At 64.6% G+C, this 53,749-nt stretch carries 63 protein-coding genes and 1 pseudogene (1 of these 64 cut by a window edge); 14 read left to right on the top strand and 50 right to left on the bottom strand.

The window, feature by feature from the left end:
• From C404_RS61025 to C404_RS59390, 4 genes and pseudogenes are all read right to left on the bottom strand, one after another.
• A pseudogene (locus C404_RS61025) lies at nt 1-151 on the bottom strand (TolC family protein) (its annotated part extends 428 nt beyond the left edge of the window); the annotation flags it as partial.
• Between the two features lie 172 nt (nt 152-323).
• Nucleotides 324-1,292, bottom strand: coding sequence for an IS5 family transposase (locus C404_RS44980; protein ID WP_016445093.1), 969 nt, complete (start codon nt 1,290-1,292; stop codon nt 324-326).
• 161 nt (nt 1,293-1,453) lie between these two features.
• Complete coding sequence (locus C404_RS44975) at nt 1,454-1,765, bottom strand: hypothetical protein (protein ID WP_006226245.1); 312 nt, start codon at nt 1,763-1,765, stop codon at nt 1,454-1,456.
• A 286-nt stretch (nt 1,766-2,051) separates the two neighbouring features.
• On the bottom strand, nt 2,052-2,792 hold the full coding sequence (locus C404_RS59390; RefSeq protein WP_435052318.1) for a LysR substrate-binding domain-containing protein: 741 nt from the start codon (nt 2,790-2,792) through the stop codon (nt 2,052-2,054).
• Nucleotides 2,793-2,812: 20 nt separating this feature from the next.
• Between C404_RS59390 and C404_RS44970 the strand changes: the two genes are divergently transcribed.
• The 4 genes from C404_RS44970 to C404_RS59385 all read left to right on the top strand — a co-directional run bounded on the left by C404_RS44970 (nt 2,813) and on the right by C404_RS59385 (nt 5,499).
• On the top strand, nt 2,813-3,181 hold the full coding sequence (locus C404_RS44970; protein ID WP_004294255.1) for a transposase: 369 nt from the start codon (nt 2,813-2,815) through the stop codon (nt 3,179-3,181).
• A complete protein-coding gene (gene tnpB, locus C404_RS44965; RefSeq protein WP_021195326.1) occupies nt 3,178-3,507 on the top strand; it encodes an IS66 family insertion sequence element accessory protein TnpB in 330 nt (109 codons plus the stop codon). The genes C404_RS44970 and tnpB overlap by 4 nt, the downstream gene beginning before the upstream one ends.
• A 61-nt stretch (nt 3,508-3,568) precedes the next feature.
• Entirely contained in the window at nt 3,569-5,083 is a 1,515-nt protein-coding gene (tnpC, locus tag C404_RS44960; protein WP_021195325.1) for an IS66 family transposase, read from the top strand.
• 110 nt (nt 5,084-5,193) lie between these two features.
• A complete protein-coding gene (locus tag C404_RS59385) occupies nt 5,194-5,499 on the top strand; it encodes a helix-turn-helix domain-containing protein (RefSeq protein WP_013391827.1) in 306 nt (101 codons plus the stop codon).
• A 4-nt stretch (nt 5,500-5,503) separates the two neighbouring features.
• Here C404_RS59385 and C404_RS44955 read toward each other — a convergent pair whose 3' ends face one another.
• The 9 genes from C404_RS44955 to C404_RS44920 form a co-directional block, all read right to left on the bottom strand.
• A complete protein-coding gene (locus C404_RS44955; protein ID WP_013391826.1) occupies nt 5,504-6,394 on the bottom strand; it encodes a LysR family transcriptional regulator in 891 nt (296 codons plus the stop codon).
• A gap of 231 nt (nt 6,395-6,625) precedes the next feature.
• Nucleotides 6,626-6,910: a CopK family periplasmic copper-binding protein gene (locus tag C404_RS44950; protein ID WP_003090336.1), complete on the bottom strand. Its 285-nt coding sequence runs from the start codon at nt 6,908-6,910 to the stop codon at nt 6,626-6,628.
• A 128-nt stretch (nt 6,911-7,038) separates the two neighbouring features.
• Nucleotides 7,039-7,965: a copper homeostasis membrane protein CopD gene (gene copD / locus C404_RS44945; protein WP_016445094.1), complete on the bottom strand. Its 927-nt coding sequence runs from the start codon at nt 7,963-7,965 to the stop codon at nt 7,039-7,041.
• 4 nt (nt 7,966-7,969) lie between these two features.
• A complete protein-coding gene (gene copC / locus C404_RS44940; protein ID WP_008063308.1) occupies nt 7,970-8,356 on the bottom strand; it encodes a copper homeostasis periplasmic binding protein CopC in 387 nt (128 codons plus the stop codon).
• A 141-nt stretch (nt 8,357-8,497) separates the two neighbouring features.
• Nucleotides 8,498-10,804, bottom strand: coding sequence for a heavy metal translocating P-type ATPase (locus tag C404_RS44935; protein ID WP_231973086.1), 2,307 nt, complete (start codon nt 10,802-10,804; stop codon nt 8,498-8,500).
• Between the two features lie 287 nt (nt 10,805-11,091).
• Nucleotides 11,092-11,364, bottom strand: coding sequence for a DUF2933 domain-containing protein (locus tag C404_RS44930; RefSeq protein WP_013391823.1), 273 nt, complete (start codon nt 11,362-11,364; stop codon nt 11,092-11,094).
• Nucleotides 11,365-11,397: 33 nt separating this feature from the next.
• Nucleotides 11,398-11,811: a DUF411 domain-containing protein gene (locus C404_RS44925; protein ID WP_425483443.1), complete on the bottom strand. Its 414-nt coding sequence runs from the start codon at nt 11,809-11,811 to the stop codon at nt 11,398-11,400.
• Between the two features lie 109 nt (nt 11,812-11,920).
• Nucleotides 11,921-12,901: a copper resistance protein B gene (locus tag C404_RS0130035; protein WP_021195323.1), complete on the bottom strand. Its 981-nt coding sequence runs from the start codon at nt 12,899-12,901 to the stop codon at nt 11,921-11,923.
• 25 nt (nt 12,902-12,926) lie between these two features.
• On the bottom strand, nt 12,927-14,828 hold the full coding sequence (locus C404_RS44920; RefSeq protein WP_031329489.1) for a copper resistance system multicopper oxidase: 1,902 nt from the start codon (nt 14,826-14,828) through the stop codon (nt 12,927-12,929).
• A gap of 254 nt (nt 14,829-15,082) precedes the next feature.
• Between C404_RS44920 and C404_RS44915 the strand changes: the two genes are divergently transcribed.
• Entirely contained in the window at nt 15,083-15,775 is a 693-nt protein-coding gene (locus tag C404_RS44915; protein ID WP_003097513.1) for a heavy metal response regulator transcription factor, read from the top strand.
• On the top strand, nt 15,759-17,183 hold the full coding sequence (locus C404_RS44910; RefSeq protein ID WP_021195321.1) for a heavy metal sensor histidine kinase: 1,425 nt from the start codon (nt 15,759-15,761) through the stop codon (nt 17,181-17,183). Before C404_RS44915 ends, C404_RS44910 begins: the two co-directional genes overlap by 17 nt.
• Here the strand turns inward: C404_RS44910 and C404_RS59380 are convergent.
• Genes C404_RS59380 through mobH form a run of 3 tightly spaced genes read right to left on the bottom strand, consistent with a single transcriptional unit; the run spans nt 17,143 to nt 19,532 of the window.
• A complete protein-coding gene (locus tag C404_RS59380) occupies nt 17,143-17,400 on the bottom strand; it encodes a heavy-metal-associated domain-containing protein (RefSeq protein ID WP_013391817.1) in 258 nt (85 codons plus the stop codon). The two genes, C404_RS44910 and C404_RS59380, sit on opposite strands and share 41 nt — an antisense overlap.
• Before the next feature lie 33 nt (nt 17,401-17,433).
• Entirely contained in the window at nt 17,434-17,658 is a 225-nt protein-coding gene (locus tag C404_RS59375) for a hypothetical protein (RefSeq protein ID WP_034012201.1), read from the bottom strand.
• A complete protein-coding gene (gene mobH / locus C404_RS44900; protein WP_016445100.1) occupies nt 17,655-19,532 on the bottom strand; it encodes a MobH family relaxase in 1,878 nt (625 codons plus the stop codon). Before mobH ends, C404_RS59375 begins: the two co-directional genes overlap by 4 nt.
• 299 nt (nt 19,533-19,831) lie before the next feature.
• Between mobH and C404_RS44895 the strand changes: the two genes are divergently transcribed.
• From C404_RS44895 to C404_RS44885, 3 genes are read left to right on the top strand one after another with little or no spacing between them, the layout of a single operon-like run.
• A complete protein-coding gene (locus tag C404_RS44895) occupies nt 19,832-20,149 on the top strand; it encodes a type II toxin-antitoxin system PrlF family antitoxin (RefSeq protein ID WP_013391814.1) in 318 nt (105 codons plus the stop codon).
• Complete coding sequence (locus C404_RS44890) at nt 20,149-20,607, top strand: type II toxin-antitoxin system YhaV family toxin (protein ID WP_013391813.1); 459 nt, start codon at nt 20,149-20,151, stop codon at nt 20,605-20,607. The genes C404_RS44895 and C404_RS44890 overlap by 1 nt, the downstream gene beginning before the upstream one ends.
• 26 nt (nt 20,608-20,633) lie before the next feature.
• Nucleotides 20,634-21,011, top strand: coding sequence for a DUF3742 family protein (locus C404_RS44885; protein WP_013391812.1), 378 nt, complete (start codon nt 20,634-20,636; stop codon nt 21,009-21,011).
• Nucleotides 21,012-21,026: 15 nt separating this feature from the next.
• Here the strand turns inward: C404_RS44885 and C404_RS44880 are convergent, their stop codons facing one another.
• The 23 genes from C404_RS44880 to pilL2 form a co-directional block, all read right to left on the bottom strand.
• Complete coding sequence (locus C404_RS44880) at nt 21,027-22,544, bottom strand: conjugal transfer protein TraG N-terminal domain-containing protein (protein WP_021195318.1); 1,518 nt, start codon at nt 22,542-22,544, stop codon at nt 21,027-21,029.
• Nucleotides 22,545-22,558: 14 nt separating this feature from the next.
• Nucleotides 22,559-22,918: a hypothetical protein gene (locus tag C404_RS44875; RefSeq protein ID WP_020204509.1), complete on the bottom strand. Its 360-nt coding sequence runs from the start codon at nt 22,916-22,918 to the stop codon at nt 22,559-22,561.
• Nucleotides 22,915-24,309: an integrating conjugative element protein gene (locus tag C404_RS44870; protein ID WP_031329487.1), complete on the bottom strand. Its 1,395-nt coding sequence runs from the start codon at nt 24,307-24,309 to the stop codon at nt 22,915-22,917. Before C404_RS44870 ends, C404_RS44875 begins: the two co-directional genes overlap by 4 nt.
• Before the next feature lie 9 nt (nt 24,310-24,318).
• Entirely contained in the window at nt 24,319-25,182 is an 864-nt protein-coding gene (locus C404_RS44865) for a TIGR03756 family integrating conjugative element protein (RefSeq protein WP_425439547.1), read from the bottom strand.
• 83 nt (nt 25,183-25,265) lie between these two features.
• Nucleotides 25,266-25,712: a TIGR03757 family integrating conjugative element protein gene (locus tag C404_RS44860; protein ID WP_031329486.1), complete on the bottom strand. Its 447-nt coding sequence runs from the start codon at nt 25,710-25,712 to the stop codon at nt 25,266-25,268.
• Between the two features lie 163 nt (nt 25,713-25,875).
• Complete coding sequence (locus C404_RS44855; RefSeq protein WP_020204513.1) at nt 25,876-26,370, bottom strand: JAB domain-containing protein; 495 nt, start codon at nt 26,368-26,370, stop codon at nt 25,876-25,878.
• A gap of 175 nt (nt 26,371-26,545) precedes the next feature.
• Complete coding sequence (locus C404_RS44850; protein ID WP_021195316.1) at nt 26,546-27,310, bottom strand: DsbA family protein; 765 nt, start codon at nt 27,308-27,310, stop codon at nt 26,546-26,548.
• Between the two features lie 13 nt (nt 27,311-27,323).
• Nucleotides 27,324-30,212 carry a conjugative transfer ATPase gene (locus C404_RS44845; RefSeq protein ID WP_021195315.1) on the bottom strand — a complete coding sequence of 963 codons (2,889 nt, stop codon included), beginning with the start codon at nt 30,210-30,212 and terminating at the stop codon, nt 27,324-27,326.
• Entirely contained in the window at nt 30,212-30,661 is a 450-nt protein-coding gene (locus C404_RS44840; protein ID WP_031329484.1) for a TIGR03751 family conjugal transfer lipoprotein, read from the bottom strand. The genes C404_RS44845 and C404_RS44840 overlap by 1 nt, the downstream gene beginning before the upstream one ends.
• Entirely contained in the window at nt 30,642-32,060 is a 1,419-nt protein-coding gene (locus tag C404_RS44835; RefSeq protein ID WP_021195313.1) for a TIGR03752 family integrating conjugative element protein, read from the bottom strand. The genes C404_RS44840 and C404_RS44835 overlap by 20 nt, the downstream gene beginning before the upstream one ends.
• A complete protein-coding gene (locus C404_RS44830) occupies nt 32,050-32,964 on the bottom strand; it encodes a TIGR03749 family integrating conjugative element protein (protein ID WP_020207102.1) in 915 nt (304 codons plus the stop codon). Before C404_RS44830 ends, C404_RS44835 begins: the two co-directional genes overlap by 11 nt.
• The gene (locus C404_RS44825; RefSeq protein ID WP_020207103.1) at nt 32,961-33,653 is read right to left on the bottom strand and encodes a PFL_4703 family integrating conjugative element protein; all 693 of its coding nucleotides are present in this window, start codon (nt 33,651-33,653) and stop codon (nt 32,961-32,963) included. The genes C404_RS44830 and C404_RS44825 overlap by 4 nt, the downstream gene beginning before the upstream one ends.
• Nucleotides 33,650-34,060 carry a TIGR03750 family conjugal transfer protein gene (locus C404_RS44820; protein ID WP_021195312.1) on the bottom strand — a complete coding sequence of 137 codons (411 nt, stop codon included), beginning with the start codon at nt 34,058-34,060 and terminating at the stop codon, nt 33,650-33,652. Before C404_RS44820 ends, C404_RS44825 begins: the two co-directional genes overlap by 4 nt.
• 11 nt (nt 34,061-34,071) lie before the next feature.
• On the bottom strand, nt 34,072-34,431 hold the full coding sequence (locus C404_RS44815) for a TIGR03745 family integrating conjugative element membrane protein (RefSeq protein ID WP_021195311.1): 360 nt from the start codon (nt 34,429-34,431) through the stop codon (nt 34,072-34,074).
• 16 nt (nt 34,432-34,447) lie between these two features.
• The gene (locus C404_RS44810) at nt 34,448-34,681 is read right to left on the bottom strand and encodes a TIGR03758 family integrating conjugative element protein (protein ID WP_003821106.1); all 234 of its coding nucleotides are present in this window, start codon (nt 34,679-34,681) and stop codon (nt 34,448-34,450) included.
• Nucleotides 34,678-35,061, bottom strand: a complete 384-nt coding sequence (locus C404_RS44805) for an integrative conjugative element protein, RAQPRD family (RefSeq protein ID WP_021195310.1) — start codon at nt 35,059-35,061, stop codon at nt 34,678-34,680. Before C404_RS44805 ends, C404_RS44810 begins: the two co-directional genes overlap by 4 nt.
• A 98-nt stretch (nt 35,062-35,159) precedes the next feature.
• Complete coding sequence (locus C404_RS44800; RefSeq protein ID WP_013391805.1) at nt 35,160-35,909, bottom strand: TIGR03747 family integrating conjugative element membrane protein; 750 nt, start codon at nt 35,907-35,909, stop codon at nt 35,160-35,162.
• Nucleotides 35,906-38,095, bottom strand: a complete 2,190-nt coding sequence (gene traD / locus C404_RS44795) for a type IV conjugative transfer system coupling protein TraD (protein ID WP_013391804.1) — start codon at nt 38,093-38,095, stop codon at nt 35,906-35,908. The genes C404_RS44800 and traD overlap by 4 nt, the downstream gene beginning before the upstream one ends.
• Nucleotides 38,096-38,099: 4 nt before the next feature.
• The gene (locus C404_RS44790) at nt 38,100-38,639 is read right to left on the bottom strand and encodes an integrating conjugative element protein (RefSeq protein ID WP_013391803.1); all 540 of its coding nucleotides are present in this window, start codon (nt 38,637-38,639) and stop codon (nt 38,100-38,102) included.
• On the bottom strand, nt 38,636-39,226 hold the full coding sequence (locus C404_RS44785; RefSeq protein ID WP_013391802.1) for a transglycosylase SLT domain-containing protein: 591 nt from the start codon (nt 39,224-39,226) through the stop codon (nt 38,636-38,638). Before C404_RS44785 ends, C404_RS44790 begins: the two co-directional genes overlap by 4 nt.
• The gene (locus tag C404_RS44780) at nt 39,208-39,933 is read right to left on the bottom strand and encodes a TIGR03759 family integrating conjugative element protein (RefSeq protein ID WP_013391801.1); all 726 of its coding nucleotides are present in this window, start codon (nt 39,931-39,933) and stop codon (nt 39,208-39,210) included. Before C404_RS44780 ends, C404_RS44785 begins: the two co-directional genes overlap by 19 nt.
• A 14-nt stretch (nt 39,934-39,947) precedes the next feature.
• Nucleotides 39,948-40,592, bottom strand: coding sequence for a hypothetical protein (locus C404_RS44775; RefSeq protein WP_013391800.1), 645 nt, complete (start codon nt 40,590-40,592; stop codon nt 39,948-39,950).
• Nucleotides 40,589-41,155, bottom strand: coding sequence for a PFGI-1 class ICE element type IV pilus protein PilL2 (gene pilL2 / locus C404_RS44770; RefSeq protein WP_013391799.1), 567 nt, complete (start codon nt 41,153-41,155; stop codon nt 40,589-40,591). The genes C404_RS44775 and pilL2 overlap by 4 nt, the downstream gene beginning before the upstream one ends.
• A gap of 150 nt (nt 41,156-41,305) precedes the next feature.
• Here pilL2 and C404_RS44765 point away from each other — a divergent pair, with 150 nt between their 5' ends.
• From C404_RS44765 to arsH, 5 genes are read left to right on the top strand one after another with little or no spacing between them, the layout of a single operon-like run.
• Nucleotides 41,306-41,644, top strand: a complete 339-nt coding sequence (locus C404_RS44765; RefSeq protein ID WP_021195309.1) for an ArsR/SmtB family transcription factor — start codon at nt 41,306-41,308, stop codon at nt 41,642-41,644.
• A 2-nt stretch (nt 41,645-41,646) separates the two neighbouring features.
• Nucleotides 41,647-42,141 (top strand): arsenate reductase ArsC, encoded by a 495-nt coding sequence (locus tag C404_RS44760; RefSeq protein WP_006226020.1) that lies wholly within the window; start codon nt 41,647-41,649, stop codon nt 42,139-42,141.
• Between the two features lie 11 nt (nt 42,142-42,152).
• Complete coding sequence (gene arsB / locus C404_RS44755; protein WP_006226019.1) at nt 42,153-43,229, top strand: ACR3 family arsenite efflux transporter; 1,077 nt, start codon at nt 42,153-42,155, stop codon at nt 43,227-43,229.
• Nucleotides 43,230-43,245: 16 nt separating this feature from the next.
• Nucleotides 43,246-43,668, top strand: coding sequence for an arsenate reductase (glutaredoxin) (gene arsC, locus C404_RS44750; RefSeq protein ID WP_006217715.1), 423 nt, complete (start codon nt 43,246-43,248; stop codon nt 43,666-43,668).
• Nucleotides 43,661-44,383: an arsenical resistance protein ArsH gene (gene arsH / locus C404_RS44745; protein ID WP_021195308.1), complete on the top strand. Its 723-nt coding sequence runs from the start codon at nt 43,661-43,663 to the stop codon at nt 44,381-44,383. Before arsC ends, arsH begins: the two co-directional genes overlap by 8 nt.
• Nucleotides 44,384-44,442: 59 nt before the next feature.
• Here arsH and C404_RS44740 read toward each other — a convergent pair whose 3' ends face one another.
• The 11 genes from C404_RS44740 to C404_RS44690 form a co-directional block, all read right to left on the bottom strand.
• Complete coding sequence (locus C404_RS44740; protein ID WP_021195307.1) at nt 44,443-46,722, bottom strand: helicase-related protein; 2,280 nt, start codon at nt 46,720-46,722, stop codon at nt 44,443-44,445.
• Nucleotides 46,723-46,858: 136 nt separating this feature from the next.
• Complete coding sequence (locus tag C404_RS44735; protein ID WP_021195306.1) at nt 46,859-47,164, bottom strand: hypothetical protein; 306 nt, start codon at nt 47,162-47,164, stop codon at nt 46,859-46,861.
• Between the two features lie 89 nt (nt 47,165-47,253).
• Entirely contained in the window at nt 47,254-47,574 is a 321-nt protein-coding gene (locus C404_RS44730; RefSeq protein WP_003120017.1) for a hypothetical protein, read from the bottom strand.
• Nucleotides 47,575-47,624: 50 nt separating this feature from the next.
• A complete protein-coding gene (locus C404_RS44725; RefSeq protein WP_254919932.1) occupies nt 47,625-48,758 on the bottom strand; it encodes a DUF6094 domain-containing protein in 1,134 nt (377 codons plus the stop codon).
• Between the two features lie 40 nt (nt 48,759-48,798).
• Nucleotides 48,799-49,446: a hypothetical protein gene (locus C404_RS44720; RefSeq protein WP_003098901.1), complete on the bottom strand. Its 648-nt coding sequence runs from the start codon at nt 49,444-49,446 to the stop codon at nt 48,799-48,801.
• 76 nt (nt 49,447-49,522) lie between these two features.
• A complete protein-coding gene (locus C404_RS44715) occupies nt 49,523-49,783 on the bottom strand; it encodes a hypothetical protein (protein WP_021195305.1) in 261 nt (86 codons plus the stop codon).
• Between the two features lie 16 nt (nt 49,784-49,799).
• Complete coding sequence (locus C404_RS44710) at nt 49,800-50,207, bottom strand: hypothetical protein (protein WP_011804742.1); 408 nt, start codon at nt 50,205-50,207, stop codon at nt 49,800-49,802.
• A 106-nt stretch (nt 50,208-50,313) separates the two neighbouring features.
• A complete protein-coding gene (locus C404_RS44705; protein WP_003090121.1) occupies nt 50,314-50,652 on the bottom strand; it encodes a hypothetical protein in 339 nt (112 codons plus the stop codon).
• Between the two features lie 94 nt (nt 50,653-50,746).
• Nucleotides 50,747-51,436 (bottom strand): DUF3275 family protein, encoded by a 690-nt coding sequence (locus C404_RS44700; RefSeq protein ID WP_003090119.1) that lies wholly within the window; start codon nt 51,434-51,436, stop codon nt 50,747-50,749.
• Nucleotides 51,437-51,530: 94 nt separating this feature from the next.
• Nucleotides 51,531-52,358 (bottom strand): DUF932 domain-containing protein, encoded by an 828-nt coding sequence (locus tag C404_RS44695; protein ID WP_021195304.1) that lies wholly within the window; start codon nt 52,356-52,358, stop codon nt 51,531-51,533.
• Between the two features lie 144 nt (nt 52,359-52,502).
• The gene (locus C404_RS44690; RefSeq protein WP_003090115.1) at nt 52,503-53,408 is read right to left on the bottom strand and encodes a DUF3577 domain-containing protein; all 906 of its coding nucleotides are present in this window, start codon (nt 53,406-53,408) and stop codon (nt 52,503-52,505) included.
• Nucleotides 53,409-53,749 lie beyond the last annotated feature (341 nt).

Raw genomic sequence — 53,749 nt, 5'->3', positions numbered from 1 at the left:
CGTTGACCTGCAACTGCTGCGCGCTTATGCGCGGGCTCTGCTGCTCCGCGATAAGGCGTGCCTCAGCAAAATCGAGGGCGTAGGCCACAGGCGAAACAAGCGCACTGCCTGCCAACGCGATGCTGATAGCTTTCAGACGATGCAATCGCATCGAGGCCGGCGTTGTGCCTCGGCCGTACGCTGACGGGCGCCCCTCGGGAAGGTCTGATCAAAGCGCTCTGATGCTTGGATTTCAGCGTCAAGGCGCCAAGTCGACCTCGATATGATGGATTTTGCGCCGTTTCTGACGCTTTTCGACGGCTTTCCCCGTCCAACAGACGGATTTACCCCGTCGGCAGCAACAGACGTCGCCGCGCCATCCACAGATTCGACAGCGCGAACAGCGTCAACACCTGCGCCGTGTTCTTCGCCAACCCGCGATAGCGCACCTTGGTGTAACCGAACTGCCGCTTCACCACTCGGAACGGATGCTCCACCTTCGCCCGCAGGCTGGCCTTGAAGTGCTCCCAGCGTTCGGCGTATTTGCGATCACGCTTGTTCTTCATCGCACGAAGCTTCGACGGCTTCTCCGCGATCCAGAACGCAGCCTCCACGCCTTGCAGCTCCTCGCGCTTGTCCGCGCCCGTGTAGCCGCTGTCGCCGCAGATTGTGTCTTCCTTGCCGTGCAGCAGCTTGTGCACCTGCGTCACGTCGTTGACGTTCGCCGCCGTGCACTCCACGTGGTGCACCAGGCCCGACTCCTCGTCCACGCCAATGTGCGCCTTCATCCCGAAGTGCCACTGGTTGCCCTTCTTCGTCTGGTGCATCTCCGGATCGCGCTTGCCGTCCCTGTTCTTGGTCGAACTCGGCGCCGCGATGATCGTGGCGTCCACGATCGTGCCGGCCTTCAAGCTCTGGCCCTTGCGCGCCAGGTGCGCGTTCACGCGCTCCAGGAGCTGCGGCGCCAGATCATGCGTCTCCAGCAGCCGGCGGAAGCTGAAGATCGTGGTCTCGTCCGGAATGTTGTCCAGCCCGCTGAGGCGGGCGAAGCGGCGCATCACCGCCGTGTCGTACAGCGCCTCTTCCATGGCCGGGTCACTGAGCGCGTACCACTGCTGCAGGAAGTGGATGCGCAGCATCGTCGCCAGCGCGTACGGCTGCCGGCCACGCTGGCCCATCTTCGGGTAGTGCGGTGCGATCAGCGCCAGCAATGCGTTCCACGGCACAACCTGCTCCATCTCCGCCAGGAAGATCTCGCGTCGCGTCTTCTTCCGCTTGCCCGTGTGTTCCGCGTCCCCGAAGCTCAGCTGCATCGTCGTCATCCGTCGAACCTTGCGCTATTGTCGCCGAGGAATTGTTCAGAGCATCCCTCGGGGGCGCCAAAAAAGGGAGTAAACATGGTTGTCCTCGGAATTGGTGTTCACGAAATCACGTGGTCTGCCGCATCGGTGCGCGGCGAGCACGGACACATAAATCAATTCCGCAGGACTTGGAACGTGAGGTAGATCGGCGGAAAGCCCGCGCGGGGATTGGGAGGAATGTAGGTAACGTGCCGCCTGAGGGCTACCCGGTCGAGAACCAACCCGGGCAGCGAGTTGGCGAGCCACATCACGTGCGCCGCGAGAAACTGAATGTCCAGCCCCTGCCATGAAAGCGCCGACTCCCGATCGCCACTGCAATGAGCGTGGCACAACTGTGGCGCTTCGCTGTCCATGGAATCAGGCATGCCGGTGCAATCCGACATTGGCAACTTGTCAGCCTGCTGCATCGAGATCGTGGCACGCATTTGCGTGGTTTCCACAGATGCCCTCGGGTCTGGCTTGGGACAGACGTACATCGCCATCGCAACCTGCGAGAAAAGCAAGGTTACGACTAGGCCGCTGGTAATCCAGCGGCTCCATCTTGCGAGAAGGCGCCTTAAGCCGATCATGTGGACATACTATTGGAAGTTGTGGGGAGTTGAATTGATCAAGGTCAGTTTCCAGGATGAATTGATGCGTCTGGACGGCGCCTTGGCCCGAACCGGCATCCACTGCAAATCCACCGGCAAGGGCGGGCACCGCACGTGGCTGTCATGCTTTACGCGCCTCGGCAACTCGCAAGGCTCTAAGCTCAAATCGATCAGCTACAAGATTCGTCTGTCCCGAGAGTCGCTGCAGGTGCGTAATGACCTCGTAGGGGCCATCGGCTATTGGACGCGTGCAGATTCCGCACTGGCTAGCGGTTTCGATGCGTGATCGCGAAGAAATCCCTACGCCATATCCAGCTGCGACCCAGAGCAACAACATCTCAAAAGAACTGACATGCTGGACATTCGGCCTTTCCGTTGATGACATGGAGGACAGGTACTGGTCCAGCGAAGGAGAATATTCGGCCTTCCATCGAAACACGGAGTGCTCCTTAAGTTCGTCTATTCTGATTGACTGCTGCCGGAGCAGTGGGTATCCCAGCGGCGTGGCAAGAGCTGTCGCCTCAAACCAAAGAGAAAGACTCTTCAGCGAAGAATCGCTCACCTGCTTCAGAGAAAGGCCGACGTCGAAGCGCCGTTTGTAGAGGCCTGTAATGAGATCGCTCGTCGTAACCTCATTAAATTCCATAAAAACTTCGGGCTCCTCCGCGCGCTGCAGGGCAAGCAATGCAGCTAGGTTCGAAGAGGCCACACCAGGCGCTATGGCGAGCCTGAGCTGTGGGCGTGGGCTGGTGGCGTCGTGCATGAGAGGCCCCAAGAAGCGATAAGACAAGGATGGAAAGTCGTAAGCACCCGGCGAACCCACCTTCCTCCAGCCGCTTAGCACATTGAAGATCGTGTCCATCAATTTTGATGGTGGGCACTATGGATGTCGTCATCCCGCGCCGGACCCGGCGCACGCACAGCGAAGCCTTCAAACAATCGGTGATCTCGGCTTGCCGTGAGCCTGGCGTCTCGGTGGCGGGCGTGGCTCTGGCCAACGGCCTGAACGCCAACCAGGTCCATCGCTGGATGCGCGAGCGCGGGATCGCGCCGCCGAGCCGGCGCAAGCCGCTCAGCGCTGAGCTCACGACGCTGTCTGAGCCAGGCTTTGTGCCGGTGCGGGTTGCATCCGCCGTTGAGGCGCCGGTGATCCGCCTCGAGGCGCAGCGGGGTAACGCCCGCGTGAAGCTCGAATGGCCGCTCCAGGCGGCCGATGCCTGTGGCGCGTGGTTGCGCGAGTGGCTCGCATGATCCGTATCGAGGCCCTGTGGCTGTCGGCCGCGCCCCTGGACATGCGTGCAGGCATGGACACGTTGCTCGCGCAGGTGGTGCGCGTGTTCGGCGAGGCCCAGCCGCATCACGCCTACCTCTTCAGCAATCGGCGCGGCACGCGCTTGAAGGTGTTGGTCCATGACGGCTTCGGGGTGTGGCTCGCATGTCGGCGTTTGAACCAGGGCCGGTTTCACTGGACCGAGGGCCAGGGCGGTGTCGCACTGACCCGGGCGCAGTTCGATGCGCTGGTGCTCGGGCTGCCGTGGCAACGGCTGGGCGATGGCGGTGTGATCCGGACACTCTGAGCCCGCGCTATCGGCGAATGCCCCGATGGCGGCGGAGACGTGCATCGGACATGATCGATCCATGCCGCTGCCCGCCGACCTCGATCAACTGGATGCCGACACCTTGCGTCGCCTGCTCATCGAGCAGGAGCGCGAGCTCGTGTGGCGTCAGACCAAGATCGAGCGGCTCACGCATGAGCTGGCGCTGCACAAGCGTCATCGCTTCGGCGTGAGGACCGAGCGCCTGTCCACCGAGCAGGTGCAGCTCTTCGAGGAGACCGCCGAGGCCGATCTTGCGGCGATGAGCGAAGAGCTCGAGCAACTCCAGCCCAGTGTCGGCACGTCGACGCCCAAGGGCCAGGCCCGACGCAAGCCGCTGCCGCCCGAGCTGCCGCGCACCGAGATCCGTCACGAGCCCGACTCGACCACCTGCGCCTGCGGCTGCCCGATGCGCCGCATCGGCGAGGACGTTGCCGAGAAGCTCGACTACACCCCGGGCCGCTTCACCGTCGAGCGCCACATCCGGGGCAAGTGGGCGTGCGCAGCGTGCGAGACCCTCGTGCAGGCGCCGGTGCCGGCGCACATCATCGACAAGGGCATCCCCACCGCCAGCTTGCTCGCCCAAGTGCTGGTGGCCAAGTATCAGGACCATCTGCCGCTCTACCGTCAGGAAGGCATCTTCGGTCGGGCCGGGTTGGCGATCCCGCAATCGACGCTGGCCCAGTGGGTGGGCCAGAGCGGCGTGCATCTGCAGCCGCTGGTCGATGCGCTCAAGGCCGACCTGCTGGCGCACCCCGTGCTGCACGCGGACGAGACCCCGGTGGCGATGCTCGATCCGGGTGCGGGCAAGACGCACCGCGCCTACCTGTGGTCCTACAGCGTCGGCGCGTTCGATCCGATCAAGGCGGTGGTCTACGACTTCGCCGACAGCCGCGCGGGTCGTCATGCCCAAGCGTTTCTGGGCGACTGGCGCGGTACGCTGATCTGCGACGACTACGCCGGCTACAAGGCGCTGATCGCCCAAGGGGTGACCGAAGCCGGCTGCATGGCGCACGCGCGGCGCAAGTTCTTCGATCTCGCTGCCCAGGGCCAGAGCCAGATTGCCAGCGAGGCGCTCGAGGTCATTGGCCAACTCTACGGCGTCGAACGCGAATCGGCTGAACTCGACATCGATGCCCGGCAGCGCTTACGACAAGCGAAGGCCCGCCCCATCCTTGAGCGTCTGCATGCGTGGCTCTTGCAGCGGCGCACCCAGGTTCCCAACGGCTCGGGCATTGCCCGCGCTATCGATTACAGCCTCAAGCGCTGGGCCGCGCTCACGCACTACGTGGGTGATGGTCGCGTGCCCATCGACAACAACTGGATCGAGAACCAGATCCGGCCGATTGCGCTCGGGCGCAAGAACTGGCTGTTCGCGGGTAGCCTGCGGGCGGGCCAGCGTGCCGCTGCGGTCATGAGCCTGATTCAGTCCGCGCGGCTCAACGGCCATGAGCCCTTCGCGTATCTGAAGGATGTGCTCGAAAGACTGCCGACCCAGCCCTACAGCAAGATCGGGGAGTTGCTGCCGCATCGTTGGCAGCCGAGCGACTGCGCCTGAGCGAAACGGCAAGACGGGTTTGCCGGGCGCTTACGGAAAGTCTTCATGATAGCTAGTTTGAGTTAAACTTAACGTGGTTAAATTGTCGGGACTGTTCGACGCTTCCAAGGATGGAGAAGCGAACTGTCCGACGAGGCCGTCCCCCAGGCACTACCACTTTCGACGCCGAGCCAGCGTTGGCATTCGGAGCGGCCGTTCGTGTCGCCCGCCTGACGCAAGGTATTGCTCAGGAAGAACTGGCTGCGAAAGCAGGGATCGAGCGATCGCACATGGGCAAAATAGAGCGTGGGGAGCACATGCCCACTCTCGCTCTGATCTTAAGAATCGCCGCCGGACTCAAGCTTAGTGCTGCGGAACTCGTCAGCGCAGCCGAACGCAATCTTCGTGCTGCGGCGCACGATTCAGATGGGCATTGACGCTTTAGTCATCCGGAGGTCCTCGCAGACGTTCCATGAAGCGATCCAGCGAAACCGATGAGTTGCTGCTTTCTGGCCGAAGCAGATAGGTTGTGATTACCGCCGTGTCCTGCGCCAGAGGGCGAATCACCACGTCCGGCCTCTGGCTGATGGGAATCTTGGTCGCTGTCATGAAACCAATCCCATAGCCTGCGCCGACCAGCGTTAGCATCATGTCCAGCGACGACACTTCTTCGACAACGTTGAGCCTGTGTTCCAGAACCTGTAGCAGCCGATTTAGTTCTCGGCAGTAGCCTTCGCAGGCCAGTTTGTCGCACAGAACCAGTGGGTGACCCTGAAGTTCGTTGAGCGGAACTTGCTTGTGCGCAAGAAGCGAGTGCCGCGCTGGCACGGCGATCACAATCGGGTCTCGCCAGATCGGTTCAGCCACGATGCCTTCGCCAACATCCGCCGCGTGTGCAAATCCGATCGTGAAGTCGCCAGACCGTAGGCCCCGTATCTGCTCGGTCAGCGGTACCTCGGAGAGACGTATCTCGACCTCGGGCTCTTCCGCGCGGCAACGAGCTAGGAACGCCGATAGTCGTGGGTCCATCGCACCATCGGAAATTGCAATGCGCAGGCTGCCCCTCAGGCCCGCGGCAATGGCTCTGGCATTCTCACGCGCTTGCTCCAGGACAGTGAAGAGTCGGCGGGTGTCCTGCAAGAATGCCGCCCCCGCCACGGTCAGCCGTGTACCCCTGCGGTCGCGGTCAAACAGCGTGACCCCAAGCTCATCTTCCAATTCCTTGATCGCGCGAGACAAGGGGGGTTGCTCTATATGCAGCCTCTCGGCCGCCCGCGTGAAATGCAACTCCTCTGCCAAGACGACAAAGCATCGTAGATGACGCAACTCCATAAATCGGGCTCCTCGCAGGTTCTCATTCGCGCAAGATGTCCCGTGGACGAATCACGGTGGATGTGGAGGCTGGATCCATTCCAGGGAAGTTGATGCGCTTGACATCGCAAAAACTGGCATCTTGAGCGCTCGTGGTTGCTCGTGACGCGTCCCAATCGCGCGCGCCCAATCGGGGCGCGCGTCTCTGTCACACTGTGCAGAAGCTTTGAAAAGCACCGCACACCCGCGGCGTCATCCGCCGTGCTCTTTTTGTAGCAGCGAGCCGAGGCGAGCGACTTCATTGCTGGTGATCGCGATGTTGCGCCCATCCTTCGTCGACACCGAAGCCCCGACATTGAGATAGACGGCGCGCCCGAAGCGGCTTTCCTGTGCCATCTTTCCGTCCTTGAAGATGTACAGCGTTCCCCCGTCAGCCAAGGGAACCATCTCCTTGGCTGCTTGGGCTGCTGCATGACCGGCGAAGGCTGGCACGGAGAGAGCGCTCAACAGGGCGGCAATGACAATTTGCGATTTCATGATCGACTCCTTTGTAAAAACGACGACAACTTGCGCCGCGTCGTTAAATGTAGAAGCAGGCGGTCTACAGAGGGCTTACCCGTGCATTACATTCAATTCATGCGCTGTCATCTGCCGCCCATGAAGGATTAGGTTCCAGTGGGAGACAAGATGCCAAGCCATGCAACGCTCGCCAGAACCAAAACGGCCAAGGTTGCCTCCGTGAACAGACTCTGCCTAAGCTTGATGACTGCCTGTGCGCGATTGCCTGCCTTCAAAGCTGCCTCCAGGCTCGGGCTCAACCGATACCGATTGGCAGCAGCCAACGCCAGCATGCCTGCGAAAAGCAGGAGCTTTACCATCAGCAGCCGGCCATACAGCGTCGAGATGAGCGGATCAAACGATGGTCCGGCGATCAACAGGTAATTGAGAGTTCCACTCACGACGAGTGCAGCCACGATCGCTGTACCTATGCGAGCAAAGCCATTCGACGTCCGACTGAGGACCGCTACCGGGTCTTGCGCGACATCCCGCTTGTGGGATGCCAGCATCAAGAACGCCAACAATGCGCCCACCCAAGCGCCCGCTGCCCAGAGGTGGGTGATATCCGACGCAAGATGGATGTAGCCGCGAACGCCGTCGTCCATGGCGCCGTGGCCTGCCCACGCAAGGGTCGCCAGCGCCACGCCGGTGGAGAGCGCCATCACTGCAAATCGCAAGGTAGCGTTCAATTTCAACATTGCGACGAGCACACACACCAACAGCGCGAGGATGCGAATGCACCAGGCGATGCCCATGTGCGTGCCCGTAATGAGCATGTCGAAAACGTGCGTTGACAGCTCCGCGTAGCTTTGGGCGCCGGACATGGCCTTGGCCATGACCGTCATGCCCCACATCGACAGGGCAATGCCGATGGCAGCGGATGCGCCAATGAGGACGCGATAGCGGCGCGAGATCGTCGAGGATCGCTCGTCGTTGCCCAAAGCATAGAGTCCGAACATGGCGACGCCAAACGCCGCCGCCAGGTCCAGATAAAGCGCCAGGCGCAGGACGATGGTCAACCAATCCCCGGCCATGGGCTTACTTCACCTTGAAGGTGACGTTACCCGTGATCGGATGCGTGTCCGAGGAGACGGCACGCCATTCGACGCGATAGTCGCCGGGCTGGAGCGCCTGTGCTGGCGTGATGACCATGGTCTTGCCGTCGCCGGCACCCGCGACGCTGGCGTTGATCTTCATCGGGCCATGGCTCGCCATTCCCGGCATGCCAGTCATGACAAGGCTCGCGGCGGAGAACTGCGGCACCAGCGTTTCGGAGAACTTCAGCTCGATGGTGGCTGGCGCGGAAACCTGCGACTTGTCGGCTGGCGTTGAAGACACCAGCGAAGGATGCGCGAATGCGGCGGTGGCGAACAGACCAGCAGCGATCGGCGCGACGAGCTTGGCGATGAAATGTGAACGGGTCATAGAGATTTCTACCTTGATGTGTGAGGAGTGGTTTAAGAACGAAGTGCCGAGATAAGGCTTGCACCTTCGCAACGGCGTGGAACGAAAGAAACGGTTCGCTGGGCGATAGCAGGCTCCTGTAGGTTCAGAAAGAAAATCCGGTCACAGTCGGCTCGCTCTCAGGCGCAAGGCGTTGCCAACGACCGACGCCGAACTCAGGCTCATCGCCAATGCTGCGATCAGCGGCGACAGCAGCCAGCCCGTGAGGGGATAGAGAACCCCGGCGGCGATGGGGATGCCCAGCGCGTTGTAGAGGAAGGCGAACATGAGGTTCTGCTTCATGTTGCGCACGGTACTCACCGAGAGCGTGCGAGCGACAGCGATGCCACGCAGGTCGCCCTTGACCAGCGTGACCTGGGCGCTGTTCATCGCCACGTCGGTTCCCGTTCCCATGGCGATGCCCACGTCTGCCTTCGCCAAGGCCGGCGCGTCGTTGATGCCGTCTCCGGCCATGGCGACGATGCGTCCTTCTTTCTGCAGTCGCTCGATCAACATGAGCTTGTCCGCCGGCTTGACCTCACCATGCACCTCGTCGATGCCTAGGCGTGCACCGACGGCTTTGGCGGTGGTCTGCCCGTCCCCGGTGGCCATGATGACCCGCAGGCCCGCAGCCTTCAACGCGGCCAGGGCCTCGGGGGTGCTGCCCTTGACCGGATCGGACACGGCGAGCAAGCCCGCGAGCTGCCCGTCCACCGCCAGGTACATGACGCTGGCCCCTTCGCCGCGCAGAGCTTCGGCCTGGGGTACGAGCGGTTCCACCGATACGCCAGACTGTTCCATCAGCACTGTGTTGCCCAACGCCAGTTGCCGGTGCTCAACCTTTCCGCGCACGCCGATGCCGGTTCCCGATTCAAAGCTCTGAGGCTTCACGAGTTGGAGGCCCTGGGCACGCGCGGCCTGCACGATGGCGTCGGCCAGGGGGTGTTCACTGCCCTGGTCCAGGCTGGCCGCAAGACGCAGCACCTCATCGTTCGTAAAGCCGGGCGCTGCGACGACCTGATCGAAAGCAGGTCGGCCTTCGGTCAGGGTTCCTGTCTTGTCGATGACGAGGGTATCGACCTTGCGAAGATTCTCGATCGCCGCGGCATCGCGGAACAGCACGCCCTGCGTGGCGCCACGGCCCGTTGCGACCATGATCGACATCGGCGTGGCCAGACCCAGCGCGCACGGGCAGGCGATGATCAGGACGGCCACCGCATTGATGAGTCCATAGACCCAGGTGGGCTGCGGCCCGAAGAATCCCCAGACAAAGAGCGTCGTGACCGCAATGGCGACGACGGCCATCACGAAGTAGCCGGCAACGACATCGGCCATGCGCTGCATCGGCGCCTTGGAACGCTGCGCCTGGGCGACCATCTGCACGATCTGCGACAGAACGGTGTCCGAGCCGATCCGCTCCGAACGCATGACCAGCGCGCCACTGGTGTTGAGTGTGGCCCCGATGACCTTGTCGCCCACGCGCTTGCTGACGGGCAGCGGTTCGCCGGTCAGCATGGACTCGTCAATCGAGCTGCTGCCCTCGTGCACGATGCCATCCACCGGCACCTTCTCGCCGGGTCGGATGCGCAGCAGGTCGCCGACGTGCACATGGCTGAGCGGCACGTCTTCCTCGCTGCCGTCCGCATTGATGCGCCGTGCGGTCTTGGGCGCCAGCCCCAGCAGCGACTTGATGGCCGCCGAAGTCTGGGAGCGGGCTTTGAGTTCCAGCACCTGGCCGAGCAGTGTCAGCGAGATGATGACGGCGGCGGCCTCGAAATACACGCCGACCCGTCCCATGGACATGAAGGAAGCTGGAAACACTTCCGGCGCAACGGTTGCCACGACGCTGTAGATGAATGCCGCACCCGTTCCCAGGCCGATCAGTGTCCACATGTTCGGGCTGCGGTTGACCACGGACAGCCAGCCGCGGGAGAAGAAGGGCCAGCCGGCCCACAGCACGATCGGCAACGACAGCACCAACTCGACCCAGCTCTGTGTAGCCATGTCCATCAGGTGCAGCCGCTCGCCCAGCATCGCCAGCGCCAGGACCACGAGCGTCAACGGCAAGGTCCACCAGAAGCGACGCGAGAAGTCACGCAACTCCGGGTTGTCGTCGTCGAGGTCGGGCAGCAGAGGCTCCAGCGTCATCCCGCACTTGGGGCAGATTCCCGGATGATCCTGGCGGATCTCCGGGTGCATCGGGCAGGTGTAGATTGTTCCGGGTGCGGTTGGCGATGCCGCCGGGGCCGGTGAAACTGCGGTGCTGGCATGGTGATGCGGTGCATGGCCGCTGCCTGTGCCTATGCCCGCGCCACCGCTGGCATATCGCGCCGGATCGGCGTCGAATTTGGCCTTGCATCCGGTGCTGCAAAACAGGTACGTGTTCCCCAAGTGCGTGGAGCGGTGCTCCGACGCCGCCGTGACCGCCATCCCACACACCGGATCTCGTGTCGAGGCATCGGGCTGCGAGTGGCTTGAGGGCCCGCCCGCATCGTCACTTCCAGCATGGCTGGCGTGATGGTGGTGGGTATGCGTGCCGGACGTTGTGGCACCCGCCGCCATGCCTGCGTGCTCATGTCCTGAAGACTTGCTGGGTGAATTCATAGTGACAAGTGCCCTCCGCCGTTAACCGTTGGTGTCTGGTGATCGCAGCAGGCCGCACGCGCGCAAGGAGACAAGCGCGGCGTCGCGTGCTCGCACGGTGCGAGTGCCTCGACTCATTGCTTCTGCTCCTTGGAGGCTGCGGCACCTTCCTCACCCTGACGCGCGGCATGATCGTGTCCGCCGTGGCCGTGACCACGGTGCATGAACAGGTGCATCAGCGGACAAGCCGCCAGCAGCAGGAAGGGGAGATAGCCGGCAACATGTGCCGTGTGCTCCTTGAGCAGGAAATACGCGGCGACAGCGGCGATGATGAGGAACGCCACGCCGTAGCGCGATCGCCAGAACCGGGGACGATCGCTGGGGGTATGTGTGTGCTGATGCTGCATGGCATATCTCCACGGAGAAGGGTTGATGGATGGTCAGCGATGCGACTGATAGACCGTGCTGCTACCGTTTTTCCCGATCAGCAGCACGTCGTAGGCGTCCTTGCGTCCACCATAGGCCGGACCATCCATGCCGGGCGAACCGACCGGCATGCCGGGCGCCGCAAGGCCGATGGCCTGCGGGGCTTCGCGCAGCAAGCGTTGAATGTCCGAGGCAGGCACATGACCCTCGATGGCATAGCTGCCGATCTGCGCCGTGTGGCACGAACCGTACTTCTGCGGGATGCCCAGCCGCGTGCGCGCTGCCGTGTTCCCGGTGTCGAGAACCTGCACATCGAAGCCTGCGCCTTGCAGGTGTGAGACCCAGTCCTTGCAGCATCCGCAGCTCGGGTCCTTCCAGACCTTGGCAATCGGTCGGCTCTGCGCCAGGCTCGGTCCTGCGAGTGCCATCACCAACAAGCCAGCGATCAATGCCTGGCGTCTCGGCACTTTGCCCTGGCTTCTGTCGTAGTGCATGTTCATAGATTGCCTCTCATCAGATGATCAAACCCGCTAGGTTCTAGAACCAGAATCGCACGCCAGCCACCCAGCGCGTCTGCTGCGCGCGGCCGCCTTCGGCACGCACATAGTCCGCGGTGCGTCCGAAGCTGCCCGCCCGTTCCACGCCGATATAGGGGGCGAACTGGCGACTGAATTCATAGCGCAGGCGCAAGCCAGCAGACGCTTCGGCCAAGCCCTTGCCGATACCGCGTTCCGGGTCGTCCTTGCCATAGAACTGCAACTCGGCGCGAGGCTCCAGAATCAGTCGCTGGGTCAGCAGCAGCTCGTAGCTGCCTTCGACACGCAGCGCCGTACGTCCGCCACTTCCCACGTAGCCCGTCGCCTTCAGCTCGAACCAGTAGGGGGCGAGGCCCTGGATGCCGAAAGCCAACCATTGACGGCTCGGGCCTTCGCCGTTATCCACCCGAATGCCGAGCTGGGTGTCCCAGTACGGTGCGACGGCGTGCCCCCAGAGAAGCTCGGTACGCGATTCTTCGAGCTTTCCTTTGGCGATATCGCCTTCGGCCTTCACGACGGCCTTGTTGTAGGTCGTCCCATACCACGCCTGGAGGTCGTAGGCCGTGGAATCGTCCCCTTTGCGCGTGAAGCGGCGTTCCAGGGTTTCGCCGCGCAACGAGAAGAACCTGTGTTCGTCGGCCAGCATCAGCCGCGGCACACCGGGTACGGCGTAGTCGCCCGATCCCAATGTCAGGCCATTGGAGTAGCCATGCGGATCGCGGGCGTCAGGAGGCGCCGACCCGCCCTGCATCTGCATGTTGCCGTGATCCATGGCCGGGGCCGCGGTCGAGCCGCTCGCCGACGTCGCGTGACCCGCGTGCGGGTCGGCGGCAGGAGCCACGGTCTGAGTGGATGGCGCGGCCGTTTGAGCGTCGGCCTGGCCGTGCGCTGCATGGTCGTTCTGTGCTTGTGCCTGGGCGGCGACGCTTACCAGGGCCAGAAGCGTCGTGGCCAGTGCGCGAGTGGGGAGTGCTTTGGACATTCTTGGTCTTCCTTGTGCGCTGGGTTCAAGACACCACGACTTCGCGGAACATGCCGGCATCCATGTGGAACATCAGGTGGCAGTGCCACGCCCAGCGGCCGAGCGCGTCGGCTGTCACCAGGAAGCTGATGCGTTGTGCCGGCTGCACCGGCAGGGTGTGGCGGCGCGCAAGGAAGCGACCGTCGGGGCTTTCCAGCTCGCTCCACATGCCGTGCAGGTGCATGGGATGGGTCATCATGGTGTCGTTGTGCAGAATGACCCGCAGCCGCTCGCCGTGTTTGAAGTGCACCGGCGTGGACTTTCCGAACTCCAGCCCGTCCAGGGACCATGCGTAGCGTTCCATGTTGCCCGTGAGGTGCAGTTCGACCTCCCGGCCAGGGCCTCTCTTGTCCAGCGGCCCCGACGGGGTATGCAGATCCGCGAGGGTCAACACTCGCCGACCGTTGTTGCGCAGTCCGATGCCGGGGTCATCGAGGTTGGTGCGCGCCATGTCAACGCGCATGTCCGTGCTGGCACCATACTCGGTGCGAGCGTGGCGAGCAGTAGTGCTGGGCACGGCCAGTCCCCCCGCCGCCGCGGCGTGTTGGCTGTGATCCATCGCCATGCCACCGTGGTTCATGGCGCCGTGATTCATGCCAGCCATCGCCCCATGATCCATCCCGGACATCGAACCCGAGCCCATCCCGGTCATCCCGGTCATGCCCGTCATGCCCGTCATGCCCGTCATCTCCATGGCTTGGCCGGACCCGCCGTGGTCCATGCCCCCCATCATGCTGCCCATCATGTCGTTCATGGTCAGCCATTCGACCGGATCGAGGGCAGGCACGGGAGCTTGAAGACCTTCACGCACGGCCAGCGTGGCCCGCGCGTAGCCTGTCCGGTCCATCGCCTGGGCGAAGATCGTGTAAGCGTCATCCCGTGGCTGGACGATCACATCGACGGTTTCGCCCGGACCGAATCGGAACTCATCGACCGTCACCGGCTCCACGTCAACACCATCGACGTGCACCACCGTGAGTTTCAGTCCGGGAATGCGTACGTCGTAGAAGGTGTTGCCCGCACCGTTGACCATGCGCAGCCGCACGCGCTCACCCGGTCGGAACAGCGCCGTCCAATTGCCGGCGGGGGTGACGCCGTTGGCCAGATAGGTCAGCGTGGCGGCAGACAGATCGGCGAGATCCGTCGGATTCATCCGCATCTCGTTCCACATCTTGCGCTTGTCGATCGCAGCGGCCATGCCGTCGCGCGAGGCGTCCCGGAAGAAGTCGAAGACGGTAGGTTGGTTGTAGTTGTAGTAGTCGCTTTGGGACTTGAGCTTGGTGAACACCCGCATCGGGTCTTCGTCGGTCCAATCCGAGAACAGCAGCACGTGGTCACGGTCGGCGCGGATGGTCTCGGCACCAGCGGGGTCGATGATGATCGCCCCGTACATGCCCGTGAGTTCCTGGAAGCCGGAGTGCGAGTGGTACCAGTAGGAGCCGCTTTGCTGAACCTTGAAGCGGTACGTGAAGGTCTCGCCGGGAGCGATGCCATTGAAGCTGATGCCCGGCACGCCATCCATCTGATACGGCAGGATGATCCCGTGCCAGTGGATGGATGTGGCTTCACGCAGCTTGTTGGTCACACGGATTGTGACGGTGTCACCCTCACGCCAACGCAATGTCGGTGCCGGCAGCGAGCCGTTGATGGTCGTAGCCACGCCTGGCTTGCCCGTGAAGTTCACGGGCGATTCGGCGATCACCAAGTCGAACTCGGTGCCCTTCAGCACAGGGGCGGCACCGCGCGTCGCGGAGCCTTGTTGGGCAAATGCCCTGAGCGCCGGGGTGGACAGCCCAGCGAGAACGCCGCCGGCGGCTAACCCTTGGACGAAACGCCGACGAGAAAGGCCCTGTGTGGGCACGATAAAAAAGGGGGAACGAGGCGGCATGGCCTGAAATCCTCCATAGATGACTCGGAAGTCGTTCTAAACGCCACCCCATCCTGAGCGGCACAGTTCGACGCAATGCAGGTCATGCTATGGGTTGGGCACTTTCCATCGAATGACCCCTGAATTACATTCATGTAATGTTCGTGTCATGTTCGTGGAAGCTGGCAACCAGTAAATTGCTGATTGAAAGTGGATGAATGCGTACATCGTGAGCGGCTATTTTTCCGCGCCGTAGCGATTTCATGGGACATGCGATGAAACTGCTGGTCGTTGAAGACGAGAACAAGACGGCGGATTACGTCCGCCAAGGTCTCATGGAGGCGGGATTCGTCGTGGATCTGGCGCGCAACGGATTGGACGGACACCACCTGGCCATGGGCGAGACATACGATCTGGTGGTCTTGGATGTCATGCTGCCGGATGTCGATGGCTGGCGCATCGTGCGTGCCCTTCGAGATGCCGGTAAACAGGTCCCTGTGCTCTTTCTGACGGCGCGTGGCGGTGTAGACGACCGTGTCAAGGGATTGGAACTGGGAGCGGACGACTACCTCGTCAAGCCATTCGCGTTCTCTGAGTTGCTGGCGCGGGTGCGGACGCTGCTGCGACGCGGAAGCGCTCCGAGCCAGCCTGATCGCATCCAGGTTGCCGATTTGGTGCTGGACTTGGCGCGCCGGCGCGCAACGCGCGCTGGCCAACGCATCAATCTCACCAGCAAGGAGTTCGCGTTGCTTGAGCTCCTGGCCCGTCGCCAGGGGGAGGTCCTTCCACGTTCTCTGATCGCGTCGCAGGTGTGGGACATGAATTTCGACAGCGACAGCAACGTCATCGATGTAGCCATCCGCCGTCTACGCGCGAAGATAGACGATGCGTTCAATCCGAAGCTCATCCACACCGTGCGTGGAATGGGATACACGCTCGATGCGCCCGATGATGCCCCTGCGCCATAAGCCGCGGCAAAGCCGTCCAGCGTCGCTTGCATTGAGGGTCACGGCCCTCGTTGGTATCGCCACGACCTTGGTGTTTCTTGTGTTCAATTGGGTCATTCTCCGCTCGTTGGAGCACCACTTTGCTCAACAGGATGCCCACGAACTGGAGGCAGTGACAACCGCTTTGGCTCAGCCCTTGCACCAGCTTGCAAGTGACATCGCAAGCGACGAACTGAAGCAACACTTGGCCAACGCAGTCGCAGGACATCATGGGATGACGTACGGCGTCTACGATGGGGCTGGCAATAGCATCTATGCCACGCCCGGTCCTGACCTGTCTAAACTTGCCAGTAGCAAAAAGTTGGTCAACCGCATCACCGCTGACGATCTGATCGTGTGGCAGGAGGATCAGAGGTCATATCGAGGTGTGGTGCTGCAACTGCCTGCTGACGATTCAGCGGCGCCCGGCTACCGCATCGTCGCTGCCATGGACATCGGCTTTCATCTCGACTTCCTGGCGGAGTTCAAGCGCATGCTCTGGTGGGCAACCGGCTTGGTCATGTGTCTGGCGCTCGGTGTGGCTTGGCTGGCGGTGCAGTGGGGCCACCTGCCGATTCGCAAGGTCAATGAAGAGATTCGGGCGATTCGCTCTTCAAAGCTGGATGTGAGGCTGGATCCTCGGGATGTGCCGATCGAACTGGCGGAACTGGTATTCGCCTTCAACGATATGTTGGCGAGAATCGAGGAAGGCTTCACCCGGCTATCACACTTTTCCGCAGACATCGCGCACGAGTTGCGCACGCCCGTCACCAACCTGGTCACGCAGACTCACGTGGCGCTTGGCCAGCCGCGCAGCAACGAGGAATACAGAGAAATCCTCTATTCAAATTTGGAAGAGTTTGATCGGATGGGACGCATGATTGGTGACATGCTGTTTCTTGCCCAAACGGAAAATGATCCCCGCAACTTGCGTCTGTCTACCATTGATCTGTCCGAATTGGTGCGGAGTCTGTTCGACTATTTCGAGGCGCTGGCAGAAGATAGCGGCATTACGCTTGGTGTTAAAGGGGCGATCGGCAGCATAGCGGCGGATCGGGAAATGCTCACCCGGGCGCTGAACAATCTTCTCTCGAATGCAATTCGACACACGCCTCGCGGCAAGAGCATCACGGTCTTGCTTTCGCAGGATGAGCAGTGGACAACGATCAGTGTGGTCAATCCCGGTGAGAAAATTCCTGAGCCCGATCTACCAAAGCTCTTCAATCGATTCTACCGAGTTGATCCGGCACGGCAACGAAATACGGCGGGCGCCGGTCTTGGCCTTGCCATCGTGAAATCGATTGCGGAGGCGCATGGTGGTTCTGTTGCCGTGACCTCCAGCGAGCTTGTCACAAGATTTGACTTGGCACTGCCCCATCTGCGGCAGTAGTCCGGGTGAGCTTCGGTGCCGGATAGCCGCATTCGGAGATGCAATGGCGCAGATCCTTGACCCTGAGGCATCGCTCGTCGAGATGAATCGTTGCGCTTCCCGCAACATAGTTGGCATCCGCATTATGGACGCCGTGAAGATACAGCAGCTTGCGGCGCACTCCCTCACCGCTCAGGCTCGATACAAGCCCTCCGACTTCAACGTTGATCGACTTCATGAATGCTCTTTCCTGTTAGCTGTATTTGTGGTGTCAAGGAGCGAATCGGCCCGAGTCCAGACAGTCCTGCGAGAACTCGAAGACAATCTCCCGGTCGGGAGCGATGACCTTATGCTTCTTGCCGGCGTAGTGCAGCCCAGAGACGGGAGAGGCGCTGCCTTGTTCCATCATCGCTGCGCTCATCGGGCCTTTGGCTCTGTCTGAATAAAGGTGCGCTTTGGCGGCAATAGACTGCCCCGGCGAAATTGAGGAGGTCATGTTGACGCCCCTTGCTTTCCTGAAGTCTGTTCGCAGTGTCTGGTCTCACCCAACAGGGATAGATAGGGATTGCTCGGAGGCGTTTCCGAGAAAAGCAGGCTCGGATCTTCCAGAAGGTATCCATGCAGACGGCGGGATTTTCTAGGCCCGGTTACTTCACAGGTCCAGATGTTCAGGCCGTTCGGTTGCTTGCGATGCAGCTGCAGCCTCTCGAAGCGCTTTTGTATCCACTGCCAGTCTTGCTGGCTCTCCTGCTTGGCCAGCGCGCTGACTTGCGGATGCTCCTGCGCATAGCGCTGGAATACGCCGGGGCTGACCAGGTAGGCGGTGCCGCTCGCGGTATGCACGAGCGCTTTCGCGTCGTTGATGATGAGCCGGCGGGAAGCGATGCCTTGTTTCAGCCACGCCATGAAGTGCTCTCCGGATGGCGCTGTCGTGGGCTTGGGCGCTGGGGACGAACGCTGAGGTGCGGTCAAGGTCGTCGCTTCAGTACGCGCGGCAGACACCGGCTCCGAAGGTGCTTCAGCGTCCTGCCGGGTTGCGGGTGAATTCACCATGCCCACCATCGAAAGCATGTCTTCCATGGCGTCGGGCAGCGGTTCACCTTTCGCTGGACGAGAGGGGTTACCTCCCTCCCATGGCGGAACCTCTTGGCCCTCCGAGGCTGACTGCGCTCCGGCCGGCGGAGTAGTGGCTGACACATCGGGCCCTTTGTCCGTGGCCGCCGCGTCGATCGCCACTGTGCCGGCGAACAGCGCCGGCCTCTCGCTTGGCTCCCAGATCAGCGCGGGCCCGAGGCGCAACAGCGTGAACGAGTGACACCAGCCGGTGGAACTGGTCACGGTCGCGCGCCAGATCGCCTTGCCGTCGGGCGTCGGCTGCAACATGCCGTGATCCTGGAGGACGTTGAACACCGCGGTGTTGTTCGCAGGAATGCCGTCAACGCCTTGGGACAGCAGGTGCGCACGCAGTTTGTCCGATACCGTCTTGCTCACCAGCCACAGCGCGTCCTCGGTGAGCCAGCCATCGGAGGCTTCCGGCTGGTTCAGCTTCAACTGTTCCTTGAGCAGGTAGCGCAGCCCGTCGAGCAGCTTGCGTTGCAGCGCGTGCTTGGGAGCGGCCATGGCGCGCGCCGGATCGCCGCCCAGTTCCTGGGCCACGGAAGCGCGGTCGGCCTGCACGACCAGTTCGCCCAGCACACCGGCGTGCTCGTACTGGCCGGCCAGGACGTAGAGCAGCGGTCCCCACAGGTCGGGATAGCCACTGAGCCAGTCCAGGAGTTGGGTGTCCAACAGTTGGCGGTAGAGCAAGCCCGTCGCCGCGCTGTGCAGGTGGTATTCGCGATCGTCGCGGTAGCGGAAGCGGTACGGCTGGTGCAGCGGACCGTACCACGGGTGCCACAGCGAGCCATCGGCCAGTTCGACGTGCAGATCGACGGCGATCTTGCCGATGTCGTGCAACAACGCGGCATAGGCGACTGCAGCAGTCCAGGCCTCAGCCTGCGCAGCCTGGTCCTCGGGGCTTGCGCCGATGGGAAGCAGATGGGACTGCCGCAGCTTCAGACTGTAGGCGACGATTTCCAGGCCATGGTCCAGCATGCCGCCGGGGTAAGCGTGATGATGCGCCTCGGAAGCCGGGAAAGCCTGGACCAGCTCGGCGTAGCGTTCCAGTGGCGCCCGGTACAAGGTGGCGAACTGCTTACGTGAGAGCGACGTGCGCTGCCAGATGTGCTCCAGCAGCTTCTGCCGGCGCGGGGTGGCCAGCAGCGATGCGGCCGACTCGGGCCGCATCAACCCTTTCGGGAGGTCGGTGACCGATGGTGGCGTCGGAGCAGCAGCAACCGCGGGCCGTTTTCGCTGGAACAGAGAGAGCATGCGGGTGTCCTGTCGCGGGCCGAGCGGGGAGGCCTTTTTGCCTTTTCGGGATAGAGCCTTTCCCCTTGCACCCCATTCCCTTGCCATTTCGACCCTTTACAGCCTTTGGGTATAGGGCGACGGGTGCTGACCGTCCACCGCCAATGCGGGTTGCAGCAGGGCCGGATTGATGCAGGAAGGCTGGCTGTTCACGCCCTACGATGGGCCGATTCTTGGACTCGGAGAACGCCGTGAGGCTTCACGTTGACAAAGTAAGGAAATTTCCTTACCATGCGGGTATCGCAATCAGGAGAGCCGCCATGCCTGCCATCCACGAAGTTGCCACGCTGACCTCCAAAGGCCAGATCACGCTGCCCAAGCCCATCCGGCAGGCGCTCGGCGTCGATGCCGGTGGCAAGCTCGCGTTCGATCTGCGGGGCAGCGAAGTCGTCGTCACCCGCGTCGATGCCGAGCATGAGGACCCCGCCATCGGCGCATTCCTGAGCCTGCTGGCCCGCGACATCGAAGCTGGCCGGAACGTCCAGGGCCTGCCCGAGGATCTGGCCCGCGCCATGCTGGAGCATGCTGGCCACGGTCTGGACCTGGACGAGGAGATCGACGGGAAAGTGGAACTCTGATGCAACGGCATGGCTGGACGCTGCTCTTCCACGACTGCGTGATCGAGCAGTTGCAGAAACTGCATGCGACCGCGAGGCGCGCGCAGGAGAACGACCCGACGGGCTTCGAGTCCAATGCCAACGTCAAGCTCTTCCGGGCCTTGAGCCAGTTGATCTTGGATGTGGTGCCAGGCGATCCGGCACGCGACGAGTACCGCCAGGGCAACACCTTGGGACCTGCCCACCGCCACTGGCGAAGGGCCAAGATCGGACGGCGGTTCCGGCTGTTCTTCCGGTATGACTCGAAGGCGAAGGTCATCGTGTACGCCTGGGTCAACGATGAACAGACCCTGCGGTCTTCGGGTAGCAAATCGGACCCGTATGTCGTGTTCGAGAAGATGCTCGGGCGCGGGAACCCACCAGACGACTGGCATGCGCTGATACAGGCAAGCAAGCAGGATTGGAGCAAACTGGAATAGGCATCGCTCAATAGCAGGAGACGACCATGAACACCACGACACGCATCCGTACCGCAGAACGACTCGGCCGCACCTTGGGTCGCGGATGGCGTGCCTACGTGCGCGGCGAACGCCGGGCATCGAGCTGGTTGGTGTCAAAGGGGGGGGCGGCGGCCGGTGCCACCGCGCTCGTGTGGGTGGTCAAGCTGGTTGCGCTCGGGGTGCTGCTGTACACCACCTTCTGGCTGGCGGTGTTGCTACTGCTGGGCGTTGCGGCGGTATGGATGGCTGGCAATTCGGCTAGAGATGAAGACCGCTGGACGCAACAGGATGAATTGCGCAATGGCGAGGCGGGCTTTGGCCTGTATTCTTCCAATGGCCAGCGGCTCGACCCTCACGACCCGAACGATCCGTTCGATGACTGAGGTTTGGCCTGTTTGTCACAGAACCTTGCCGGCTACCTTGTTTACACCTGACCCGGCGCTATCACGCGCTTCCTTGGAGCCGACAGCAAGGTTCTGAGCAATCACCCCAGCCTTAACTCCGACCCACCCCAAAGCAGCGACCCAAAACGTCGGCAGGACCAGAAACATCGTGCCTGTGACGAACATCAGGAGCATGTCGCCGAAGGCGTTGTTCAGCCCCACCAGCGGGTCGAAGTTGGTGTGCGGCCGGTTCCAGCCGAACCCCCAGCCATAAAGTGCGTCCAGGATCGTCGAATCGATCCAGCGCGCAAGCTGAAACCAGAAATCCGTGAAGAACAGCGCGAACTGCACGACGCTGACCGTGACGACCGTCTTCAAGTCATAGGTGCCCACGACCAGCACGAGCGGGATGCAGATTACCAATGCCATCTTGAGCAAGGCGAGCACCATCGGCAGCGCCTGCCGCACGACGTCCATCGCGGGAAACGAGGCAATCGCGCCAACTGCCATTCCAACGTCTCCCGTAGCCCGCGTCACGATGTTTGGCAAGGTCTTGTCGATCTGGCCGCCGTAGTCGGTATAGACGCTGCCTTGGTTCAGCTTCTGCTGCCGCGGTGACGCGATCGCGCGGATCACCGAATTGTCCACCTCGGCCCGGCTCAGGAAGCCAGCCCAGCCCGCCAGGCGATTGAGCAGGCTCGGGTCCACCTGTCCCAGCAGCCGTGCCCGCAGGCCATTGCTGCCATCAGCCCACCATTGCCTGCAGGTCGGGTAGCCACCGCCACTGGATACCTGGGCCAGCCCAGCGTCGCGGTTGCTGTCATAGGGCCAGTCATCGCGCGGCGTGCTGGAGCGATACGTGTCGTAGTACCCGTTCGTGTCGGTGAAGAACCGCGATCCGATCCAGGTCACGTCGTGCATCTGCTGCTCATCAAGTTGAGGGCGCTGCATGAACAATTTGGCCCGTGCAGGCCCATAGCAATCCCGAGAGAAATCCGCTACTTCCTGAGCCAGCACCGGATCATCGATGCGCGTGGCGTCGATCTCCATGCGCATCTGCCGCAGGTCCGTGCCGCACGGGATTGCCGCCACCGAAGCGCCGGTGACGGCGCGCGAGAGCGCGTGGATGAACGCCCACCACACCGGCACCTTCGCCGACTGGTTGTTGAGCGTGCTGAAAGATTGCGACCAGCCGGTATTCGAGGGCTGCGGCACACTGACCTGACATTGCGCCGAGCGCGAGCTGTCGTACTGGATGGTGTTCAGGTCCACGTCGATGAACGGGATGCCCGCGAACATCACCACCACGATGGCGACGAAGACCCGGTTCTCGATGCGGGCGGCGCTCAGCACGCCTTTATTGCCCTCGTCGGCGCCTTCTGCACGGGCCTTCAACCACTCCTGCACGATGATCGCCACGAAAGGCAGCGCGAAGACGCCGCTGGATACCAGCACGGCCCAGATGCCGTTGTTGACGATCCAGGACACCAGCGTCAGGTAGTACTCTAGGTAGTCGGTCGTGAACAGGGTCATGGCGCCATCTCCCCTCAACCCGCCTGCATCAGCAGGCTGGCTTCCAGCGCCACGATGGCGATGACGCCCGCGATCTCGGTGCGCACCAGGCGGCGCCGCGCCTGGGCGTCGTCCTCACGTTCCAGCAGCCGGCGGCGCATCCAGATCCACCCGTACACCGTCGCCCCGTACAGACACAGCCGCCACACGAAGAAGTAACCCGCAGCGGCGGCGAGCCACCGCTCCCATCCGGCAACGCTGCCGACCAGGTAGATGCCGGCGATGTTGGCCGCGACCGCGGCGGCAACGATCAGCACCGTCCACAGCAGCGCCTTCGCCGCGCGCCGGCTGAACAGCCAGCGCAAGGGGGGCCAAGTCATGCGCGCCGCGCTCATGGCCTGGCTCCTGGATTGCCCTTCTGCAACTGGTCGAGGCGGTCGGGTACCGGATCACCCTCGTAGATGCCGCGCGAGCCTGCCGCGCGCGTGCCGTGCCGCTGGATGATGGCCATCGGTGAGTTGTTTGCCAGCTCGCGGCGCAGCTCCAGCTCCGTCTTCAGGTTGCGGATCTCCTGGTCGAGCGTGTCGCTCTCGTGGTTCACGGCTTCGACCGCGAGTTCGTTGGCTGCGACGTTGGGCTCCTTCTTGCCCGTGAGCAGCGTGCGCTGGAGCAGCAGCGCTTTTTCCAGCACCGACGACAGCGCCACCTCCGACGCGAGGCGCCGCGCCAGAAGGTCCTGGTCCGGCTCGTCGCGCAGCGCCTCGATCACGCCGCGCGTGATTGGCAGCGACGTACTGCCGGCCTCGCGCAGGTTCTCAAAGGTGGTATTGCGCGTGCCGGAAACCAGCTCCTGAAGGACCTCCAGCTTCGCCTCGTACTCTTCCTGGATCAGCGGCGTCAGCCCGACGCCGGGCACCGTCTCGGTCTTGGTGCAGGAGTCGCAGGTGCGCTGCACCTGCTCTCCGAGGACCCGCGTGGCCCATTCGGTCGCCTGCTGCGGCGACGTCCAGGTCTGGCAGGACAGGCTCGCACAACTGGCGGACGCGATGGAGGACGTGTCCGTCACGCCACGACCGTTGACCAGGTTGTAGCCCGCGCGGGTGACGTCGCCGACCACCCGGATGGCGGACTGGCCTGCGCCACCGGCATTGCTGCCACCCACCCATGGCACGCCGTCGTTGCCGCGGCGCGTCTCGGCCTGCTCGACGGCCGACACGGCATCGTTGCTGCTCACGGCATCGCGCAGTGCCATGCCTTCGGCCATCTGACTCCAGCCAAGCTGCCCGCCCGCCGTCTCAGCCATCTTCTCGGCCATGGCGCGACACGTCAGCTTCGAGCGGTCGAAATCCAGCCTTGCCTGCAGCACGCCGTTGGTCAACAGGTTATACAAGCCCGGATCGGCCCGCTGGATGATCAGCGCAGGCAGCGATGCGACCGCGCTGGTCGCGCTCTGGATCACGTTGCTCATGATCTGCTGGAATCCATTCGTGATCCCATTGAGCTGATTGCGCAGCGTGGTCTGGATGCTCATGTCGCCGCAGATCAGGTTGCTGTTCCACCCCACGCCGACCCCGATGGAACGCATGCCGGCCGCGCGGCCCATGGACACCGCACTGCCACCGCCGATCGAGTACATGACGTCATCGCCGAGGACGGGGCCGCTGTTCTGGTATCCGACCTGCGCCCACGCCATGCCGCAGACCAGAGCGAGCGTGCCGGCCAGCGCCGTCGGGCGCAGCAGGCGGCACGCCTTGGCGGAAAGGTTCATCGGTTCAGGACGCTTCATCGTGGCACCTCAGAGGAAATCGACGCTGCCCAGGAACACCTGACCGCGGCGTTCGCAGCACGCATAGGGACGCCACAGCGCCCAGGCGTAGTCGCCTTGCTGGGCCTGGGTCAGCGTGCCGCTGTGCGGGAACACCACGCAGGTGTTGGACAGGCGCGGCGTCAGCTCCTGCCACTTGCCCGTAGAGGCATCACCCTCCATCAGCTCGCCGGCCGGCCAGTAGCCGTCGCGGGCGTTGGCAAGCAGCGGCTGGTACACGTGGATCTGCCCGCGGCGCGTGACGACATCGCCCGCGCGCTGGGCCACCACAGCCCCGGATTTTTGGTCGTCGGTCTGGTGCAGGAAGCCGCCGCGCGGATAGACGTTGCCCCAGAGATTCATCGTGGTGCGCGCACCGACCTCGCGCATGCCCGGAATCAACGCCTCCGGGTAGGCCATTTCAGGCACGTTGTAGCGCCAAGCCAGCGTGTCCAGCGTGCTGAGTAGATACGGCATGAAGGCCGTGCCCGCGCCTTGGCAGAAATAGCCCGACGACGATGCGAACTGGTTGAATACCTCGCCGCCAGGATGGCCGATGACATCGCTGTTCTTGAATTTGGCGAGGTTGTTTTCGTGGTCTTCGTTCGTGGTCCCATCCCCACCTGCCTGTGCGGATGGGTTGGGCGTGCTCATCGCCTGCACTTCGACCCAGGGGTTCTCCCCGGTGTTGCTGTAGCTGGAGACGACCGCATCGGGCACGTAGTGCCGGACCTTGGTGGACGTGCGCACCGTGCAGCCCGTCCAGGTGCAGTAGAGCCAGTAGCAGATGCCCACCACCCGGTATTCCAGGCAGTCCGGCGACATGACGGAGGACACGATGGTGGCGGTGTTCAGGGCGTAGCTGCCGGTGGCGCTGACCAACAGCAGCGAGGCCACGGCGACGCGCAGGCGGCGCAGCAAGTCGAATGGGCGATGGGTCACGGCTGCGTCCTCCGGTACTGCTCGATGCGGGACACCGCCCGGGCCACGTCCGGCTCGCCATAGACCACATAGCGTTGATCTACCACGACGGCCGGGATGGCGGCGACGCCCAGGCTCCATGCATCGGCGACGCCCTGGTAGGCGGTGCCGATGCGGCGCTGAAGATCGGTGCCGCCTTGGTTCAGTCGTTGCCGGACGATGGCTGCTGCCCGCTCGGGGTCGGCCGGCAGATCCGCGGAAAGCTCGGCCTCGATCCGGGGCGCTTCGTCCAACTCGATCAGCCGCTCGCCGCCGGCGGTCTTGACCGGGTGGCGGCTGTCGGTGACGACCACCACGTCGGCGGCGAAGGTGGCCGGGCTGAACACGGCCAGAGATGCCGGCAGCGCCACGGCCAGGCCAAGGGTTCGCCAGCCTGGTGCGAACCGGGTAAAAGCTCCTGGCATGTCTTGCACCCCGGAAGTTGATCAGGGCCATAGTCAAACGCCGAACCCCATGCGGCCCCAACAAACAATGCGCATTGCGGCCTCCCCGCATACCTGCTTGTGTCGCCGCGAAGAAAAATCGGAGGCCGAAGCCTCCGCGCTGATCAACGAAGCAGTGCAACCCTTACAGCAGGCCGGACTCCGCAAAGGAGAACGGGGCGCCCTGGCCGACGATGATGTGGTCCAGTACCCGCACATCGATGAGTGCCAGCGCAGCTTGCAGTTGCTGGGTCAGCATGCGATCCGCGCTGGACGGCTCGGAGACACCCGAGGGATGCTGGTGGGCGAAGACCACCGCGGCGGCATTCAACTCCAGCACACGCTGCACGACGACACGCGGATAGACCGAAGTCGAGTTGATCGTGCCCCTGAACAACGGCTCGTAGGCCAGCACCTGGTGCATGCTGTCCAGGAACACAGCGGCGAATATCTCATTGGGCTCAGCGACCAGTTTCAGGCGCAGGTACTCCCGCACGGCGGCCGGTCGGCTGAGGCACGGTCCAGCTTTGAAGATCCGTCTCTCCAGCAGCACGATGGCGTGCTGGATGATCCAGTCCTCGTGTTGGGCAGCGATGGCGGAAAGCGAATCCAGGCAGGAGTCATTGACGACGAAAGACATGGCGAACCTCCAGACGGTGAGATCGGAGGGCGCGCGCCCTGGGAGGGCAAGCCCTCCTGGGGAACGAAAAAACTGCATCCATCACCGCGGCAGCGGTGATCGTTCGCGACCAGGATGCGAGGCGAACGGGGTGCGGTCAGCGCAGCGGACTGCGCCGTAGCCTTGAAGACCGGGGCTACCTGGGCATGTCGCCGACGACGTCGGCAGGCATTTCCGATGTGGGTGTGGCGGCGGGATCGCCGGCCGCGAGCATGTCCATGGCCGACAGCAAGGCATCGCCCTCGATCGGACCCTGCAGCAGAATCGCCTTGCCGGTTTCGCGATCGTGCAGCCGCAGCGACGGCGTGGCGGTCACGCCGCTGTTCGTGGCTTCCGCAGTTTGGGTGCGAATCGCCGCGTCGGGCCGCTCGCTCGCGATGCACTGCTCGATGGCTGGCGTAAGGTCGGGGTAGCGCAGGTCCTCGGGCACGCCCTGGCCGTCGCTGCGTGTATGGGCATAGACCCACTCGACGACCTGCCAGAAGGCGGCATGGCCGTTGGCTTCGCCCGCGCATTCCGCCAGGCGCGCTTCCGCGGACGCGGCCGGCTCATGCGCGGCCAACGGCAGGTGATGCCATTGCAAGGCCACGTCCGCATTGCCGGCCACCCAACGCTTGATTACTGGGAGATAGGACCGGCAGAACGGGCATTCGAGGTCCGCGTAGAGCGTCAGCGTGAAACGGCCTGCCGGGTTGCCCATCTGCCACGGAGGCCCAGCCACCTGCGTCTCGCTGGCCGGCGCTGAAGTCTGAGGCGTGGACTCGCCAGGCAAGCGGGACACGATCCAGATCAGCATCAGCGAAAGCAGCGCGGCGGCCAACGCCCAGGGCCAGCGGGGCCGCCAGCGCCGACGGCGGAACGCCTGGACCTGCATCGGAATGGAAGGACGTTTCTGTTCCATGGCGTTCTCCGGCTTACGAAAGTTCCAAGGCGGGCGACTCGATGCCGCGTGCCTGGTCGATCTTCTCGGCCACCTTGAAGGCGGCTTCCAGCTCGGTGCAACCGTATTGCTGCATGAGCTGGTAGCGCTCGGCCTTCTCCTCGGGCTCGGTCTGCGCGAGCGCGAGGTAAAGGCTCGGCGGCACGGCGCGGAACAACACCTCCATGCTTTTGGAGAGGATGACACCCTCGGTGAACTTGCCTGCCTCTTTGCGCGCCGAGAGCATCAATGCCTTCTGCGCGGGCGAGAGTTCGCGGAACCGAGCGATCTTTTCCACTTCGTCCGGCGGCATCGACAGGCACAACCACCACTCAATCATGTTGAGCATGGGCTCCGCGGCGCGCGGCAGGTCGTCGATATTTTGTGTAGCCAACCAGTACCAGGCCCCTAGCTTGCGCCACATTTTTGTGATTTTTACTACGTAGGGTGCAAGCAGCGGGTTCTTGGTGATGATGTGACCTTCGTCGGTCACGTTGATGATCGGACGGCCCAGGTACTGGTCGCGCTCGGCGATGTTGTTCACCGTGCTGATCAGGCTGATGTAGGCGATGGAGAGCTGCGCGTTGTAGCCTTCGCGCGCATAGGTCGCGAGATCCACCAGGGTGATGTCGGCCTCGGGCCACGGCGTGCCGTCGCGGTCGAACATCTCGCCGTCCGTGCCTTGGCAGAACATGTCCATCGCGTCCGCCATCTCCAGCAGCCGCACGCGCCGCATCTCGGGCAGCGTCGGGGCCTGGCCGCGCGTGCGTAGCGCGTTGCGCACGTCGCGCGTGAGCACGGTGCGCTTCTCGCTACCACCTCCACCGTGGCAGTGCTCGGCGGCGTCGAGAATGCACTGGCGGATCAGCGAGCGATCGGCCCGCGTCATCCGCGCTTCTTCCTTGTCCTCACCGCCCGTGATCATCAGGCGCGCCGTGATCTCCAGTTCGCCCAAGACGTCGCGCTGCTCGTCCGCCTCCATGGCCGAGGCATCCGGTGGCAAGTCTTCGTCCAGCGCGTCGGCATCGAGTGTCTGCACGTCGCTGGGCGTCTCGATCAGCCGGCGTGCGTCAGCGAATGGCGCCAGGGTCACGCCCGAGCCCGGGGCCAGCTTGACCCGGTTCACGGTCAGGCCCAGGCGCCTGGCGAAGTCGCTGAACAAGCCGAAGCTGTTGCCGGCTTCCACGATAAAGAGGCGCGGCCGATAAATGGCCGTGACCTGGTTCAGCAGGTTGTTGAGCGTGGCGCTCTTGCCCGAGCCCGTCGGGCCGAACAGGAACAGGTGGGCATTCATCTGCCTGTCCAACCTGTTGAGCGGATCGAAGGTGATCGGTCCGCCGCCACGGTTGAACATCGTGATGCCGGGATGCCCCGTACCCTGGGCACGGCCCCATACCGGCGACAGGTTCGCCGCGTGCTGGGCGAACATCAGTTGCGTGTACCACCGGCGCCGATCCTTGCCGGGGTTGTAGCAGCACGGCAGCCAGCGCAGGTAGCTGTTGAGCGGCGCCACCTCGTCGTCCTCTCGCACTGGTTGCAAGCCGGCGTTGAGCATCACGTTCGTGAGGTCCAGGCCGCGCCGGTCCAGTTCCGCCTCGTCGCGCCCGCGCAGGTAGAACGCCAGCGTGCCCCGGTAGAGCTTGTGCGCGCTGCCGATCAGGGAGCGGGCCTCGTTCACGTCCTTGAGCGTCTGCTCCGACGCCAGCGTCTCGCCCACGGCCTTCTTCGCCAGGTGGTTCAGATCCGATTCAAGGACGTCCTGGGGCGTGGCGACCATCGTGAGACAAAGCAAGGTGTCTTCCGGCATCTGGTCGAACAGCGTGTTGATCGCATCGCCCTTGCGGGTCTCGCCGGTCAGGTGTCCCGTGCCGGGCGGCATGCGCAGCCGGTCGGTGATCAGCACACGGTGCGGCATGCCGTCGAAGTACCAGGTGCCGTGCTCCACGTCAGAGCGTGGCTGGCCGAAGAACAGCCGCTGGCTGAAATCCTGCCCACTCGCCAACTCGATCTCGCCGGCCTCGGTCTCGTCGGGGTAGCGCGCCAGTGCGTAGAAGCGCTCCCGGTCCTCTGTACTGGGCCCGAGCATCGCGGGGCGCGGATTGAACCACCGCAGCAGCCAGTCGTGAACGTCCGCCGCGACCATGCGCCGTGCCTGGATGCCGGCGTTCGCCAGCCCGCCGCACAGGCGGTCGCAGACGATGTTCAGCATCTGTTCGGGCGTCTGGCCGCGGCGGCTTGCCTGCCCGGTGGCACGGCGATAGACCACCATGCGCACGCGCCGCGTCTGCCCGCGCCAGCGCAGACGGGTAACCACCGTGTCCTCGAACAGGCCGCCCGGCTTGGCTACCGCGCGCAGGTGGTGACGGAAGAAGCGCAGGTAGAACTCGGTGAATGCCGTGCCGCGGGCGCGTGGCTGCACGTAGTCGCACAGGGTCTGCATGTATTGGTCAAAGCTCGGTTCGTCCTGTGCGTATAGCTGGAGCACCCAGGGGTTCTCGTCCAGTTCATCGAAGCTGTCCTGGAGCGCGTTTTCCAGGGCGTCGCGGGCATGCGCGAGCCAGCCAGGCTCCCGGCCCTCGGTGCCCAGCGGCACCAGCTCGAAGAAGGCGGCTACGGATTGACCGTCCTCCAACAGCATGGCCTTCGACTCGGGCAAGAATTCCACCCAGGGCAGCAGTTCCACGAAGGACGGGGCGACGCCGTACAGCGCCTGCTCCTCGGCCACGGTCGCCGGCCTGCGGCCCTGCACCGGGGCGCCGGGTTCGGGGATGCCGGCCTGCTGCAAGGCTTCGACGTGGCGCTGCCAGCCGTCCGGCTGCTCATCGCCGGCCGGGCCGCTGATGCCGGCGCCCGCCAGCTTCGGCCAGGGAAGTTTCCACCGCATCAGTAGGCCTCCACGCGCTCGCCTGGCATGGCGTACTGGATGCGCTGGTACAGGGGGAAGACCGTGGTGTAGCCCGGAACCGGCACCGGGTCCGTGCCCGCCAGGTGCGGATACACGTACATGACGAGATCGGGATTGGGCAGGCGCTGGAACTGGTGATGGACCTCGTTGCGCGCGGTGCGCGTATAGCGCATCTGCTCGGCAGGCGCGGCCTGCATGTCGGCGTCGGTCAGCGGCCGACGCAGGCTCTGGCGCGCATCGAGCAGTTGGCGGCCGGCATTCCGTCCGGCTGCGCCACCGCCGTCGCCGGCCTCCTGCTGCCAGATGTCCATCATCGTGCGGTCACCGTGGGTCAGCAGCTTTTCCTTGCTGGTGGCGCAGCCGCCGAGCGCCGCGACGGCGAGGACCAGCGCCAGGCCACGGGCCAAGCTATTCAAGTTCGAGTGCATGGCTTTCTCCTGCGCGGTGATCGACCTTGCGGCCTTCGGGATCGAAGTCGATGGCGAGCGGCTTTTCGAGGTGAACGGCGACCTTCGCGCCGGGCTGGACATAGACGGCGGCGAACGCTTGGCCGTAGAGCTTGTTGACCCAAGCCGACATGTCCCGCACGCCGCCCGCGAGAATTTGGCCGACCGCTTCCTGGCCGCTGATACCCACGGTGCCGATGGAGCCGTCCGAGCCGACATAGGACATGCGCCCGCTGTCGCTCTCGATGAGCGAGGCCACGCCGGCACCGGCCGCGGTGATCAGGGCTTGCGAGCCGAGGTATTGCTGGGCGTTGCTGCGCCGCTCGCCGCTGACGCAGGGAATGCCGTAGGGATCGCTGATCCAGCCCAAGCCATCGCGCTGCTGGTTGTTCTGCTGGTTTCCTTCGCGGTCTTCGGGAATCGTGCGGATCGTGCCGTCGTTGAAGACGAACGTGATGCTGCGCACCTGGCCGCGCACGCACGAAAGCGTCCAGTCGCCCGATGCGGTGCCGCTGAACACGGCGCCGGCCACGTCGGGAACCTCGATGCCATTGGCGGTCAGGTTGTCCGGCCCGACCAGCACTTTGAACGGATACGGATCGTTGACCGTGCCGTCGATCGGCACACGCCCGATCAGCGCGGTCATCGCGACCGAGCCCATGAGCGTGGAGTTCGTGGGGACGGTATAGACGGGCTTCGCGGCTTTGACCCCGGCGGCGCGCGCGTCCGCGTTCGCCACGATCTCAGCCGTGGTTTCCAGCGTGCGTTGCGCGGGGCCGAAGCTCGTCGGGAAGCTCATGCCGCCAGCCGTGCCGCGGCCCCCGTTGCGTCCCTCGGCAGGCTTCGCGTCATCCGGTTCAACCCAGCGCATGCCGCCTTCCATCCCGACCTCGTCCCCCCCCTGCAGCCCCAGGCCCACGGGCAGATCGGCATGGCTGCCGCCACGCCCGCCAATGCTGTCCAGGCGCCGCTGCAGATCGGCGAGCAGCCCCTCGGTCTGCTGGCGCTCGCTGGCCGCCTGCTGCTGGTCGCGCCGCAGGTTGGAGCGTTCGGACTCCAGCGCAGAGTTGATGCGCTGGTCGATCGAGTTCTCGCGCTGACGCAGCCGCTGGTTCTCCTCACGCTGGGACTTGTTGTCCGAGAGCGCCGTCTGAAGCTCGGTGCGCAACTGCTTCACCTGCGCCACCAGGGTCGCCACGGTGTCGCGCGGGGTATCGCCCTCGATGCCCAGTGCTTTCATTTCTTCGGGCGTGAGCCGGGCGCTGGCATCGCCAGCGGGTGGCGCCGACGTGCTGCCGCCCGAGAACAGCCGGATGCCGACGAACAGCACCAGCAGCGCGACCGGGATCATCAGCCACTTGAGCAGGCCGTTACTGCGCATGGTCGGCCTCCTTGCTTTCGGTGGCTTCGGCTTCTGGTTGCGGCAGATGCACGGCTGGATCGAAACGATGAATGGCCGGCAGCAGCGACTGCGCCAGGCCGCGCCCGCGCGTCACCAGGTACAGGACGGTCGTGTCCTCGGGCGTTCCGCGCGGACCCAGCGCCTCGTGCTGGAAGGTCGCGGTGAGGAAGTCGCCTTGCAGCACACGCGGATCAAGGTTGACCCAGCCGGAGCTGGTGTTGGTGAGGCGCACGGCCGTCACCCATTGGTCTTCCAGACGCCACGACGCGAGCGCCACCGCGCGAGCGGGCAATGTCGGCATCAACGTGCCGAGGTCCATGTCGCGCCGCAGATTGACGCGCATGACGCCCGGCAGTGGCTCCACGGTGCGCAGCGGCGCGTAAAGGTTCTGCGCGGCGAAGCGTGTCAGGACAACCGGAACCGGGGTTTCGCGCCGCACCGGCCGCACACCCGGCTGGTCTTGGCCACGCGCGGGAGGCTCCGCACCGTCAAGCTGCTCGCCATAGCGCGGGGGGGTACTGTTGCCCTCGACGATGCGCACTGGCTCCAGTTCGGCTTCCCCGTCCTTGGGCGACTCGGCCGCGATGTCCAGCAAAATCAGCGCGCCGGTGTCGGCGTCCTGCAATTGCAGCCGCGTGGGCTCAATCGGCTCGTTGGCGCGCAGGTACACCGCGCCGCCCGCACTCTGTACGCGCAGGCGTTCGCCGAGGCCCGCGGGCACGCCCACACGCACGTTCCGGTCGATGAACACGATGCGCTCCTGGCCGACCTTCAGCGGCACCGCCAGCGGCATGCGTTCCCAGCGCAGGATTTCCACCGCCTGGGCAACGGGTGCCGCGGCCACGGCCAGCAGCCCCAGCAGCGCGAGTACAGGGTGCTTCATGGGGTGGTTCCTCCTTGAGGAGCTTGCGGAGACAGGCCACTTGGCGCCGAGCGCGTCGGTTCCGGGGCGTTGATGCGCTGGGGCGTGCCGTCGTAGCAGTCGAGTGCCAGGCCGAAGGGGTTGCGCGCGGGGTCGATGTCCACCTTGGTGACTTTCACGGGGTAGCGCACCAGGGCGCGCTTGACTTGTTCCGCGCCGTAGTACTCGTCCGCGGTGATGTCCAGCGTCACCACCCAGTCGCGATCGGAGATCGTGCGCACGCGCGCCGTAGGGTCGTCGCCGTAGCCGCGGCCAGGGATTTCGTAGATGCCGCGCACGCGCTGGCGCAGCTCGCCCGTGCTGCGGCGGTAGTCGTAGTCCGCGCGCAGGAAGGCCTGGCAGGACGGGGTGAGGTACGGCGAGAGCGTGTGAAGGTTGCGCGGGTAGTCCTCTTCGCCATTGGTCGGCCATCGGTTGAGGGTCTGGAACACGTAGAACGTGAACGCATAGACCGATTCGGGCGGCACCTCCCACCACTTGCGGGTGCTGCCCGAGCGCAGGTCAGGCGGGACGTGGATGGTCAGGTCGCGCGGCGCGCTCCACCAGCCGCCACCCATGACCAGGGCGACGATGACCAGGGCACCGGCACCCAGGCGAAGCGTCCTGATGTGCGCCTGCAGGTGGGTGATCTCGTTCTTGAAGCGGCTCATCGTGCGCTCCTTGAAGCAGACCGCCGGGTGGTCCAGAAGCCGGAGCGCGAGATCAGCACATGGCCACCGACCCAGCCCGCCATCAGCGGATGGCGCGTGGCGATGCGCCATTGCAATTGCCGATACAGCCAGGTGTCGGGGCGCCCGCGCTTGAGGCGGCGCAGGATGCCGCCGCCGATGAACACGCCCAGCGCCACGCCCAGGACGACGAACGTCGGTGCCAGCGCGATCGTGCGGAACACCCAGGACAGCGGCGTGCCGACCAGCAGGCCGGCGGCACCGGACAGGCCGCAGCAGATCCACAGTTCGTCGGCGGTGAGGCCCCGCACAACCACGGGATGGCGATTGAGCCGGTTCGGAAGGAACGTGACCGTCCCGTCCGCGCGGACGTGCTGCTGCTCGGACATAGCGGCCTCGCTTACAGGATGCCGGTGGCTTCGGTGAGCAGCCAGATGCCGATCACGAGCAGGACGGCGCCGATGGCGACCGTGAGGCCGAACTGGCCCCACGTCTTGCGGCCAGTGTGGATTTCCGCGTAAGTGCCGTAGGCGTGGTAGCAGACGCCGATGAACATCGATGCCACCACCAGCAGGGCCACGAGCATGATGATGTCGTAGCCGTAGTTGCGGATGGTCTCCATGATGCCGTTGCCGGTGCCGCGCGTCGGGTTCTCCAACTGCGGCAGACCTTGTGCGAACGACAGCGCCGGCAGAGCGGCGGCGCCCAGGGCCACGGCGGCGCGCTGAGCAAAGCGGGAGGTGAGGATGCGGTTGTGCATGGTCGGGCCTTTCAGGTCAGGACAGGAGGAAGAAACTCAGGACGAGGTACATCGCGACGAAGCGGATGCAGACGCCGAGGAACTGGCGCTGGTTGAGGCGGCTCTCGGACCACCCCACGTAGGCCGTTCGGATGGCCCAGACGCCCCACACGAGCAGGACCGCGAACACGGCGCCGACCAGGACGGTCGCCATCGCCGAAGGCGCGATGCCGCTGTTGGCTTGAAATGCCGAGACCTGGGCGCCGTTCATTGCTCGCCCTCCGCAGTCGTCTTCGGCGATGGCGAAGCGGCCCGCTCGGTGCGGTAGTCGCCGGCCAGTTCGGAGGGGTCGCGCGGCTGAGCGCGTGATGGCGTCAGGTGGAACTGGATGCCGGCGCGCACGCGCGCCAAGTCAGCCAGCAGCCGCGGGTAGTCGAAGTGGTAGCGCTCGCCCGGCGTGATGGGGGTATGCGCGGCGCTGTCCGCGACGGTGCGTTCCAGCGCGTCGAGCTGGCGCAGCGCGGCGACCAACTCCTGGCGCTGCGCCGGGGACTCGGCCAAGGCCATCGGGGACCGGCCCAGCACGAGGGCCGTCACGAGAAAAGTGGGCACGCCGCGATGCGCGGCGCGCAGCCAGATCGAAGCCAACATCGCGCCATTCCTGTGTGATCAGCAATGGGTTGATCGTGGAGATCAGGGCTGTTTCAGGCCGCAAACAATAGGAACCCGGAAGCGACCGGATTGATGGCCTAGAGGTACTTTTTGAAGCTGCCCGCGGTCAGGCTCACGGCCAGTCCCAGCAAGGCTGCGCTGGGCAGCAGGATCAGCAGCGGATGCACCGAGATCGGCAGCGCGAGGTAGGTGATCCAGGGCAGCACGGCCAGCGGCATCAGGCTCGCTTTCGCGCGGTGGTAGATGAAGCCGGATTCCCGGCCCGCGCCGAACCGCCGCACGTCCCGCCGCACCAGGCCGTCGATCAGGCCGACGAATGCCGCAGTGAGGATCAGCGGCAGCGTGAGCACCAGGACCAGCAGGCGCACGAGGAACGTGAGCGTCGTGAAGGCCGCGGCGATCAGGTAGCTCTCGGCCCAGACATAGGCCTGGCTGATGTAATAGCGGAAGTTGCGCGTCGGCTCGCGGCTGGGCGCACGGGCGCGCTCGGCGGTCTGGCTCATGCGCTCCAGCAACCCCGAGCGCACGAACACCCACCCGTACCCGGTATCCACCAGCTCGTGCGCCGTGCGCCCGGGCTCCTGCACCACCACGCTGCGCGTGAAGTGGTTCGACAGGTGCCCGAGTTCGTACTGCAGCATCTGCTGGGAGTGGCGCCAGCCCTGGTCCTTCCAGAACAGGTGCATGCCGACGCACTCCACCACGATCGAGAACAGCAGCGAACCGATCAGCACCCCGAGCAGCCTGAACGGCAAGGTGATGGTGCCGACGATCAGCCCCTGGCGCTGGTTCTGCTCCCGCTGCGCGGTCGAGGCGGCATCCTTCATGGTGCGGCCTCGCCGGTGCTGTCGTCGGCGCCGGTGGCCACCGCGTCAGGCTCGGCCGGAGCGGCGTCATCCAGCAGGTCGTCGGGCAAGGCAGCCTCCTGCAAGGCTGGGGAACTGGTGAACTCCCACCATTGCGTGGCCTCGCTGTAGCTCTGACGCATGTACCCAGCCAGTTGCTGCAAGTCCGCCGGCATCACTTCATCGGGGTCAGGCGCTGGCAGTGGCATCCGGACCTTCCAGAGCTGACCACCCTGCAGCAGCGCGAAGCATTGGCCTTTGGGCAGGCCGACGACGTGGGATGGCTCGATCATCGGCACGCTCGACATGCTGATGCGGTCTTGCGTGTTGCTGGTGAAGTCCGTCGTCCCGCGGATGTCCGAGGCATCGGTCGCGCCGGAGACGATGGTGGTGGTATAGACCTCCACCTTGGGCAATTGACGGGTCAACAATTCCGCGGTGGCGGTTTCCCGAACCCGCAGCATGAACAGGTTGTTGAAGTTGCCGATCACCTGGCCGGCCTTCGCGCGGTTGCCGATGCGGGCCTCGATGTCCGAGAGCGTCTGCGTATACGCGGTCACCTGCAGCCCGGCACCGCCGCCCTTGTTGATAAGGGGGATGAACTCGTCGCCCATCAGTTCGTTGAACTCGTCGGCATGGACGTTGATGGGAATGCGCGTGCCAGCCGAGGCACCCGGCAGGCCGTCGTCGATCCCGTGCTTGTAGATGTGCCCGGCTACCGACACCAGGTCGGAGAACATGGAGTTGCCGACCGCCGCGGCGACTTCAGCATCCGACAGCGCATCCAGGCCGACATAGACCACGGCGCGCTTCCTGATGACTTGCATCCAGTCGAAGATCGGGCGCGCGTCAGACAGGTCGGAGTAATTCGGCGCCAGGAGTTGGGCGATCTTGCCGCTGGTGAGCTTTTCCAGCAGCGGCAGCAGCGATGCAACGATCTTGTCGAAGTAGGTCTTGTCGTAGCGCACCGCCGAGCGCAGGCCATCGAGCACAGGGTCGTAGTTGCGCGCCTGGGAGAGGTATTGCTCCAGCGCCACCACACGCTTCTCGCGCCCGATCATGTTCCTTGGGATGTTCTTCTCGTTGAGCTTGGCCTCGATCTGGACGATCACCTCCCAGGTCTTGGGCTCGGTCTTGGCGAAGTAGTGTTGGGCGTACTCCATGAACAGCGCGTCGATGTTGATTACGTGCCGCTGGATCAGCATGTAGTCCGGGCGCTGCCCCAGTTCCACCAATGCGCGCGCAATGATGTTGACGAAGCGCCATGCGAACTCGCGGAACGCTGCACTGTTGCCCTCGCCGGAGAGTTGCCCGGCAATGCGCGTGGCGACTTCACTGATGCGTCCGAAGCGCCCCACCGCGTTGTAGCGTGCAGAGAACTCGGGCCAGCCGAGGTGAAAGACGTAGAACTCGCCCTCGCGACCCGCTCGCTTGGCTTCGACGTACATGCGTTTCAAGAGATCCGCGTCGCCCTTGGGGTCGATGACGATCACGACCTCATGCTCACCGTCTGCATTCGTGCGACGGATGTCCTGGGTGACGAACAACTCGGCCAGCCGCGTCTTCCCCACGCGCGTGGTGCCCAGCACCAGCGAATGGCCGACGCGCTCACCCAGTGGCAGGCTGACGTCGACCTCGTCGGGTTCGATGCCGTGCAATCGCGGCAGGCCGCCTACCGGTGGCAGTGGCCGCACGGGGTTGAATGACACATCCCAGCCCGTGAGCCGTACGAGGCGAGACAGTGGAAACGGTGCGAACTCCAGCCGCTCCTCCAGGCGTCGCGCCAGCCGGTATGCCGGTGTTGGCTCGACGTAGCGGCGAAATTCCGGCCGGTACGTCTGCATCAGCCTGTGGGTGTGCTTCTGTTCCCACAGGAAACCGCGCCCCACGAACAGGCGCTGCTGGCTGACCGGCACGTCCCTGCTCGTCATCACGTAGCGCGGCAGGCGCCGGATGTTGCGGCGGTAGCGCAGGATCACCCGCGCATCGCGGTAGCGGATCGCGCCATAGGCGCCGAACGCCAGTGCGGCACCGACGCCCATGGCTGGGCTCAGCGCGAGCGACCACGGGGCCACCAGGGACAGAAACGCGGCGCCCGCACATGCCGCGACGGTGTATAGCTCCACCGCTGGGCGCAACAGGACTTCGACGGGCTGTTTCCCCGACATGGCCTCATTGCTCGATGCCGGTCGCCGTGATCAGCGCCGGGTAGTGCCGCAGGCCCAGGCGTTCGGCCAGATCATCGCCGGCCACGGGGGCCATCGGCACGCCAGGCGCCAGTGCGCGCAACCGCGCCAAAGCCTGCGCGGTCTCGACATTGACCACCAGGCCGACCGCGCCGCGGTCGTGCAGCGACGCCGCGTGACGGCGCAGCCAGGCTTGCGAGGTCTCATCGTCGCCGATGACCACGAAAGGCCGCAGGCCCGGTGCCTCGATCACGCGCCGCGCGACGAAGCCGGGCATCAGCTTCGCGCTGCGTACCGGCAGCATCGCTGCCTCGTCAGCGGGGGTGGCGGGAATCTGCGGCGTCGGAATGGGAGGCCGCAACGCGCTGTTGGCGCGTGGCTGCAGGTTAAGCGCTTCGTAGTACGGCAGCGCCGACGCGCCGCCGCGGTCCTCGACCACGATCAGCGGTTCGGCGGCATGCGCGACCAACGGCAGCGCCGCCAGCAGCGCGAGCAGGCCCCGCAGGGTCCAGAGCGGTTTCGTCATGGGGTCGACTCCTGACGCACGGCTCGCGCCGTGGCGATTGAGTGCGTGCCCTGCACGCGGGCGAGGTGTCGGGATACGCTGCGTCGATAGCGGGCGGCAGGCTCACCGCCCGCGGGCCGGTGGTAGCGGCCCATGGCCAGCAGCCAGTCTTCACCGGGGGTGTACTGCTCCTTGAGGATCTCGGCGGCGCTGGCGAGATTGCGGTACGGGTCCAACAAGTCGCAGGCATGGGTGTAGCGGTGCGGGTGGTAGCCCAGGTTGATCTGGCCCAGGCCCGCGTCGATGCGCGTGGGTGGCGTAGATCGCATCGCCTGCTGCAAACCGGCGCAGGCATCGGCACGGGTGGCGAAGCGCCGCGACTGGCCGGCGACATTCAGGGTCCACGGCCATGGGACGATGCGTCCATTGCGTCGCATGCCGCTCTCCTGCAAGGCCACGGCGTAGAGCACCGTCGAGGGAATGCCCGCGCGCTGTGCGGCAAGCTGGTAGGCCGGTGGCGGAACCTCCTGGGCATGGGCGGCGCAGGCGAACAGGCCCGCAGTGAGCGCCAGTGCGCGCAGCAGCGCCGTTACGGCTGGCGTTGCCATTGGCCGTTCACTTCGCGCACAACCGCAGGCAAATCGCCGGGCAGGCTCAGCGACAGCCAGCGGCCGCCGTCGTGGTTGAGCGTGATGCCGCCGCTGCGCACCCGGGCCGGGTCGATCTGGGCGCGCTTGGCCCAGTCGCGGATGCGCGCATCGTCCTGGCGGCTGCCGACCATGTAAAGGTCGAACTCGGCACCCGAGGATTGCAGGCGTTGGACGAGTTGCCCGCAAGCCGCGCAGCCGTCCTTGATGAACACTGCCGTGCGACCGCTGCCCCGCGCAGCGGCGGCGCCTGGCCTCTCGTCAGACAGGTTCACCCGCTGCATGCCGGGGTTCAGGCGCTGCCAGGCCTCGTCGTAGGCGCGCTGGTACGCGAGCAGCTTCTCCACGCGGCGCGCTTCGACTTGCACCTGCAGCTCTGCGTAGCGCCGCCGTTCTTCGTCGGTGCGCGCCTCGATGCCCAGGGCGGACAGCGGGTCCAGATTTGGCGAGTAGATGCCCAGCGGCCCATCCATCAAGTCGCGATAGCGCGCCCATTCCTGCGGTTGCAGGCCCCATTCGCCTGCCACCCGGTCGTCCAGGATGCGGGCGGCCAGCGGGCGCTCCTGGCTCTGCGCATTGCGGGCGGGGGTCGTGGCGGGCTGCTGCGCCCAGGCGGGCAACTGCATGGAGCCCAGCAGGAACGCGTACAGGATGATCGACGGCTTCATGTGGTGGGCTCCGGTCAAGGAATCGCCACGCGACGGGTCTGGTCGCCGGCCTGGAACACCGCGGCATTGCCCTCGATCGCCTGCAGGCGCCACGGACCCAGCGCATCACCCGGCAGCAGCACCTGGAGCTGATCGGGCGTGAAATCTCCGGCACTCGGGGCGACGGACACGCTGCGCTGACCCGCGCGCAGCTCAGCGCCGACGACACGAAATGGCAGCGGCGGCGGTTCGGACTTGGCGGTGGCCGGTTGGCTCGGGGTGCGCCGCTGGGTAGGCGCCGCTGCACGCGCAGTCGCTTGGCGCACCTTGATCTGCTCGACTTCGGTACGCAGCGCCTGAACGTCCTCGGCGGTGGCATAGCCACCCAGCGCCTGTTCGGCTTGAACGATGCGCGCCTCCATTGCCTGCCGAGCGTCTTGCAGGCCTGCGGCGGTGGCGGCTGCGGGCTGCTGCTGCAAGGCCCGCGTGGTCTCGGCCAGCCCGGTCACCTGGGCTTCGAGGCGCTGCAACCGGACATCGAGCTGCTGCTGGTCGGCCTGATCGGTCATCGTCTGGTGGCCCAGGATCGCGAAGACACTGAGACCCAGCAGCCAAAGCCAGAGCAGGCTTTGCAACACCACGGCGGCGGTCGGGCGCCGGAGCGGCTGTGCCGCGTTCATGGCTGGCCTCCCGCAAAGGGGAACGTCTGCACGGCCTCGGCAGCAGGCGGCTCGGACACCGGCTCGGCACCGGTGTCGCGACCAGGCCGCTCGAAGCAGACCTGCCGCGTCCGGTCATCGGCGTGCAGTTCCCAAGCCGGACCGGCCAGGGTGAGCAGTGCATCGCGCAAGGTCATGGGGCCGAGATGCAAGTGCGCCGCCGGCAGCGGCAGCGCGTACAGCTCGATCACCGCATGCGGGGTCTCGCAAAGCTGGTAGCCGCTGCGTTTGAGCACATGCCGCAGCCCGTCGCCGACCGTGGCGCGGACCTCCTCGGGCATGGACACGTCGATGGTCTGCACCAGCAGATCGCGCTGCGCCGCCATCGGCGCCAGCTCCACCAGGGTGTAGCGGCCATAGCGCACGACGGGAATGAACTCGGGCGGTGCAGCCTCGGGCGCGGGTGGGACGTCCTCGACGGTGCTGGCGGCCAGCGGCGGTGGCGTGGTCGCGCAGCCGCTGGCCAAGGCTGCGGCCAGGAGGCTGGTACCGACCAGACACCGGGATACATGGATTGCAGGCATGGCATCGGCTCTTCTGTTGCGATGCCGATACCTTGGCTGCGCGCGGCTGCGCGGTCAGTCAGAAATGCGAACTGGGGGGTGCCCGCTTTTGCAGTCCAACACATAGCGCAACCCGCAAATCCAACTGTGGTTTGCACATTAATTCTATAAATGTTGTATTATCGAATCATGAAAGAGGATCAAGCCATTTCCGCCTTAAACGCCCTGGCTCACACCCAGCGCCTGCGCGTGTTCCGCGCCTTGGTCGTTGCTGGCCCGGGCGGACTGACGCCAAGCACGCTAGCCGACCAGCTCGACGTGGCCCGCAACACCTTGTCCTTCCACTTGAAGGAGCTGGCCCATGCCGGCCTCGTCACCATCGAGCAGCAGGGTCGCAACCTGATCTATCGGGCCGAGTACGGCCACATGAACGGCCTCATCGGCTACCTGACCGAGCATTGCTGCCAAGGTGGCGTATGCGAGGTTTCTCCATCCAAGACCTGCTGCTGACCATGACCGATACCACTTACAACGCCTTGTTCATCTGTACGGGCAATTCGGCCCGCTCCATCCTCGCCGAAGGCATCCTCAACGACATGGGCCAGGGGCGGTTTCACGCCTGGTCGGCAGGTAGCCATCCGAAAGGCGAAGTTCACCCGCTGGCGCTCGCCACGCTGGAGCGGCTGCACCTTCCGACAACGGGCTACCGCAGCAAGAGCTGGGACGAGTTCGTGAAGCCCGATGCGCCGGTGTTCGATTTCATCTTCACCGTCTGCGACAACGCAGCCGGCGAGGCTTGTCCTCTATGGCCGGGCAAGCCGGTGTCGGCGCATTGGGGCGTGCCTGACCCGGCTGCCGTGGAAGGCTCCTTGGAACGACAAAGCAAGGCGTTCTTCGATACCGCCATGACGCTGCGCCGACGCATCGAGTTGTTCCTGTCGCTGCCGATCAAGAGTCTAGATGCCATGTCGTTGCAGCGCGAACTGCGCGACATCGGCCGCCAGTGAGGCCTGAACCGATGAGCGCAACCGATACCGCCGGCCCCGCGCCAGCAAACTCCGCCATGAGCGGCTTTGAGCGTTACCTGACGCTATGGGTGGCGGTGTGCATCATCGCGGGTATCGCTCTGGGCCAGTTCGCGCCCGCCGCATTCCAGGCCATCGGCCGCATGGAGATCGCTCAAGTCAACCTGCCGGTGGGCTTGCTGATCTGGGTGATGATCATCCCTATGCTGCTGAAGGTGGACTTCGCCGCGCTCGGCCAGGTGCGCCAGCATTGGCGAGGCATGGGGATCACGCTGTTCATCAATTGGGCCGTCAAGCCGTTCTCAATGGCACTTCTGGCGTGGATCTTCATCCGCCACGCTTTTGCTGATTGGCTGCCCGCCGACCAACTCGACAGCTACATCGCCGGCCTGATCCTGCTGGCTGCCGCACCGTGCACCGCAATGGTTTTCGTTTGGAGCCGACTGACTGGCGGCGATCCGGCATTTACGCTGTCGCAAGTGGCCTTGAACGACACCATCATGGTGCTCGCCTTCGCACCCATCGTCGGCCTGCTGCTGGGCCTGTCCTCGATCACGGTGCCTTGGGACACCTTGCTGGTGTCGGTGGGTTTGTACATCGTCATTCCGGTCATCCTGGCCCAGCTTTGGCGCCGGGCGCTGCTGCGCAAGGGACAGGCCGCGTTCGACAGGGCACTGGAACGCATCGGCCCGTTGTCCATCGCCGCGCTGTTGCTGACGCTGGTGCTGCTGTTCGCCTTCCAAGGCGAGGCCATCATCCGGCAGCCGCTGGTGATCGCCATGCTCGCGGTGCCGATCCTGATCCAGGTGTTCTTCAATTCCGGGCTGGCGTACTGGCTCAACCGCCAGGCGGGCGAAAAGCACTGCGTCGCTGGGCCATCCGCGTTGATTGGTGCCAGCAACTTCTTCGAGCTGGCCGTGGCCGCCGCCATCAGCCTATTCGGCTTCCATTCCGGTGCGGCACTCGCAACAGTGGTCGGCGTGCTCATCGAGGTGCCGGTCATGCTGCTGGTGGTGCGGGTGGTCAACCGCTCACGCGGCTGGTACGAACGCCGCGCGACCACTTCGTAATCTCCAAGAGGCATCCATGAGCACCATCACGATCTACCACAACCCAGCCTGCGGCACATCGCGCAACGTGCTGGGCCTGATCCGCAACAGCGGCGAGGAACCGACCATCATCGAGTACCTGAAGACGCCGCCCGGCCGCGACACGCTCCAGGCGCTGATCGCGGCGATGGGCGTGCCGGTGCGGGACATACTGCGCGAGAAAGGTACGCCCTATGCCGAACTCGACCTGGGCAACCCGAAGTGGAGCGACGACGACCTGATCGGTTTCATGCTCCAGCATCCCATTCTCATCAACCGGCCGATCGTGGTCACGCCGCTGGGTGTGCGCCTGTGCCGGCCATCGGAAGCCGTGCTCGACCTTCTGCCGCAACCGCAGCGCGGCGCGTTCAACAAGGAAGACGGCGAGCCGCTGGTTGATGAGAAAGGCCGTCGTGTCTGAAGCCCGCCTCGACCTGCCAAACATCGACGCGGCGCTGTTCCAGCAACCAGACGCCGAACACCTGTTCGCGCCGGCACGGACCACCCACGCGCCGCGCTTCCTGCTGCTCTACGGCTCGCTGCGCGAACGCTCGTTCAGCCGCCTCGCAGCCGAAGAAGCCGCCCGCATCCTGCGGGCGCTGGGCGGTGAAACCCGATTGTTCAATCCGTCCGGCCTGCCGCTGGTGGACGATGCACCCGCTGATCACCCCAAGGTCAAGGAACTGCACGAACTGGTGCAATGGGCCGAAGGCATGGTGTGGAGTTCGCCGGAGCGCCACGGCGCGATGACCGGCCTGATGAAGACGCAGATCGACTGGATTCCGCTGTCGGTCGGCGCGGTGCGCCCGACCCAGGGCAAGACGCTGGCGGTGATGCAGGTGTCGGGCGGCTCGCAGTCCTTCAACGCGGTCAACCAGATGCGCGTGCTCGGCCGCTGGATGCGGATGCTGACCATCCCGAACCAGTCCTCGGTCGCCAAGGCATACCAGGAGTTCGACGAGGTCGGGCGCATGAAGCCCTCGGCCTATTACGACCGCATCGTGGACGTGATGGAAGAACTGATGAAGTTCACGCTGCTCACGCGCGACGTGGCGCCGTATCTGGTGGATCGTTACAGCGAGCGCAAGGAAAGCGCTGAATCACTGTCCAGGCGTGTACGGCAAGGTGCAATTTGACGCTGCGAGGCGCTGAAAAAAGAGCCGACGACCTCTCGGTCGTCGGCATTGTGTGAAGTTCAGGCGGCGACCAATTGCCGGGCCAGTGCGACCTCGACGGAATCACCATCCTGGTTCAGAACATCGAGCCCGGATTCAGGCACGTCGCCCGAGGTGGACTGCGAGACCATGATCTTCTTGGCCATCAGCTCCAGGCAGGTCATCTGCGAAGAACCGGCATAGCCAAGGTAGATCACGCGCACGGGCTGCTTTTGCCCGATGCGCCAGGAGCGGCGTGCCGCCTGCTGGAGCGAGTACACGTTGTAGCCCGACTGCATGAACACGATCGTCGGGAACTCCAACAGGTCCAGCCCCGTCTTGACCAGCTCGGGGTTAGTGATGAGCACGTCGATGCCACGGTCCAGTTGCTCGGCGATCCAGTCTTCGCGGCGGCTGGCGTCCACGCTCGCGCGCAGCACCGCCACTTTGAAGCCCTCCTGCTCCAGCAGCACCTTCAGGCGCGACGTGGTGTCGCGCGTGCCGGTATAGACCGTGTAGGCCAGGACCTTGCGACCCTGTGCCTTCTCCTCTTTGCAGATGTCGATCAGCTCGCGCTCTTTCGGTGTCACCTCGAACTCGTTGAACTGAGCCGGGACGAACGCCAAGGTGTTGCGCGTGCGCGGATGCACCACGGTCTCCGACCGGAAGCAGCAATCCGGCCAGGCCAGCAGCACGTTGAGAACCACGCCCAGCAAGGTCGTATCGCGTCGCGCCAGAGCCTGTTTCAGCTCGGCGGTCAGCCGACCCGCCAGATCGCGGTAGGCCGCGGCTTGTGCCGTGTCCATCGCGACTTCACGGAACTCCTCGTCATAAGGCGGCAGGACGTTGCCGCCGATGTCCTTGAGCTTGAGGAAGATCGTGAACGGCAGGATGCAGCGCAAGACGCCCTTGGGGCCGAAGCCCGGGGCCTTGACCGTGCGCACCGATACCTTGGTGCCCTTGGCCGTCTTGTGCGCCGTGCCGGTGCTCTCGGAGTAGATGTCCTTCAAGACCCCGTGATCGCGCATGAACGCCATCGCAGCCGAGGTCATGCTGCCGCTCGTGGTCGGGCGGTAGCCGTCTTCGATCATCCGCCCAGGCAGGGCTCGGAACAGCAGATAGAACAGGTCGTCCCCATAGCCGCCCATCAGCGTGCCAGTCAGCAGCAAGGTCTTGCGAGCCTTCGCCGCCAGCACGCCCATGGCCTGACCTTGGGCACTGCCACCGTTCTTGTACTCATGCGCTTCATCAGCGATGAGCAGATCGAACGTGCCTTGCGGCAAGTACCGCTTGATGAACTCGGACGGCTGATAGCCGCCCTCGCCAAAGCCGAACTCCATGTTGGCCATCGCACGTTCCATGCGCGTGGCCTGACGGTCAGAAAACACCAGCTCGCCGTTGCCGTCCATCAAGTTGATGAACTCGTGGATGTTGTCGCCGAGCATCGATGCCAGGAACCCGTCCCCAAACTTCTGCATCAGCTTCTGCGCGGTGACTTCCCCGATCGTCGGAATGCGCTTCAAGGCTTTGAGCACGGCCGAGGATTGATCGCTGCCGGACAGGCTGCGCGGGCGGATCAGTGTCCACAGGGGCGCGGCGCAGTGGCCGCACTTCCTGCGGGACTCCTCGGCTTGGAGCGCGACCGGGTTGACCGGCTCGCCGTCGAGGTCGGTAATGACCGTGCCGCAGTCCGGGCAAGCCGCCACGTCGCCGTGGCGGGTGCGTCGCTGGGTGAAGACCGGCTTCCAGTTAAAGCCCATCCGCATCCGCACGCGCCCCAGGACGAAGAACTCCTGGCCCGTGGGCTGCACGCCCAACTGCTCACGCAGCTTGATGAGTTTGACGAGCGTATCCGGCCCATTGAGCACCCATACCTTGGCGCCGGCCACCGTCTCCTGGATCTCCCGCCGCCACTTGTAAACCAGGTGCGGTGGCGACAGGACCAGAGTGCGGCGGTAGCCTTCGGCGTTGAGCACGGCGGCCGCGGCGATGCCGACGGTCGTCTTACCGCAGCCCATCTCGCCATTGACGATCGCGGCGCGTTCGCCACGGTCGATCAGCAGCTCGGCGGCGGCGTGGACGACTTCGGCCTGTGCTGGGAACAGCTTGCGCTTGAGGCTGGCGACGACGAGTTGCCGGTGCGCCTGCGGTTGGCCGGTATAGACCGGCGGGTTGGCGCTGTTGAGGGCGTCGAGCAGTTCGTCGCCGAACTCGCCGACGAAATCCTGAAGGCTCAGGGTCAGAGGGTTGGATTCCGCGTCCAGCAGTTCGCCCTGCACGGGCGTGGCTTCAGCGGCAGTGGTTTCGAGATCGAGGGACATGGTGATGCTCCAAAGAAAAATGGGGCATGCACCACCCCCAGCGGGGCAATGGCATGCCCCGTGGTGGGAGGAGAATCGGCGCGTGGCCGAAGGTGGTTGAAGATGCTGGCCTGGGTGGCCCGCGGGTGAACCGTGCTCAGTCCTCGGACGGCAGCACGATGGCGGTGATGCTGCGCCCCGTATCGGTGATGATGCGAATGGCGAGTCCCGGGTGGATCACGTAGTGCGATTCCAGCGGCGCGCCTGATTGAAGCGCAGAGCTGTTGGCCTCCCATTGCTGGGCGGTGACGTCGCCCCAGTCGCCGCGGGCGTGCCGTCTGAAGTACGGAATCGGGTCCAGGCGACCCGCGTTGAACAGGCGGTTGATACCTCTGCTGAAGATGAGCGCCCCAATGGGGAACGTCAGCCTGTGGCAGTAGGTTTCGATACGATGCGATGCCATGGGCTCCTCCTTGATGGTTCATTGGGCCACGACACCCCTGCCGGAGTGAAGTGGCTCCGTCAGGTGGATGAAGATGACGATGTGGGGCCTCAGATCAGGTCCCGCTCTTCGGGAAGCTGGACCACCGTGGTCTGGTGGTCTTCGCTGGTCTTGACGATCAGCGCCAGGTCCGGCGTGATCCTGAACTGCGAAATCATCAGGTTGTCCTGTTGGATCGCCACGTCGTTGGCTTGGCGGGTGGCCTCATCGATCTCGCCCCAGTCCCCGCGCACATGGCGCTGGACATAGGCCAAGGGGTCAATCAGGCCTCGCCGGGCCAGCCAATGCACCTTCTCGCTCAACTTCAACGTACTCGGTGTGAACAACGGTTGCTTGTGCGGCGCAGGCCGCTTGAACGGATTGGGGATCATGGTGTTTCTCCTTCGAGTTGGTACAGCAGGACGGCAGCGCGTCCGGTGGATCAGCGAATGGTCAACACCTCGCCCCGTGTCGGGGAGCCAGGCGTCATGTCCCACGCGCGGATGACAGGCACGAACTTGTCGGTGAGGATGCGTGTCTCGGCGATGGAGCCGTCTTCGCGTTCGGTGAATTCCCGCTGGAGCGTCTTGTCCTTGTGGGTGTCACCTTTGACGACGAGCACGCGCCCCGTCTGGGAGCGCACGACGCCGGAGATCGCGCCCGCGGCCAGAGCCAGGGCGAGATGCCAGTGGGACAAGGCCCGCGCCGGTGGACGCAGCGACTGCTGCGCGGTCCCCAAGTGCGTGTCCAGCGACGGCCAAAGGCCTTGCAGCCGGCCAACCTCGTCGGCGAACTGTTCGGGCTCCATCGTCACGCGGAAGAAATGCTCCGGCTCGGCCGGACTGGCGGGGACGATGTACGGCAGGAACGGCCATTCGCTCGGCAGTTCCTCGGCTTCGACTTCGCCAAGCCCAACCTGCAGCAGCAGATTGCGCACGGCCTTGACGCCATCGGGTGCCAGCTCCCGCTGACGGACCCGGCGGCCGAAGATCACCACCTGCTTGAACTGCGTTTCCACCGCTCGGTAGATACGCAGATCGGTGTAGTGGCGCGTCAACCAGCCGACCAGCTCCGCGTCGAGCACGTAGCCGGGGACGATGAAGACCAGCACGCCGCCGTATTGCAACAGCGACAGCGAACGCTGATAGAACAGCTTTTCGAGGCGGGCACGGCCCTGGCCCTGATAGCCGATGTTGCCGTTGACGTCCTTGGACAGGTCGCCATACGGTGGATTCAGCCACAGTAGTCCGAAGGACTGCTTGGAGATCATCGTGTCCATCAGGTCCGCGTGCAGGCAGTGATCGACCAGGCCGCGGGCATGGCGCGCCCGCTCGGCGTCGAATTCGACGGCGAACGCCTTGGCCTGTTCGCGCCCGAGGGCATGAGAGGCTTCGGCGATTGCCACGCCTTCACCGGCGCAGGGATCGAGGATGCACATCGGCCCGTCGCTGGGCATCAGTGCGTTGAGGGCTCTTTCGAGCGTGGGTTCGTCGGTCGGGTAGTACCCATTTTTGGCGAAATTGCGGGCGAGCCGCGGGAACATGAGAGCCATGGAAGTCTCCTGGTTGGCGGGGATGAATGACGGAAGCACGCCAAGGCGTGCCTCCGAGGGTGGGTCAAGCCGCTACCGCTTCCGGCGTCCAAATCTTGGCCGGATAGGGATAGGCGGTGAGCGCGTCACTGCGGATCAGGGAGCCCAGCGCCAAGCTCAGCGCCGGCACGTCGATGGCGAGCCGATGGCCTTCCAGCGGCCCGAGGGCGAACGGAAGGCGGGCCAGCATCTCGCGGCTTTGCAGCAGTTCCAGCACGGTCTCGCGCCAGTGGTCGAGCAGCGGCAACGGGCAGGTGTCCCGCACCAGCATCCACAGGCGGTCAAGCCGGTGGGCGCTGTCACGTGGCAGCAGTGCCAATGCGCTGGCGTTGGCCTTGTCGGGCTTGACGCAGCGCCGGTCGAACAGCCACACGTTGGACAGCGAACCGAACAGCGTTCGCCGGTAGGCGCGCGTGATGCGCTTTTCCAGGCGATCGACGTTGCCGATGAATACCGGGACGCTGCCGCCCTGGTCGGTGATGACGTGGAACTGGTCCAGTCCCTGCTCGTCGCGCCCGAGGGTCAGGCGTGCAAGGAACTGCTGGACGGCGGTGTCCCGCGCCCAGATGGACAGGAAGATCAGGTTGCCCTGGTCATCGCCGACGCAGGCGTCGGCCATCACGTCCGGGCATTCGTCGATGCGGTACAGCGTGGAAGAAGTGTTTGCGGGCATGGTGGTGTCCTCGGATGAACGGGAACAGCACCGCCCGCTGGGGCAAGTACTGCCCCAGGGGGTGGAAGAAAACCGCTCAGTCCGGCTCGAACTGCCGGGTGTGCGGGTTGAAGTGAAGCGGCTCGTCCGCCGAAGTGATCGGCGTGAAGCCTTCCAGGTAGATGTTGTTGAGGTACTGGTCGCGGTAGGTCAGCGCCTGCCGTGCCTGCTCCTCGGTGAGGCCGTTGTCGATGAAGTACCCCAGCATTTCCTCGTCGGAGGAAACTTCGTCGTTGGACAAACTGCCTTCAACGAGCTTCAACAGCGAGAGCGGGAGTGCAGCCAGGATCGGGTCCATGTCGGTTCCTCCTGGCTCAGGCCAACAGCGCCGCGGCGGGTGCCGTGACAGCCGTGGGTGTGCGCCGCCGTGCGTGGTAGGCGCGAACGCCTGCACGCCAGTCGGCGGACTGCTCCGGTGCGAGGTCCAGATAGGACAGCGGGCACGAGTAATAGTACGGATGCATGGACTCTTCCAGCGGCTTGTAGCCCCACTGGTTGCCGCTGCGTTCCAGCAGATCGCAGCGGATGTAGCGCAGGGACTGGCCCGGCGCGAGATCACGATGCACACCTTCGACCTTGGCGGTCAGTTCGACCACGGACCACAGCACGTTGCCGCGCAATGCGTGAGCGATAACCTTCGCGCTGACGCGCTCGGTCTGCTGTGGTGCGATCAGTTCCGCGATCAGTTCAGACCGCGATTGGGGAGAGAAATACCAGCCCATGAGAGGCCTCCTCGAAAAGTTGAGCTGGAGGCCTCCCCGTGGGGAAGAACCCCCAGTGGGTGATGGAATGCCGCAGGTGCAGCGAAGGAAAACCTATGCCTTGCCCTTAGTCCCAGTCGTCATCGTCGCGATCACAACCAGCCGGGCAGCTGCCGAACTCGATCCCATGCGAGCAATAGCCGTGCTCCGCATTCCAGTCCTGGGTTTCCTGCCGTTCGGCCGGTGTTGCGTAGTCCCATTCCTGTGCGATCTTCAGCGCCTGTGCGCGCTGTTCTTCGGGCAATCGACCGAGTTGCGCGTCGATCGCCGAACTGAAGCGTTCGACGTAGTAGTCGTGAGACAGTCCGCAACCCTTGGTGGCTTGTGCGGCTGCCGTCTCGCAGAGAGCCCGCCACGCGGGTTCATCCAGCGCGGAGCGGGGGATATCGCAAGCGATGGTGGACATGATGAAGACCTCCAGAAGATGGCCAGGGCCTCCCCCGCATGGGGAAGGGACCCCGGCGGGTGGATGAAGAACACCGCGCATGCGGCGTCTGCGATCACGCAGGTTGCAGTTCGGCCTGGCGGCTCCACTCCTGCGTCTTGAAGTCCAGCGCGTAGCCCAGCTCGCCCAGGCGGGCGATCTGTGCACGCAAAGCGCGGCGGTCGATGGTCGAATCCAGTTTCACGGACTCGCCCAGCGGCCACAGCAGGCCGAAGAGCGCGGGGTCACCGTCTTGGGTGCTGCCGGGGGCAGCAGCCTCAGCAGGTGGCGGCGCATCCACGCCAAAGGGCGTGGTATCGACCATCGGGTCCGCGGACGCCTGCACGGGTGCGGGCTTGGCGGGCCTGGACGCCTTGGTGGGCTTGGCCGGCGTTGCCGCAGGCTGCGCCCCTTGCTCTTCATCGAGCGGATCGACGTCCTGGGTGGCGAAGCTGCGGGCTTCGTCGCGGCTGAGTTTGTCGATGCCGTTGAGCGTCATGCCGTCGAGGCTGGCACGGATCTCGAACCGCATGCCGCCGCCGACCGGATAGGACTTCGGGAAGATGTACCTGATTATGAATTCCCCGTCGTACTTGCCTTCGGGGTACTGCTCCAGCTCCGGGTCTTTGACCTCGAACGTACCGAGGTGCGTGGCGAGGCGGCCAACCGTGAACGGGCCGTTCTTGCCGCGGATGGTACGCAGCGTGAGCTGGCCGGGGACGACGATGGGCGCAACCGATTTCTCGGGTGCCGATGGGGTTGCCATGATGGTTCTCCTGATGATGAATGACGGGCCGCCGACGGCACCCGGTGGATGAGAGGAAATGGCCTCGCCCGAGGTGGGCGAGGTCCGCGTGGCATCACGCCTTGAGCTGGCGCATGCCTTCGGCCAGCAGCCACAACGCCCGGTTCAGGCGCAGGTTCTGGTCGATGCCTTGCACCGGACGGGTGCGCTGATTGCGGCCGTTGGCCGTGCGTCCGTTCAGGCCCCCTTTGACGAGGTTCTCCTGGACGCGGTTGAAGACGGCCCACAGGTCGTTCTTGCGGTCGTCCCATCGCCGGGGTGCCAGCAGTTGGCTCTCCGTGACAGGCGTGGACTTGGCTGGATCGTCGTACTTGAGTGCGAGCGCGGAGTTTGCAAAGAGCTCCGCTTCGCCCTCATCGAGGGTGATGGTGCGCATCGCATCGCGCGCGTTCTGCACGCGCTCGAAGCCGTCGAGGACTCCGTAGGCACCTTCGATCACCTGGCTGGCCACGTCGCCCTTGTGGGGAACGCGGATGTCGGCGGTGGTGTCACCGCAAACCAGGCCGTTGTGGCAGACGAGCCGGAACATGCCGGCGAGCATCTGATAGCTGCTCGTGCCGTCGTGGCTGTTGAGCAGGATGATCTCGTTCGCCTCGTCGCCGTTGATCTGGCTTGCATGGCGAAGTCGGATGAGGTGCTTCGTGTACTCGCGCCGGTCTTCGTTGCGCACGCGTGTCTGGCACACCATGAAGGGCTCGAAGCCCTCCTGGCGCAACTTGGTCAGCACGGTCGAGGTCGGTATGTAGGCATACCGATCGGACCGGCTCCCATGCGGAGCGTCGGCGAAGATCGACGGAACGACGGCGCGAATGCGGTCGTCCGAGAGTGGACGATCGGAGCGCAGGATCGGGGATTGCGGAGCAAAACGGGATGCCAGAGACATGGCTGATCTCCTTTGAGAAATGCGACAACCGCGCGGCCGTGAGATCACGCGGAACTCGGGGGATGAAATGCGCAAGCGCGCGTCCTAGGGACGCGGCGGATGCGGGAAGAGAAGCGACAAGGCCCCGTGAGGGGCCATGCCGTATCAGAACGAAGCAGCCAATGCCGGCTCCTGCTCCTCGACTTGCGCCTCGGGCTCGCGCTCGGCGGGCTCGGTGGCCGTGTCGATGGCGTCGTCGGCTTCGGACGCGGATGCGTCTTCGGCCAGCGGCGCCTCGGGTTGCGCCTGGCTCGTCGGATAGACCTGGGTGCCGTCGATCTTGATCAGACCGATGTGGACCAGCGTCGATTCCAGGCTTGCGGCCGGTTCCCCGGCGTGCTCGCCCTTGGTGCGGATGTACGGATCGATCTTCATGTCGTTCAGACGGAAGGCGATCAGCACCTTGCGGTCACCCTCGATGGCCTGGACGCACCGGCGAACCAGATGCTCGGCTTCCGGGGTGGCGACGATGGTGTCGAAGTACCGATACTCCGGTTCATCGACAGGCCCGGCCAGTGCTGCGACGGTGCAAGAGAGGAACGAGTCGCCAGCCTTTGGGGTGACGTCCTTCACACGATTGAGATAGCCGATGCCACGGGTGATCAGCTCGTGCTGCTCGATCGAAGCCAGTTCGGCCCGGTCGATCAGTTCGGCCTTGAGCAGTCGCGCCTTGAGGGACGCGGCGGCCTGACCTTTCTGCTCGCCCTTGTCGCGGATGTACGCATCGCCCCACAGGTCGCCGAGGCGGAAGCGCACCAGCGGGCGCTGCTTGGGATCGTCAACGCCGATGTAGCGCTGAACGAGCTTCTTGGCCTCGGCACCCGAGACTTTGACGTCGAAGTAGCGGTAGCTGGGGTCCCGGGCGGGGCCGACCAGCGCGGCGATGGTGCATGCCAGGAAAGGCTGCGCACGGCGGCCGCCCCGGACGGGCACTTCACGGACACGCTGGATGTAGCCGATGCCCGAGGTGTGGAGGTCGAAATACGATTTCTCGTTGGACGTGGTGTTCATGGTGAATCTCCATTGGGATGAAGCGGAGACACACCGGCCCACGCATGCGGGGAAGGTGCGTAACCCCGCGGTGGGTTGATAAGGCGAAAGCATCCGCCACCAGGACTGGTGGCCGCTCGCGGATGGATGCGGTGCGAGCTGGTTCGGTCACGCAGTGGGAACTGCGACGCAACCTCGAAGACCGATGGTTGCCTGGCATGTCGCTGACAACGTCAGCAGGCATGGGGCCAGCATGGCGGGGCCTCGCGCGCGCGGCAGCAATCAATCGGCACCCGGGCGCTTCCCTTTGTCCGCGCCACCCGGCGCCTGTCACAGGCACTTGGCGCCGCGCAGGTGCTCGG

This window comes from Ralstonia sp. AU12-08, assembly GCF_000442475.1.
GTDB lineage: Bacteria > Pseudomonadota > Gammaproteobacteria > Burkholderiales > Burkholderiaceae > Ralstonia > Ralstonia insidiosa.
This window is presented reverse-complemented; position numbering and strand designations above follow the sequence as displayed.

Bases quoted from the DNA above. Each gene is read 5' to 3' on its own strand.
- C404_RS44925 (WP_425483443.1), bottom strand. From the start codon at position 11,811: ATGGCACTCGCAGGACCGAGCCTGGCGCAGAGCCGACCGATTGCCAAG.
- tnpB (WP_021195326.1), top strand. From the start codon at position 3,178: ATGATCCGTATCGAGGCCCTGTGGCTGTCGGCCGCGCCCCTGGACATG.
- traD (WP_013391804.1), bottom strand. From the start codon at position 38,095: ATGTCGGGGAAACAGCCCGTCGAAGTCCTGTTGCGCCCAGCGGTGGAG.
- C404_RS44885 (WP_013391812.1), top strand. From the start codon at position 20,634: ATGAACACCACGACACGCATCCGTACCGCAGAACGACTCGGCCGCACC.
- C404_RS44805 (WP_021195310.1), bottom strand. From the start codon at position 35,061: ATGTTGGCTTCGATCTGGCTGCGCGCCGCGCATCGCGGCGTGCCCACT.
- C404_RS44780 (WP_013391801.1), bottom strand. From the start codon at position 39,933: ATGAAGCCGTCGATCATCCTGTACGCGTTCCTGCTGGGCTCCATGCAG.
- C404_RS44720 (WP_003098901.1), bottom strand. From the start codon at position 49,446: ATGCCCGCAAACACTTCTTCCACGCTGTACCGCATCGACGAATGCCCG.
- C404_RS44765 (WP_021195309.1), top strand. From the start codon at position 41,306: ATGTTGTATTATCGAATCATGAAAGAGGATCAAGCCATTTCCGCCTTA.
- C404_RS44845 (WP_021195315.1), bottom strand. From the start codon at position 30,212: ATGCGGTGGAAACTTCCCTGGCCGAAGCTGGCGGGCGCCGGCATCAGC.
- tnpC (WP_021195325.1), top strand. From the start codon at position 3,569: ATGCCGCTGCCCGCCGACCTCGATCAACTGGATGCCGACACCTTGCGT.
- C404_RS44970 (WP_004294255.1), top strand. From the start codon at position 2,813: ATGGATGTCGTCATCCCGCGCCGGACCCGGCGCACGCACAGCGAAGCC.
- C404_RS44730 (WP_003120017.1), bottom strand. From the start codon at position 47,574: ATGATCCCCAATCCGTTCAAGCGGCCTGCGCCGCACAAGCAACCGTTG.
- C404_RS59375 (WP_034012201.1), bottom strand. From the start codon at position 17,658: ATGACCTCCTCAATTTCGCCGGGGCAGTCTATTGCCGCCAAAGCGCAC.
- mobH (WP_016445100.1), bottom strand. From the start codon at position 19,532: ATGCTCTCTCTGTTCCAGCGAAAACGGCCCGCGGTTGCTGCTGCTCCG.
- C404_RS44930 (WP_013391823.1), bottom strand. From the start codon at position 11,364: ATGCAGCATCAGCACACACATACCCCCAGCGATCGTCCCCGGTTCTGG.
- C404_RS44820 (WP_021195312.1), bottom strand. From the start codon at position 34,060: ATGTCCGAGCAGCAGCACGTCCGCGCGGACGGGACGGTCACGTTCCTT.
- C404_RS44775 (WP_013391800.1), bottom strand. From the start codon at position 40,592: ATGAACGCGGCACAGCCGCTCCGGCGCCCGACCGCCGCCGTGGTGTTG.
- C404_RS44910 (WP_021195321.1), top strand. From the start codon at position 15,759: ATGCCCCTGCGCCATAAGCCGCGGCAAAGCCGTCCAGCGTCGCTTGCA.
- arsC (WP_006217715.1), top strand. From the start codon at position 43,246: ATGAGCACCATCACGATCTACCACAACCCAGCCTGCGGCACATCGCGC.
- C404_RS44735 (WP_021195306.1), bottom strand. From the start codon at position 47,164: ATGGCATCGCATCGTATCGAAACCTACTGCCACAGGCTGACGTTCCCC.
- C404_RS0130035 (WP_021195323.1), bottom strand. From the start codon at position 12,901: ATGTCCAAAGCACTCCCCACTCGCGCACTGGCCACGACGCTTCTGGCC.
- C404_RS44800 (WP_013391805.1), bottom strand. From the start codon at position 35,909: ATGAAGGATGCCGCCTCGACCGCGCAGCGGGAGCAGAACCAGCGCCAG.
- C404_RS44890 (WP_013391813.1), top strand. From the start codon at position 20,149: ATGCAACGGCATGGCTGGACGCTGCTCTTCCACGACTGCGTGATCGAG.
- C404_RS44955 (WP_013391826.1), bottom strand. From the start codon at position 6,394: ATGGAGTTGCGTCATCTACGATGCTTTGTCGTCTTGGCAGAGGAGTTG.
- C404_RS44760 (WP_006226020.1), top strand. From the start codon at position 41,647: ATGACCGATACCACTTACAACGCCTTGTTCATCTGTACGGGCAATTCG.
- C404_RS44810 (WP_003821106.1), bottom strand. From the start codon at position 34,681: ATGAACGGCGCCCAGGTCTCGGCATTTCAAGCCAACAGCGGCATCGCG.
- C404_RS44840 (WP_031329484.1), bottom strand. From the start codon at position 30,661: ATGCACTCGAACTTGAATAGCTTGGCCCGTGGCCTGGCGCTGGTCCTC.
- copD (WP_016445094.1), bottom strand. From the start codon at position 7,965: ATGGCCGGGGATTGGTTGACCATCGTCCTGCGCCTGGCGCTTTATCTG.
- C404_RS44700 (WP_003090119.1), bottom strand. From the start codon at position 51,436: ATGGCAACCCCATCGGCACCCGAGAAATCGGTTGCGCCCATCGTCGTC.
- C404_RS44715 (WP_021195305.1), bottom strand. From the start codon at position 49,783: ATGGACCCGATCCTGGCTGCACTCCCGCTCTCGCTGTTGAAGCTCGTT.
- C404_RS44695 (WP_021195304.1), bottom strand. From the start codon at position 52,358: ATGTCTCTGGCATCCCGTTTTGCTCCGCAATCCCCGATCCTGCGCTCC.
- C404_RS44740 (WP_021195307.1), bottom strand. From the start codon at position 46,722: ATGTCCCTCGATCTCGAAACCACTGCCGCTGAAGCCACGCCCGTGCAG.
- C404_RS44915 (WP_003097513.1), top strand. From the start codon at position 15,083: ATGAAACTGCTGGTCGTTGAAGACGAGAACAAGACGGCGGATTACGTC.
- C404_RS44705 (WP_003090121.1), bottom strand. From the start codon at position 50,652: ATGTCCACCATCGCTTGCGATATCCCCCGCTCCGCGCTGGATGAACCC.
- C404_RS44825 (WP_020207103.1), bottom strand. From the start codon at position 33,653: ATGAGCCGCTTCAAGAACGAGATCACCCACCTGCAGGCGCACATCAGG.
- arsB (WP_006226019.1), top strand. From the start codon at position 42,153: ATGAGCGCAACCGATACCGCCGGCCCCGCGCCAGCAAACTCCGCCATG.
- C404_RS59380 (WP_013391817.1), bottom strand. From the start codon at position 17,400: ATGAAGTCGATCAACGTTGAAGTCGGAGGGCTTGTATCGAGCCTGAGC.
- C404_RS59385 (WP_013391827.1), top strand. From the start codon at position 5,194: ATGGAGAAGCGAACTGTCCGACGAGGCCGTCCCCCAGGCACTACCACT.
- C404_RS44980 (WP_016445093.1), bottom strand. From the start codon at position 1,292: ATGCAGCTGAGCTTCGGGGACGCGGAACACACGGGCAAGCGGAAGAAG.
- C404_RS44875 (WP_020204509.1), bottom strand. From the start codon at position 22,918: ATGAGCGCGGCGCGCATGACTTGGCCCCCCTTGCGCTGGCTGTTCAGC.
- C404_RS44880 (WP_021195318.1), bottom strand. From the start codon at position 22,544: ATGACCCTGTTCACGACCGACTACCTAGAGTACTACCTGACGCTGGTG.
- C404_RS44785 (WP_013391802.1), bottom strand. From the start codon at position 39,226: ATGGCAACGCCAGCCGTAACGGCGCTGCTGCGCGCACTGGCGCTCACT.
- C404_RS44870 (WP_031329487.1), bottom strand. From the start codon at position 24,309: ATGAAGCGTCCTGAACCGATGAACCTTTCCGCCAAGGCGTGCCGCCTG.
- C404_RS44815 (WP_021195311.1), bottom strand. From the start codon at position 34,431: ATGCACAACCGCATCCTCACCTCCCGCTTTGCTCAGCGCGCCGCCGTG.
- C404_RS44835 (WP_021195313.1), bottom strand. From the start codon at position 32,060: ATGCGCAGTAACGGCCTGCTCAAGTGGCTGATGATCCCGGTCGCGCTG.
- C404_RS44790 (WP_013391803.1), bottom strand. From the start codon at position 38,639: ATGACGAAACCGCTCTGGACCCTGCGGGGCCTGCTCGCGCTGCTGGCG.
- C404_RS59390 (WP_435052318.1), bottom strand. From the start codon at position 2,792: ATGGACACGATCTTCAATGTGCTAAGCGGCTGGAGGAAGGTGGGTTCG.
- pilL2 (WP_013391799.1), bottom strand. From the start codon at position 41,155: ATGCCTGCAATCCATGTATCCCGGTGTCTGGTCGGTACCAGCCTCCTG.
- C404_RS44895 (WP_013391814.1), top strand. From the start codon at position 19,832: ATGCCTGCCATCCACGAAGTTGCCACGCTGACCTCCAAAGGCCAGATC.
- C404_RS44975 (WP_006226245.1), bottom strand. From the start codon at position 1,765: ATGCGTGCCACGATCTCGATGCAGCAGGCTGACAAGTTGCCAATGTCG.
- C404_RS44850 (WP_021195316.1), bottom strand. From the start codon at position 27,310: ATGGAACAGAAACGTCCTTCCATTCCGATGCAGGTCCAGGCGTTCCGC.
- C404_RS44860 (WP_031329486.1), bottom strand. From the start codon at position 25,712: ATGCCAGGAGCTTTTACCCGGTTCGCACCAGGCTGGCGAACCCTTGGC.
- C404_RS44830 (WP_020207102.1), bottom strand. From the start codon at position 32,964: ATGAAGCACCCTGTACTCGCGCTGCTGGGGCTGCTGGCCGTGGCCGCG.
- C404_RS44935 (WP_231973086.1), bottom strand. From the start codon at position 10,804: ATGGCGGTCACGGCGGCGTCGGAGCACCGCTCCACGCACTTGGGGAAC.
- C404_RS44920 (WP_031329489.1), bottom strand. From the start codon at position 14,828: ATGCCGCCTCGTTCCCCCTTTTTTATCGTGCCCACACAGGGCCTTTCT.
- C404_RS44690 (WP_003090115.1), bottom strand. From the start codon at position 53,408: ATGAACACCACGTCCAACGAGAAATCGTATTTCGACCTCCACACCTCG.
- C404_RS44855 (WP_020204513.1), bottom strand. From the start codon at position 26,370: ATGTCTTTCGTCGTCAATGACTCCTGCCTGGATTCGCTTTCCGCCATC.
- copC (WP_008063308.1), bottom strand. From the start codon at position 8,356: ATGACCCGTTCACATTTCATCGCCAAGCTCGTCGCGCCGATCGCTGCT.
- C404_RS44950 (WP_003090336.1), bottom strand. From the start codon at position 6,910: ATGAAATCGCAAATTGTCATTGCCGCCCTGTTGAGCGCTCTCTCCGTG.
- C404_RS44710 (WP_011804742.1), bottom strand. From the start codon at position 50,207: ATGGGCTGGTATTTCTCTCCCCAATCGCGGTCTGAACTGATCGCGGAA.